Origin of the sequence: Streptomyces marinisediminis (genome assembly GCF_026262575.1) — a bacterium.
In the GTDB taxonomy this organism is placed as follows: domain Bacteria; phylum Actinomycetota; class Actinomycetes; order Streptomycetales; family Streptomycetaceae; genus Streptomyces; species Streptomyces marinisediminis.
Map to the genome: position 1 here is coordinate 111,322 of NZ_JAPKFL010000007.1, position 56,411 is coordinate 167,732.

Annotated in this window: 48 protein-coding genes, 3 pseudogenes and 1 riboswitch (2 of these 52 only partly in view); of the genes and pseudogenes, 19 read left to right on the plus strand and 32 right to left on the minus strand. The window is 74.5% G+C overall.

The genetic code is table 11. The annotated features are described in order from the left end of the window. The 6 genes from OSB71_RS08080 to thrC form a co-directional block, all read right to left on the minus strand. On the minus strand, window positions 1–718 hold the 5' portion of the coding sequence (locus OSB71_RS08080; RefSeq protein WP_265945811.1) for a hypothetical protein. Its footprint begins 809 nt before the window's first position; only the first 718 of its 1,527 coding nucleotides appear in the window; it begins with the start codon at window positions 716–718; its stop codon lies off the left edge, out of view. A 185-nt stretch (window positions 719–903) separates the two neighbouring features. After that, window positions 904–2,397, minus strand: coding sequence for an alanine/glycine:cation symporter family protein (locus tag OSB71_RS08085; protein ID WP_265945813.1), 1,494 nt, complete (start codon window positions 2,395–2,397; stop codon window positions 904–906). A 478-nt stretch (window positions 2,398–2,875) separates the two neighbouring features. Further along, a complete protein-coding gene (gene groL / locus OSB71_RS08090; protein ID WP_265945815.1) occupies window positions 2,876–4,504 on the minus strand; it encodes a chaperonin GroEL in 1,629 nt (542 codons plus the stop codon). Between the two features lie 285 nt (window positions 4,505–4,789). Further along, complete coding sequence (locus OSB71_RS08095; RefSeq protein ID WP_004929928.1) at window positions 4,790–4,993, minus strand: cold-shock protein; 204 nt, start codon at window positions 4,991–4,993, stop codon at window positions 4,790–4,792. Window positions 4,994–6,041: 1,048 nt separating this feature from the next. Next, complete coding sequence (locus OSB71_RS08100; protein ID WP_265945837.1) at window positions 6,042–6,320, minus strand: MoaD/ThiS family protein; 279 nt, start codon at window positions 6,318–6,320, stop codon at window positions 6,042–6,044. A gap of 49 nt (window positions 6,321–6,369) precedes the next feature. Then, window positions 6,370–7,713: a threonine synthase gene (gene thrC, locus OSB71_RS08105; protein ID WP_265945839.1), complete on the minus strand. Its 1,344-nt coding sequence runs from the start codon at window positions 7,711–7,713 to the stop codon at window positions 6,370–6,372. Further along, a riboswitch (SAM riboswitch) is annotated at window positions 7,707–7,861 on the minus strand. It overlaps the preceding gene by 7 nt. A 157-nt stretch (window positions 7,862–8,018) precedes the next feature. Here thrC and OSB71_RS08110 point away from each other — a divergent pair. Continuing rightward, window positions 8,019–8,978, plus strand: a complete 960-nt coding sequence (locus OSB71_RS08110) for a glucosyl-3-phosphoglycerate synthase (RefSeq protein WP_265945841.1) — start codon at window positions 8,019–8,021, stop codon at window positions 8,976–8,978. A gap of 151 nt (window positions 8,979–9,129) precedes the next feature. After that, a complete protein-coding gene (locus OSB71_RS08115; protein WP_265945861.1) occupies window positions 9,130–10,596 on the plus strand; it encodes an alpha,alpha-trehalose-phosphate synthase (UDP-forming) in 1,467 nt (488 codons plus the stop codon). Window positions 10,597–10,650: 54 nt separating this feature from the next. Here OSB71_RS08115 and otsB read toward each other — a convergent pair whose 3' ends face one another. The 4 genes from otsB to OSB71_RS08135 all read right to left on the minus strand — a co-directional run bounded on the left by otsB (window position 10,651) and on the right by OSB71_RS08135 (window position 14,073). After that, window positions 10,651–11,481 carry a trehalose-phosphatase gene (gene otsB, locus OSB71_RS08120; RefSeq protein WP_265945864.1) on the minus strand — a complete coding sequence of 277 codons (831 nt, stop codon included), beginning with the start codon at window positions 11,479–11,481 and terminating at the stop codon, window positions 10,651–10,653. Window positions 11,482–11,492: 11 nt separating this feature from the next. Next, window positions 11,493–11,726: a DUF3263 domain-containing protein gene (locus OSB71_RS08125; RefSeq protein WP_265945866.1), complete on the minus strand. Its 234-nt coding sequence runs from the start codon at window positions 11,724–11,726 to the stop codon at window positions 11,493–11,495. A 148-nt stretch (window positions 11,727–11,874) separates the two neighbouring features. Continuing rightward, window positions 11,875–13,152, minus strand: coding sequence for an ABC transporter substrate-binding protein (locus OSB71_RS08130; RefSeq protein WP_441005702.1), 1,278 nt, complete (start codon window positions 13,150–13,152; stop codon window positions 11,875–11,877). Window positions 13,153–13,596: 444 nt separating this feature from the next. Continuing rightward, window positions 13,597–14,073, minus strand: coding sequence for a flavin reductase family protein (locus OSB71_RS08135; protein ID WP_416237220.1), 477 nt, complete (start codon window positions 14,071–14,073; stop codon window positions 13,597–13,599). Between the two features lie 480 nt (window positions 14,074–14,553). On the opposite strand from OSB71_RS08135, the gene cdgB reads away from it, so the two are divergent. Both cdgB and OSB71_RS08145 read left to right on the plus strand, forming a co-directional pair. Continuing rightward, window positions 14,554–16,284 carry a diguanylate cyclase CdgB gene (gene cdgB / locus OSB71_RS08140; protein ID WP_265945868.1) on the plus strand — a complete coding sequence of 577 codons (1,731 nt, stop codon included), beginning with the start codon at window positions 14,554–14,556 and terminating at the stop codon, window positions 16,282–16,284. A gap of 102 nt (window positions 16,285–16,386) precedes the next feature. Continuing rightward, entirely contained in the window at window positions 16,387–17,412 is a 1,026-nt protein-coding gene (locus tag OSB71_RS08145) for a carbohydrate-binding protein (protein ID WP_265945869.1), read from the plus strand. A gap of 122 nt (window positions 17,413–17,534) precedes the next feature. On the opposite strand, the gene nagA is transcribed toward OSB71_RS08145, so the two are convergent. From nagA to OSB71_RS08160, 3 genes are all read right to left on the minus strand, one after another. Beyond that, window positions 17,535–18,710: an N-acetylglucosamine-6-phosphate deacetylase gene (gene nagA, locus OSB71_RS08150; protein ID WP_265945870.1), complete on the minus strand. Its 1,176-nt coding sequence runs from the start codon at window positions 18,708–18,710 to the stop codon at window positions 17,535–17,537. After that, complete coding sequence (locus tag OSB71_RS08155; RefSeq protein WP_265945872.1) at window positions 18,707–19,645, minus strand: ROK family protein; 939 nt, start codon at window positions 19,643–19,645, stop codon at window positions 18,707–18,709. Before OSB71_RS08155 ends, nagA begins: the two co-directional genes overlap by 4 nt. 129 nt (window positions 19,646–19,774) lie before the next feature. Next, on the minus strand, window positions 19,775–20,494 hold the full coding sequence (locus tag OSB71_RS08160) for an NAD(P)-dependent oxidoreductase (RefSeq protein WP_265945874.1): 720 nt from the start codon (window positions 20,492–20,494) through the stop codon (window positions 19,775–19,777). A 91-nt stretch (window positions 20,495–20,585) separates the two neighbouring features. On the opposite strand from OSB71_RS08160, the gene OSB71_RS08165 reads away from it, so the two are divergent. Then, complete coding sequence (locus OSB71_RS08165) at window positions 20,586–21,269, plus strand: TetR/AcrR family transcriptional regulator (protein ID WP_265945876.1); 684 nt, start codon at window positions 20,586–20,588, stop codon at window positions 21,267–21,269. 195 nt (window positions 21,270–21,464) lie between these two features. Here the strand turns inward: OSB71_RS08165 and arfB are convergent, their stop codons facing one another. Beyond that, a complete protein-coding gene (gene arfB, locus OSB71_RS08170; RefSeq protein ID WP_265945878.1) occupies window positions 21,465–21,893 on the minus strand; it encodes an alternative ribosome rescue aminoacyl-tRNA hydrolase ArfB in 429 nt (142 codons plus the stop codon). Window positions 21,894–22,058: 165 nt separating this feature from the next. Here arfB and OSB71_RS08175 point away from each other — a divergent pair, with 165 nt between their 5' ends. From OSB71_RS08175 to OSB71_RS24600, 3 genes and pseudogenes are all read left to right on the plus strand, one after another. Then, the gene (locus tag OSB71_RS08175) at window positions 22,059–22,634 is read left to right on the plus strand and encodes a TerD family protein (protein WP_265945880.1); all 576 of its coding nucleotides are present in this window, start codon (window positions 22,059–22,061) and stop codon (window positions 22,632–22,634) included. Between the two features lie 221 nt (window positions 22,635–22,855). Then, a complete protein-coding gene (locus OSB71_RS08180) occupies window positions 22,856–23,512 on the plus strand; it encodes an acetate uptake transporter family protein (protein ID WP_265945882.1) in 657 nt (218 codons plus the stop codon). Window positions 23,513–23,545: 33 nt separating this feature from the next. Next, window positions 23,546–23,785, plus strand: a pseudogene (locus OSB71_RS24600) (DUF6087 family protein); the annotation flags it as partial. Window positions 23,786–23,819: 34 nt separating this feature from the next. On the opposite strand, the gene OSB71_RS08185 reads toward OSB71_RS24600, so the two are convergent. Beyond that, window positions 23,820–24,755 carry an NAD(P)-dependent oxidoreductase gene (locus OSB71_RS08185; protein WP_265945885.1) on the minus strand — a complete coding sequence of 312 codons (936 nt, stop codon included), beginning with the start codon at window positions 24,753–24,755 and terminating at the stop codon, window positions 23,820–23,822. A 308-nt stretch (window positions 24,756–25,063) separates the two neighbouring features. Beyond that, window positions 25,064–25,690 carry a TetR/AcrR family transcriptional regulator gene (locus OSB71_RS08190; protein ID WP_265945887.1) on the minus strand — a complete coding sequence of 209 codons (627 nt, stop codon included), beginning with the start codon at window positions 25,688–25,690 and terminating at the stop codon, window positions 25,064–25,066. 350 nt (window positions 25,691–26,040) lie between these two features. Between OSB71_RS08190 and OSB71_RS24605 the strand changes: the two are divergent. The 6 genes and pseudogenes from OSB71_RS24605 (at window position 26,041) to OSB71_RS08220 (ending at window position 34,385) form a co-directional block, all read left to right on the plus strand. Then, window positions 26,041–29,920, plus strand: a pseudogene (locus OSB71_RS24605) (non-ribosomal peptide synthetase family protein). A 30-nt stretch (window positions 29,921–29,950) separates the two neighbouring features. After that, entirely contained in the window at window positions 29,951–30,181 is a 231-nt protein-coding gene (gene pptA, locus OSB71_RS08200; protein ID WP_265945889.1) for a tautomerase PptA, read from the plus strand. Window positions 30,182–30,477: 296 nt separating this feature from the next. Beyond that, window positions 30,478–31,224, plus strand: a complete 747-nt coding sequence (locus OSB71_RS08205; protein WP_265945891.1) for a maleate cis-trans isomerase family protein — start codon at window positions 30,478–30,480, stop codon at window positions 31,222–31,224. Between the two features lie 84 nt (window positions 31,225–31,308). Further along, window positions 31,309–32,535 (plus strand): MFS transporter, encoded by a 1,227-nt coding sequence (locus tag OSB71_RS08210; RefSeq protein ID WP_265945893.1) that lies wholly within the window; start codon window positions 31,309–31,311, stop codon window positions 32,533–32,535. 237 nt (window positions 32,536–32,772) lie between these two features. Continuing rightward, a complete protein-coding gene (locus OSB71_RS08215) occupies window positions 32,773–33,756 on the plus strand; it encodes a mechanosensitive ion channel family protein (protein WP_265945895.1) in 984 nt (327 codons plus the stop codon). A gap of 134 nt (window positions 33,757–33,890) precedes the next feature. Next, a complete protein-coding gene (locus OSB71_RS08220) occupies window positions 33,891–34,385 on the plus strand; it encodes a hypothetical protein (protein WP_265945897.1) in 495 nt (164 codons plus the stop codon). Between the two features lie 120 nt (window positions 34,386–34,505). On the opposite strand, the gene OSB71_RS08225 is transcribed toward OSB71_RS08220, so the two are convergent. Then, on the minus strand, window positions 34,506–35,177 hold the full coding sequence (locus tag OSB71_RS08225) for a pentapeptide repeat-containing protein (RefSeq protein WP_265945899.1): 672 nt from the start codon (window positions 35,175–35,177) through the stop codon (window positions 34,506–34,508). Between the two features lie 103 nt (window positions 35,178–35,280). Between OSB71_RS08225 and OSB71_RS08230 the strand changes: the two are divergent. Further along, window positions 35,281–36,273, plus strand: a pseudogene (locus OSB71_RS08230) (zinc-binding dehydrogenase); the annotation flags it as partial. 299 nt (window positions 36,274–36,572) lie between these two features. On the opposite strand, the gene OSB71_RS08235 reads toward OSB71_RS08230, so the two are convergent. The 6 genes from OSB71_RS08235 to rfbB all read right to left on the minus strand — a co-directional run bounded on the left by OSB71_RS08235 (window position 36,573) and on the right by rfbB (window position 43,146). Then, entirely contained in the window at window positions 36,573–37,295 is a 723-nt protein-coding gene (locus tag OSB71_RS08235) for an N-acetylmuramoyl-L-alanine amidase (protein ID WP_265945901.1), read from the minus strand. 130 nt (window positions 37,296–37,425) lie between these two features. Further along, entirely contained in the window at window positions 37,426–38,547 is a 1,122-nt protein-coding gene (locus tag OSB71_RS08240) for a hypothetical protein (protein WP_265945903.1), read from the minus strand. A 464-nt stretch (window positions 38,548–39,011) separates the two neighbouring features. After that, on the minus strand, window positions 39,012–40,250 hold the full coding sequence (locus tag OSB71_RS08245; RefSeq protein WP_265945905.1) for a UDP-N-acetylglucosamine--N-acetylmuramyl-(pentapeptide) pyrophosphoryl-undecaprenol N-acetylglucosamine transferase: 1,239 nt from the start codon (window positions 40,248–40,250) through the stop codon (window positions 39,012–39,014). Between the two features lie 95 nt (window positions 40,251–40,345). Further along, window positions 40,346–40,990: a formyl transferase gene (locus OSB71_RS08250; RefSeq protein ID WP_265945907.1), complete on the minus strand. Its 645-nt coding sequence runs from the start codon at window positions 40,988–40,990 to the stop codon at window positions 40,346–40,348. Continuing rightward, window positions 40,987–42,096: a DegT/DnrJ/EryC1/StrS family aminotransferase gene (locus OSB71_RS08255; protein ID WP_265945909.1), complete on the minus strand. Its 1,110-nt coding sequence runs from the start codon at window positions 42,094–42,096 to the stop codon at window positions 40,987–40,989. The genes OSB71_RS08250 and OSB71_RS08255 overlap by 4 nt, the downstream gene beginning before the upstream one ends. Before the next feature lie 24 nt (window positions 42,097–42,120). Further along, on the minus strand, window positions 42,121–43,146 hold the full coding sequence (gene rfbB / locus OSB71_RS08260) for a dTDP-glucose 4,6-dehydratase (protein WP_265945911.1): 1,026 nt from the start codon (window positions 43,144–43,146) through the stop codon (window positions 42,121–42,123). Window positions 43,147–43,527: 381 nt separating this feature from the next. Between rfbB and OSB71_RS08265 the strand changes: the two genes are divergently transcribed. Next, window positions 43,528–44,898 carry a helix-turn-helix domain-containing protein gene (locus tag OSB71_RS08265; RefSeq protein WP_265945913.1) on the plus strand — a complete coding sequence of 457 codons (1,371 nt, stop codon included), beginning with the start codon at window positions 43,528–43,530 and terminating at the stop codon, window positions 44,896–44,898. 387 nt (window positions 44,899–45,285) lie between these two features. Continuing rightward, on the plus strand, window positions 45,286–45,828 hold the full coding sequence (locus OSB71_RS08270) for a hypothetical protein (RefSeq protein WP_265945915.1): 543 nt from the start codon (window positions 45,286–45,288) through the stop codon (window positions 45,826–45,828). 73 nt (window positions 45,829–45,901) lie between these two features. Here the strand turns inward: OSB71_RS08270 and OSB71_RS08275 are convergent, their stop codons facing one another. The 9 genes from OSB71_RS08275 to OSB71_RS08315 form a co-directional block, all read right to left on the minus strand. Further along, window positions 45,902–46,543 carry a DUF2087 domain-containing protein gene (locus OSB71_RS08275; protein WP_265945917.1) on the minus strand — a complete coding sequence of 214 codons (642 nt, stop codon included), beginning with the start codon at window positions 46,541–46,543 and terminating at the stop codon, window positions 45,902–45,904. 221 nt (window positions 46,544–46,764) lie between these two features. After that, entirely contained in the window at window positions 46,765–48,738 is a 1,974-nt protein-coding gene (locus OSB71_RS08280; protein ID WP_265945919.1) for an AMP-dependent synthetase/ligase, read from the minus strand. A gap of 217 nt (window positions 48,739–48,955) precedes the next feature. Further along, a complete protein-coding gene (locus tag OSB71_RS08285) occupies window positions 48,956–50,335 on the minus strand; it encodes a dicarboxylate/amino acid:cation symporter (protein ID WP_416237218.1) in 1,380 nt (459 codons plus the stop codon). Between the two features lie 98 nt (window positions 50,336–50,433). Beyond that, entirely contained in the window at window positions 50,434–50,562 is a 129-nt protein-coding gene (locus OSB71_RS08290) for a hypothetical protein (protein WP_265945923.1), read from the minus strand. A gap of 129 nt (window positions 50,563–50,691) precedes the next feature. After that, the gene (locus OSB71_RS24475; RefSeq protein WP_323055259.1) at window positions 50,692–51,135 is read right to left on the minus strand and encodes a DUF4229 domain-containing protein; all 444 of its coding nucleotides are present in this window, start codon (window positions 51,133–51,135) and stop codon (window positions 50,692–50,694) included. A 170-nt stretch (window positions 51,136–51,305) separates the two neighbouring features. Beyond that, complete coding sequence (locus tag OSB71_RS08300) at window positions 51,306–51,830, minus strand: GNAT family N-acetyltransferase (protein WP_265945925.1); 525 nt, start codon at window positions 51,828–51,830, stop codon at window positions 51,306–51,308. 7 nt (window positions 51,831–51,837) lie between these two features. After that, window positions 51,838–53,004 (minus strand): aminofutalosine synthase MqnE, encoded by a 1,167-nt coding sequence (gene mqnE, locus OSB71_RS08305; RefSeq protein ID WP_265945928.1) that lies wholly within the window; start codon window positions 53,002–53,004, stop codon window positions 51,838–51,840. Between the two features lie 483 nt (window positions 53,005–53,487). Continuing rightward, window positions 53,488–53,955, minus strand: coding sequence for an Lrp/AsnC family transcriptional regulator (locus OSB71_RS08310; RefSeq protein ID WP_265945930.1), 468 nt, complete (start codon window positions 53,953–53,955; stop codon window positions 53,488–53,490). Window positions 53,956–54,211: 256 nt separating this feature from the next. Next, entirely contained in the window at window positions 54,212–54,877 is a 666-nt protein-coding gene (locus OSB71_RS08315) for a UbiX family flavin prenyltransferase (RefSeq protein ID WP_265945932.1), read from the minus strand. A gap of 162 nt (window positions 54,878–55,039) precedes the next feature. Between OSB71_RS08315 and OSB71_RS08320 the strand changes: the two genes are divergently transcribed. After that, complete coding sequence (locus OSB71_RS08320) at window positions 55,040–56,158, plus strand: hypothetical protein (RefSeq protein WP_265945934.1); 1,119 nt, start codon at window positions 55,040–55,042, stop codon at window positions 56,156–56,158. 29 nt (window positions 56,159–56,187) lie between these two features. After that, window positions 56,188–56,411 carry the 5' end (the start) of a rhomboid family protein gene (locus OSB71_RS08325; RefSeq protein ID WP_265945936.1) on the plus strand. It continues 412 nt past the right edge of the window, so 224 of the gene's 636 nt are visible here — the first part of the coding sequence; the start codon lies at window positions 56,188–56,190; its stop codon lies off the right edge, out of view.

A 56,411-nucleotide genomic window follows, 5' to 3' on the forward strand; every position in this document is an offset into this window, starting at 1 on the left:
CGGCGTGGGCCTCGGCCACCCACGGGGCCACGCCCGCCAGCGGCCCGAGCACGACCGCGGCCAGCAGCGGCGGGCGGCGCCAGCCGGGCACGGCCAGGGCGGCCGCGCCGAGCGCGAGGGCCAGCCAGGCGGCGTCCGGCGGGCGCAGCAGCGCGGCAGCGGCGAGGGCGAGGGCCAGCCCGGCCAGGGCGCCGCGTTCCCCGGGGTCGTCGGCGACGCGCAGGAAGCAGCCGACGGCCGCGAGCGTGGCGAACGCCACCCACAGGTTCGGCATCACCTGGGGCCCGTAGAACAGCGTGATCCACACCGTGGCGAACAGCGCCCCGGCCAGCGCCAGTACCGGCGGGGGCAGCAGCCGCCGCCACACCCACAGCGCGAGGAACAGCGCCAGGCCGGAGAGCGCGGCGAGGTAGAGCCGCAGCGCCGGCTGAGCGTCGGTGAGCGCGAGGACGGGCGCGACGAGGTAGCTCACGCCCCGGGCGCGCGGCGCACTGAGGTAGGCGGCCGGGCGGTCGGGGTCCACCTGGCTCACGTAGACCGTCTCGTCCCAGCCGAGCCCGAGGCCGGGGACGACGAGCACGAGCTGGAGCAGCACGTAGCCCAGCGCGGTGCCGCCGAGCCACAGCGCCGGCCGGTCCCCGCGCGCGTCGAGCTGCCGCAGCGCGAAGCGGAATCGTTCCCGCTGGCGGCCGGGAAGCACCGGGCTCGGAGACTGCATGCGGACCTCGTACCTCGGACCGGGCGTGGGCTGACGCCCTGCGTACCCGCCACCCTCCCCCCGACCCGCCTGTTCCACCACGCGGACTACGGCACCCGGCGGACCCCGCGACGCGCCGCGGGGCGCCCGCGCGGTCGCGGGCGCCCCGGGGCGGCCTGGCGCGTCGCCGTGGCGACGCGGGCGGGTCAGCGGTCGGTGGCCAGCGGCGGCGGCTCCTCCGCGGCGTTCGCGGCGTCGGTGTCTGCGGCGTCGGCGTTCGCGGCGTCGGCGGGACGCCCGGCCGGCTCCCAGCACTCCACGCCGCGCAGTCCGGGGATGCGGTCGGCGGTGAACACCGGGTCCAGACCGGTGCGCCGCTGCGCCTGGTAGTCGGCGAGCAGCCGGAACGCGATCACCGAGAGCGGCAGGATCGACAGCAGGTTGACCAGCGCCATCGCGCCCATGGTGATGTCGCCCAGGCTCCACACCAGCGGCACCGAGCCGATCGCCCCCAGCGCGACGCAGGCCAGCACGGCCGCCCGGTAGCCGGTCATGACCCGCCCCGAACGGGTGATGAACTCGATGTTGGACTCGCCGTAGTAGTAGTTACCGATCATCGAGCTGAAGGCCAACATGAAGACGATGACGGTCAGCGCGTGGCCGCCCCACGCGCCGAGCGTGCCGGCGAACGCGCTCTGCGTGACGTCCGCCCCGCCCCGCTCACCGAGCGTCGGGTTGGCGCTGAGCACGACGAACGCGGTCATCGTGCAGACGACGAGGGTGTCGAAGTACACACCGAAGGTCTGCACCAGCCCCTGCTTGACGGGGTGGGAGGTGTCGGCGGCGGCCGCCGCGTTCGGCGCGGAACCCATGCCCGCCTCGTTGGAGAACATGCCGCGCCGCACGCCCTGGAGGATCGCCGTGCCGACGGCCCCGCCGGCGATCTCGCGGAACCCGAAGGCGCCGCCGACGATGTCCGCCAGCATGCCGGGCACCATGTCGGCGTTGAGCACGACGATCACGGTGCCGAGCAGCAGGTAGAGGCAGGCCATGGCGGGCACGAGCGCGGTCGTGACGGCGGCCAGGCGCTTGACGCCGAAGAAGACCGCCAGCCCCAGCAGCACCGCGAGCAGGACACCGAGCGCCGGCGGGAACCAGCCCGCGTCGACGCCGTCGAGCGAGCCCTGCACCGCGACCGCGATGGTGTTGGACTGCACGGCCGTCAGCACGAAGCCGAAGGTGAGCGTGATCAGGACGGCGAACAGCACGCCCAGCCAGCGCTTCCCGAGCCCCCGCTCCATGTAGTAGGCCGGACCGCCCCGGAAGGTGCCCGGCTCCTTGCCGCGCGCCTTGTAGAGCTGCGCGAGCACGGACTCGACGAACGCCGACGCGCCGCCGATGAGCGCCATCATCCACATCCAGAACACCGCGCCGGGCCCACCGAGGGTGATGGCCGTGGCCACACCGGCGACGTTGCCGGTGCCGATGCGCGCGGCGGCGGAGATCGTGAACGCGCCGAAGGGCGAGACGCCGCGCGCCGACTTGTCCGTGAACACCCGGAGCATGTCCGGGAGCAGCCGCAACTGTGCGCCGCGCGAGCGCAGGGTGAAGTACAGGCCCGCGACCGCGACGAGCGGCACCAGCAGGTACGTCCAGAAGGCGTCGTTGACGTTGACGACGAGGTCTTCGAGCGTGCTCATGACGGTGGAGGGGTCCGTCCTCGTGGGGGTCTTCGCTTCCGAGTCCGGCGGCGGGTACGGGTCGCGTGTCCGGGCGCCGTTTCAGACTTTCGGGCATCTTTCCACCGCCCCCCGCGCCTGACCAGGCCCCCGGGCGTGCCGATTCTCACATGGTGGACACGGCGGGGGCCGCGTCGGGGCCCGGCCAGGGTGCCGTCGGGGTCCGGCGGGGGCACGGCGGGGCCGACCGGGGCGCGCGACCGAGCCCGGCCGCGTACGGCCGCCCTCCGGCGCGCTCCGACCGGCCCGGCCGCCCCTTGGTCCAGTCCAGGCCCCGTCCGGCCGCGTACGGCCGCGTACGGGCCCGGACGGGGCCCGGGAGCGGCCCGGTGCCGTCCCGCCGCGCACGGGCCCGGACACGGCGAAGGGCGGCTCCCCGTGGGGGAGCCGCCCTGGCGGCCGTGTGAACGGCGAACCGCTGGTCCGGGAGGAAGCCGGATCAGAAGTCCATGCCACCGCCCATGCCACCGGTCGGGTCGGCGGCGCCGGCCGCGGCCTTCTCCGGCTTGTCGGCGATGACGGCCTCGGTGGTCAGGAACAGCGCGGCGATCGACGCGGCGTTCTGCAGCGCGGAGCGCGTGACCTTCGCCGGGTCGATGATGCCCTCGGCGATCATGTCCACGTACTCGCCGGTGGCCGCGTTCAGGCCGTGGCCGACGGTCAGGTTGCGCACCTTCTCGACCACGACGCCGCCCTCGAGGCCGGCGTTGACCGCGATCTGCTTGAGCGGGGCCTCCAGCGCGAGCTTGACGGCGGCCGCACCGGTGGCCTCGTCGCCGTCGAGCTCCAGCTTCTCGAACACGGCGGACGCCTGGAGCAGAGCCACGCCACCACCGGCGACGATGCCCTCCTCGACGGCGGCCTTCGCGTTGCGCACCGCGTCCTCGATGCGGTGCTTGCGCTCCTTGAGCTCCACCTCGGTGGCGGCACCGGCCTTGATGACGGCCACGCCGCCGGCCAGCTTCGCCAGACGCTCCTGGAGCTTCTCGCGGTCGTAGTCCGAGTCGGAGTTCTCGATCTCGGCGCGGATCTGGTTGACGCGGCCCTGGACCTGCTCGCTGTCGCCGGCACCGTCCACGATGGTGGTCTCGTCCTTGGTGACGACGACCTTGCGGGCGCGGCCCAGCAGCTCCAGACCGGCGTTCTCCAGCTTGAGGCCGACCTCCTCGGAGATGACCTGGCCGCCGGTGAGGATGGCGATGTCGCCCAGCATGGCCTTGCGACGGTCGCCGAAGCCCGGGGCCTTGACGGCGACGGACTTGAAGGTGCCGCGGATCTTGTTGACGACGAGCGTGGACAGCGCCTCGCCCTCGACGTCCTCGGCGATGATCAGCAGCGGCTTGCCCGACTGCATGACCTTCTCCAGCAGCGGCAGCAGGTCCTTGACGTTGCCGATCTTGGAGTTCGCGATGAGGATGTAGGGGTCGTCGTAGACCGTCTCCATGCGCTCCATGTCGGTCGCGAAGTACGCCGAGATGTAGCCCTTGTCGAAGCGCATGCCCTCGGTGAGCTCCAGCTCGAGACCGAAGGTCTGCGACTCCTCGACGGTGATGACGCCTTCCTTGCCCACCTTGTCCATGGCCTCGGCGATCAGCTCGCCGATCTGGGTGTCGGCGGCGGAGATGGAGGCGGTGGAGGCGATCTGCTCCTTGGTCTCCACGTCCTTGGCCTGCTCCAGCAGGGCGGCGGAGACGGCCTCGGTGGCGCGCTCGATGCCGCGCTTCAGAGCCATCGGGTTGGCGCCGGCGGCCACGTTGCGCAGGCCCTCGCGGACCAGGGCCTGGGCCAGAACGGTCGCCGTCGTCGTGCCGTCACCGGCGACGTCGTCCGTCTTCTTCGCGACCTCCTTGACGAGCTCGGCGCCGATCTTCTCGTAGGCGTCCTCGAGCTCGATCTCCTTGGCGATGGAGACACCGTCGTTGGTGATCGTGGGGGCGCCCCACTTCTTCTCCAGCACGACGTTGCGGCCCTTGGGGCCGAGCGTGACCTTGACGGCGTCGGCGAGCTGGTTCATGCCGCGTTCGAGGCCGCGCCGCGCCTCCTCGTCGAACGCGATGATCTTGGCCATGTGAAGTGGTCCTCCCGGACTGGGGTGGATTGCTCCGGACCGCGCTGGCGCCCGCGACGGACGGCCTGCGGGGCCTGGCGGTCACTTCCCACCGAGCCTCGCGGACCTCACCGAACGGTCCTTCTTTGTCACTCTCACCTGGAGAGTGCTAAGCCCATGATTAGCACTCGACCCCCGCGAGTGCAAGCGCCCGCCGTCCCGGAGGCCGCGCGGCGGCGCGGGCGGACACGGCGAAGGGCCCGGCCGGTGTCGGCCGGGCCCCCTGCGGGATCAGACGGTCGCCGCTCAGGCGGAGAGGCGGACCATGTCCGCCTGCGGGCCCTTCTGGCCCTGTGAGATCTCGAACTCGACCCGCTGCCCTTCCTCAAGGGTGCGGTAACCGTCCATCTGGATCGCGCTGTAGTGGACGAACACGTCCGCACCACCGTCGACCGCGATGAAGCCGTAGCCCTTCTCCGCGTTGAACCACTTGACGGTGCCCTGAGCCATTCCTAACTCCCCTATTACTGGCCCTTGCGCGAGCCCGCACTCCGCGGACCCGGGTCAGAGTTCACCCCCTGGGTCGGGGGGGTGTGCGCCGGAACGCGTCGACCGCCGCTGAATGTATCTGCACGAACGCCCTGTGCAACAGGTCAATCAGACGAGAAATCCGCGCAGAACCGATCGGAAAGAGGCCCACAAGGCTCCGCAAACCGGGACACTCCCGGCCGGGCATATGGGGCGTAACCCGGACGAACGTTTCTACGATTTCGGGCACGACTTGTCGCGCCACACCGTGCGCGGGCATGCGTCAGAACCGGTGTGACGGGTGGGGCGTGGAATCTCCCCCACCCTACCGCCTCCGGGTAGGCGGAATGACCACCCCGGGCCGGGCCCGTCGACCTCCGCGTCCCCCACGCCCCTCGCGCCCCAGCCGACCCGCAGCGACGGCGGACGGCCGTCCACGGGCTGCCGCGAGCACGCGCCGCCGCCCCCCTCGCGGGCCCGCGCCCCGGCCTCCCCCGGGGCCTGCGGCTGCCCCGGAACAGGTCTTCGGAGCTCGAACGGCGGGCGGCCACGGGCCACGACGGGCCACGGCCGAGAGGCCGGGCACCGCGGGGCGGGGCCCGGACGGCAGCCGGGCCCGAGCGGCGCGCGCCCAGCCCCGCGCAGCCGCCGGCACCCGGGCTCCACCACCCACCGGACCCGTCGACCGCGGCACGCCACCCCGCCGCCACACGCCATCGAGCGCCGCACCCCGTCGAACACCCCCGCGCCACGACCATCGGCGCCGCCGCACCGGGCGCACCGTCGGTGACCGGCGTGCCCGGTGGCGCTCCACGGGGCACACTGCGGCGGCACACTGCGGCGGGGCCGGGGACGCGCGGCACGTCGAAGCCCGGACGCGCAGCCGAGGGCGTCATCGGCCGGCGGGGAAGGGGCGGCCGACGACGTCGCCGCACGGACACGGGCGGCACCCGGACACGGGCGGCACGCCGACGGCCCGGGCCCGCTCGGCGCGGGGCCCGGGCCGTCGGCGGCGGGGCGGCTTCCGGGGTCAGGCGCCGCCGGCGACCGCCGGGATGATGGAGACGCCCGCGCCGTCCGGGGTGGGCGTCTGGAGGCCCTCGGCGAAGCGGACGTCGTCGTCGTTGACGTAGACGTTCACGAAGCGCCGCAGCTTGCCCTGGTCGTCCAGCACGCGCGGGCCGATGCCGGTGTGGTTCTTCTCCAGGTCGGCCAGCACCTCGCCCAGGGTCGCGCCCTCGGCGGCGACCTCGGCCCGCCCGCCGGTGTAGGTGCGCAGGATCGTGGGGATGCGGACGTTAACGCTCATGGGTGGTTCCTTCGTCGAGTGCGTGCGGAGGCGGGGGCGCGGGGCGGGCTCAGCCCAGGCCCGCGTCGCGGAACGCGTCCAGCGTGGGGCGGATGACGGCGGTGGGGCCGGAGGAGGGCGCCACGGCGTCCAGGGTCTTGAGGCCGTCGCCGGTGTTGAGGACGACCGTGGTCAGCGCCGGGTCGAGCCGGCCGCTCTCGATGAGCTTGCGGGTGACGCCGACGGTCACGCCGCCCGCCGTCTCCGCGAAGATGCCCTCGGTGCGGGCCAGCAGCTTGATGGCGTCGACCACCTGCTCGTCGGTGACGTCCTCGACCGCGCCGCCGGTGCGCCGGGCGATGTCCAGGACGTAGGGGCCGTCCGCCGGGTTGCCGATGGCCAGCGACTTGGCGATGGTGTCGGGCCGCACCGGGCGCACCACGTCGTGGCCGCCCTTGAAGGCCTGCGAGACCGGCGAGCAGCCCGCGGCCTGGGCACCGAAGATCTTGTACGGCCGGTCCTCGACGAGTCCGAGCGCGATCAGCTCGCGCAGACCCTTGTCGATCTTGGTGAGCTGCGAGCCGGAGGCGATCGGGATGACGAGCTGGTCCGGCAGCCGCCAGCCGAGCTGCTCGCAGATCTCGTACGCGAGCGTCTTGGAGCCCTCGGCGTAGTACGGGCGCAGGTTGACGTTGACGAAGCCCCAGCCCTCGCCCGCCGGGTCCCCGATCAGCTCGCTGCAGAAACGGTTCACGTCGTCGTAGGTGCCCTCGATGCCCACCAGCTCGCCCCCGTAGACGGCGGCCATGACGACCTTGCCCTGCTCCAGGTCGTGCGGGATGAACACGCAGCTCCGCAGGCCCGCGCGGGCGGCGGCGGCGCCCACCGCGCCGGCCAGGTTGCCGGTGGAGGAGCAGGAGAGCGTGGTGAAGCCGAAGGCGCGGGCGGCCTCGACAGCGATCGCCACGACGCGGTCCTTGAAGGAGTGCGTCGGGTTGCCGGAGTCGTCCTTGACGTGCAGTTCGCCGGTGACGCCCAGCTCGCGGGCGAGGTTGTCGGCGCGCACCAGCTTGGTGAACCCGGGGTTGGTGTTCGGTTTGGCGGCGACGTCCTCGGGGACGGGCAGCAGCGGCGCGTAGCGCCAGATGCTGGCCGGACCAGCCTCGATGCGCCGGCGCAGCCCCTCGGCGTCCCCGGTGGGCAGCTCGTAGGCGACCTCCAGCGGGCCGAAACAGACGCCGCAGGCGAAGTCGGGGCCGAGCGGCGAGCGCTCCCCGCACTCCCGGCAGGACAGCGCGGCGGCGGGCCCGAGGGAGACGCTTCCGGCGGGGGCGTCGGCGGAGGTGGCGGAGGTGGTGTCGGTGGTGCTGGCAACCGTGTTCACGGCCATGGAGGCGAGGCCCTTTCTCCTCATCTTCCCCGTCGGCGACCTTCGCCACGGGACGGAATTGGCACCTTCCCCACGGCGGGTTCGCCTCCGAGATGACCGGGATGACGTAATGACGCGCGGGAGGGTTGCCGGGGCTTCAACGGGCCGTTCCCTCTGCCCCTCTGGATGAGCTCTATGGCGCTGTACCAGCGCGTTTGTCGTAAACGCCGGACCCCGACGTGCGGAGGTCACGTGCGCTGTTCAAGACTGTAACCGACGGCCGTGACGGTGGATGCGGTCGTCCGAACCGCGAGACGGTCCCGTCCGCGGGTGAATCCGGGAGGCGATTCGTGCTGGACGAGGTCGAGAGCTGGCTGCACCGGCGCTCCTGGAGCGCCGACGACCGTCCGCTGGCGCGGCTGCTGGACGCCAAGCGGGCGGCGGGCGCGCGCGGCAGCGTGAGCGTCGTCCTGCCCGCACTGAACGAGGAGGCGACCGTCGGCGACATCGTCGCCCGTATCCGGTCCGAGCTGATGACGGCGCGGGTGCCGCTGGTCGACGAGCTGGTCGTCGTCGACTCCGGCTCCACCGACCGCACCGGCGACGTGGCCGCCGCCGCGGGGGCGAAGGTGGTCCACCGCGACGCGCTGCTGCCGCGCATACCGGCCGTGCCGGGCAAGGGCGAGGTGCTGTGGCGCTCGCTGCTGGCCACCAGCGGGGAGATCGTCTGCTTCGTCGACGCCGACCTGCGGGACTTCCGCTCCCGGTTCGTCTCCGGCATCGTCGGCCCCCTGCTGACCGAGCCGTCGCTCCAGCTCGTCAAGGGCATGTACGACCGGCCGCTCGGGGACAGCCCGGCGGGCGGCGGCCGGGTGACGGAGCTGGTCGCGCGCCCGCTGCTGAACCTGCACTGGCCCCGGCTGGCCGGTTTCGTGCAGCCGCTGGGCGGGGAGTACGCGGCGCGCCGCTCGCTGCTGGAGCGCATGCCGTTCCCGGTCGGCTACGGCGTCGAGCTGGCGCTGCTGGTGGACGCGCTGCACGCGGTGGGCCTGGACGCGCTCGCCCAGGTGGACGTCGGCGTGCGCAAGCACCGCAACCAGGACGGGCAGGCGCTGGGCCGGATGGCCGCCGCGATCTACCGCACCGCGCAGCTCCGGCTCTCCGGGGCGCCGCTGACCCGGCCCGAGCTCACCCAGTTCGACCGGGTGCCGGACGGCGGCTTCGCACCGCGCACCCACCGCGTCGACACGATCGAGCGCCCGCCGATGGGCACGGTCCCGGAGTACGCGTCCGCCCGCGCGGTGGCGTAGGGACGGCCGCCCGGGCAGGCGTTCCGCTCCCGGGCGGCCGGCGGCAGCACCCCGGGGCGGCCCGCCCGGGAGCGGGCCCGCGGGGCGGTGCGGGCGAGGCGGGAAACCGCACGGTCGTTTGAACGCCCGGTGTTCCGGATACGCTCGCGGCATGGTCTCCCAGGTTCTCGTCGCCTCCAACCGGGGCCCGGTCTCCTACTCCGTCGCCGAGGACGGCACGCTGACCGCCAGGCGCGGAGGGGGCGGCCTGGTCTCGGGTCTGTCGGCCATCGGCCAGGACGCGGACGCCGTGTGGGTGTGCGCCGCACTGACCGAGGGCGACCGGGCGGCCGCCCGCCGCGCGGACGGCGCGCTGCCCGCCGAGGACACCGGCGGCCAGCGCGTGCGCATGCTCGACATCGACGCCGACACCTTCGCCGGCGCCTACAACGGCGTGGCGAACTCGGTGCTGTGGTTCGTGCACCACCTGCTCTACCAAACCCCGCTGGAACCCGTCTTCGACACCGAGTTCGAGCGGCAGTGGGCGGCCTACGAGGCGTACAACGCCGCCTTCGCCGACGCCCTCGCCGGGGACGCCGAACGGGGCGCGACCGTCATGGTGCAGGACTACCACCTCACGCTGGTGCCCGCGCTGCTGCGCGAGCGGCGTCCCGACCTGCGCATCGGCCACTTCTCCCACACCCCGTGGGCGCCCGCCGACTACTACCGGCTGCTGCCCGACGCCGTGGCCGCCGACGTGCTGCGCGGTGTCCTCGGCGCGGACCGGGCCGCGTTCCTCACCCGCCGCTGGGCGGAGGCGTTCGCCGCGTGCTGCGCGGACGTGCTCGGCGCGCGCGTGGACGGCGCGGACCGGCCGGACGGCGAGCTGCGCGTGACGCACGCCGGACGGACGACCCGGATCGGGGTGCACGGCCTGGGCGCGGACGCCGGGTTCCTGCGCGAGCGGGCGCACCGGGACGACGTCGCCGAGCGCATGGCGGCGCTGCGCGAGCAGATCGGCACGGACGACTCCGGCGCTTCGCGGCGGACGATCGTCCGGGTGGACCGCACGGAGCTGTCCAAGAACATCGTGCGCGGCCTGCACGCGTTCCGGCGGCTGCTGCGGGACCGGCCCGAGTGGCGCGACCGCGTGGTGCACGTGGCGTTCGCCTACCCCTCGCGGCAGGACCTCGCCGTGTACCGCCGGTACACCGAGGAGGTCGCGCGCGTCGCCGACGAGGTCAACGCCGAGTTCGGCACGGCCTCGTGGACGCCCGTCGTGCTGCACGTGAAGGACGACTTCGCCCGCTCGCTGGCCGCCTACCGGCTGGCCGACGTGGCCCTGGTCAACCCGATCCGGGACGGCATGAACCTGGTGGCCAAGGAGGTGCCGGTCGTCTCCGACGCGGGGTGCGCGCTGGTGCTGTCCCGGGAGGCGGGCGCGGCGGCGGAGCTGGCGCAGGACGCGCTGCCGGTCAACCCGTACGACATCGCGGGCACCGCCGCGGCGCTGCACACCGCGCTCGCCATGCCCCCAGAGGAACGCGCCGCCCGCACCGAGCGCCTGGCCGCCGCGGCCACCGCCCTGCCGCCCCAGGCCTGGTTCCTGGCCCAACTGGACGCCCTGCACACCCCGTGACCCGCCCGGGCGGGCGTCACTCCCGCGCGCCGGGGCAACGCCGAAGGCGCGGCGTCACAGCGCCGCGAGGAAGGCGGCCACGCCCGGGGGGCCGTCCACGACCACGTCGGCGCGGTCGGTCAGCGCGGTGACCTCGGCGCTGCCGCTGCACACCAGCAGGCCCGGCGGCCCGTCGGCGCGGCGGCGGTCCACGGCGTCGAAGGCCGCGAGGTCACCGAGGTCGTCACCGGCGTAGAGGACCGGGCCCGCGTCCAGCTCGGTGAGGAGGGCGGTCAGGGCGCGCCCCTTGTCCATGCCGTGCGGGCGCAGTTCGAGGACGAAGCGCCCGGGTTCGAGCTGGAGGGCGTGGCGCTCTGCGAGCGCCGTCAGCGGTGCCCGCAGGCTCGCGAACGCGCCCGCGGGGTCGGGCGCCTGGCGGGTGTGGACGGCGACGGCCAGGCCCTTGTCCTCCACGCGGACGCCGCCGGGGGCCGCCAGCTCCCGCAGCAGGGCGGGCAGCTCGTCCCGGGCGGCCAGGACGCCCGGGTCGGGGGGCGGGGCGGTCAGCCGCCCGGTGGCCGCGTCCCAGCGCTCCGCGCCGTAGGCGCCCAGCACCGTCAGTTTCTCCAGACCGGGGGCGCCCGCGAAGCCGCCGTAGCGGACGGCCAGCTCGGCGGGGCGGCCGGTGACGACGGCGAGCGCGCGCAGGCGCGGCGCCAGCCGGCTGAGGACGGGGAGCACGTCGGGGTGGGGGCGGGCCTGGTCGGGGTCGGGGACGATCGGCGCCAGGGTGCCGTCGAAGTCGAGCGCGACGACGGAGCGCTCGGGCGCCGCGCGCAGGGCCGCGAGCCCGGTGCGGCCCTGGGCCGTCGTCACGTCGGGGAGGGATGCGTCGATGCCGGCCATGGCGCCCGAGCCTACCGGCGCCGGCGCTGGGCGTCGCGGCGCCTGCGGAGGCGGTTGACGGTCACCGGATCGTGGGCGAGGGCGCGTGCGTCGTCGAGGAGGGCGTTGAGAATCTGGTAGTAGCGCGTGGGTGAGAGGTCGAGTTCCTCGCGTATCGCCCGCTCCTTGGCGCCGGGGCCCGGCCAGCCGCGCCGCTCGTGCGCCAGCACGGCCTCCTCGCGCTCGGACAGCCCGCTGGGCTCCACGCTCTCACCTCCCCGCTTCCCCGCTCCAACGTAACCGGCTCCGCCCACAGCGGCGCGCGCGGGAGGCGGTCGCCGGGCGCGCCGGGGGGCCGTGCCCCGGCGCGACGCCGCGCCTCCGGCCCGCCGTCGGCGGGCCGGAGGCGCGGCGTCACAGGGCGGCGGACTCCGCCGAGAGCGCCTTGCGCTGAAGGGAGCCGAGGAGGTTCTCCGCGCTGCCGCCGGGGTGGACGGCCTCGCCGATGGTCTCCTTGATGTCGCGGCTGGTCTGCGACCAGGACACCTTGTCCACGGGGTAGAAGACGGCGGCCGGGAGCTGCTCCAGGAAGGACTGGAGGTGCTTCTGGTCGTCGTCCTCGCTCATCCGGTCGGATGCGGAGGTCGTCACGGGCAGCAGGTCGAAGCGTTCGACGAGCGTGTAGTACTGCTCCAGACCGAACAGGAAGTCCAGGAAGGTGCCGATCTCGGCGCGGTGGCCACGCTGCTTGAACCCCATGATCCAGTCGGCGACCCCCATGGTGGACTGGGAGACGCCGTCGCGGCCGGGCAGCGGCGCGGTGCCGTACTCCACGTCGTTCCGGCGGGACTGCTCGATCAGCACCGGGTGCCCGTTGAGCATGCCGACCCGGCCGGCGGCGAAGGCGTCGAACATCGCCTGGCGGTTGGTCTTGGCCGGGCTCTGCGGCTGGATGAGCCCGCCCCGGACGAGCTTGTCGCGCAGCCAGGTGAAGGTGCGGACGTTCTCCTCGGAGTCGATGGTGTAGGTGCCGACGTTGTTGGTGTAGCCGCCGCCACCGCTGAGCATCCACAGCATGGTCTCGGCCTGCGCCTCCTCCGGGCCGAGCGGCAGGGCGTAGGGGATCTCGACCCCGGCCTCCTCCAGCACCCGGGCCGCCTCGCGCAGCTCCTCCCACGTCGTCGGCGGCTTCTCCGGGTCGAGGCCGGCGCTGCGGAAGAGGGACTTGTTGTAGAACAGCAGCCGCGTGCTGGCGGCGAAGGGCAGGCCGTACTGGGTGCGGCGCAGTTCGCCGGCCTGCGCGAGCCCGGGCAGGAAGTCGGCCTGCACGGGTATGGAGAGCAGGTCGCCTGCCGGGTAGATGTCGCCGTTCGCGGCGTAGTCGGCGTAGGAGCCGATCTGCGCGATGTCGGGGGCCTCCCCCGCCTCCACCATCTCGGCGACCTTGCGGTCGACCTCGCTCCAGCCGTAGATCGTGACGTCGACGCCGATCTCCGGGTGCTGGGCGCGGAAGGCGCTGACGACGCCGTCCCACCACTCCTGCGCGCTGTTGCCCGGAGTGCCGTACTCGGCGGCCACGAGCTTGAGGGTGACGTCGCCGCCGCCCGCGTCGCCGCCGCAGCCGGTGGCCGCCAGACCCACGCCGCTGACCATGCCCGTCGCCGCGAGGGCCAAGAAACGCCGCCGTCGCACTGCCGTCCCCTTTGGTGTTCGCCGCCTCCGGGCGCGGGAGTGGTGCGCTCGGAGCTGTCGTGCACGTCCGCACACCCCGGTCGCGACCCGGTTGGGCCACGGGTGGGGCGGTGGCGAGTTTTCACCCGCTGTTGCGCCGGACGCAAGGTATGAGTCTCCATCGCCTGCGGAATTCCGTGCACACCGGCCCCCCGGTTACCGCACGTGGTCAACGCGGGACGAGCGCCGCCCGGGTCCCCGGTGCGACACCCGGTAAGCGGCTGGTCACGGCCCGCCCGTTCGCCGGCCCGCGTCCGCAGCGGGAGCACGGACGGCGACCGGACGGCGGGCCGGGCGGCAGGGGCCCGGGAGGCGGCCGAACGAGGAGGACGGCCACCCGGACACAGCTACCCGGAGGCACAGGCACCCGCGGACGCGGGCACCCGGGGGCGGGGGGCCCCGGGGTCAGCCCAGGGGGCGGTAGCGGCCCTGGAAGTAGGTGAGGGGGCCGTCGGTGCCGGAGCCGCGGACGTGCGCGGTCAGGACGCGGGCGACGAGCAGCGTGTGGTCCCCGGCGGGCACCCGCTCCTCGGTGCGGCATTCGAGCTGCGCGAGCGCGCCGTCCACCAGGGGCGCCTCGGCCACGTCGCCGCGCTCGTGCGGGAGCTCGGAGAACAGCAGCCGGTCGCTGAGCCGTCCCTTCATCGCGAACCGCCCGGCGACCTGGCGCTGGTGCTCGGCGAGGAGGTTGGCCGCCCACAGCGGGCGGCGCGCGAGGACCTCCTCCATACGGGAGCCGGTGCGCACGCTGAGCAGGACGAGCGGCGGGTCGAGCGAGACGGAGACGAACGCGGTCGCGGTCATGCCGACGTAGGCGCCCTGCGGGCCGTCCTCGGGGTCGTAGGCCGTCACCAGCACGACACCGGCCGCGAGCCGGGCCATCGCGGCCCGGAACTGCTCCTCGTTCACCCCTTCAGGATGCGGGACGCCGGCCCCGGGGGCCCGGGTCGGTTCGGCCGGGTGCTGGACATGGGTCTGCGCTGCTGTCGGGTACACACCCACGACGCTAACCACCGGCGCCACGGCCCCGCATCGGGCCCGGGGACGAGTCGGGTCCTAGGACCCCCGGGACCCCCGGGACGCCCGGCGGGGCCCGCGCCGCAGGGTTGCGGCATGATCAGCCGGAAAACGGGAACGCTGGTTGCCGTCACGCCGTGCGGTGGGCATATGCACGCCTACACCAGCAGATTGGGAGCGCTCACACCACACTCCGCCACACCAGTTCATCCTACTGTGACATGAGTCACAGATGGGATTATTTGTTGACCCTGTGTACCGAGTGGGCAGCAGCCTGTGATTCAGTGGCGGGGACACTCGGACGAGTGGCACGAGAGCGTACGCACGAGCCACGGGGGGAGGGCGATGGAGACCACCGATCCGGAGCCGGCCGTCCGCCTCACCACGCTGCGCCGCCTGCACCAGTCGGTGGCCCAGCTCAACACCGCCCGCAGCCTCGCCGACACCCTCCAGACCGTGGCCGACGGCGTCGTCACCGGCCTCGGGTTCGAGATGGCCGCCGTCAACCTGGTGCGGCCCGACGGGGACCTGGTGGTCGCCGCCGTCGCCGGGAGCACCGGCGCCGAGTCGATGATGGCGGGCCGGGTCGGCTCCCGCGCCTCCTGGGAGCGCCGCCTGTCGCTGGGCGAGGCCTGGGGCGAGCTGCGCTTCGTCCCCTACACCGAGGGCTGGGTGCTGGACGACGACGACGTGCCGCAGTGGCACACCCCCGGCCCCGCCCCGCGCTACGCCGGCGAGTGGCACCCCATGGACCGCCTCTTCGCCCCCATGTACACCTCCGACGGCGACCTGCTGGGCGTCATATCCGTCGACAGGCCCCGCACCGGCCGCCGCCCCGGTGCCTGGGGGTGCGAGGCGTTGCAGATGTACGCGTTCCAGGCGGCCATAGCGATCTCCAACGCCCGGCTGCGCGCCAACATGCAGCGCGCCCTGGTCCGGCTGGAGCGCGAGCAGCAGGCGCTGCGGGCGAGCGAGGAGAGCTTCCGCGCCGCGTTCGAGTTCGCGCCCAGCGGCATGGCGATCGCCGAGATGGGCGGGGACCAGCACGGCCGTCTCATCAAGGCCAACGACGCCCTGTGCCGCCTGCTGGGCCGCCCGGCCTCGATGATGCGGCGCTACTCCTTCTCCGACCTCGTCCACCCCGAGGACATCGGCACGCTGCTGCGCACCGCCGCCGAGGGCGGGCGCGCCGAGCTGCGCATGAGCCGCCGCGACGGCTCCTACGTGTGGGTGTCGCTGCGCAACTCCGTGGTCGCGGACGTCGCCGACGGGCCGCGCTTCCTGCTCACCCACGTCGAGGACATCGAGGAGCGCAAGCGGCACGAGCTCCAGCTCGCGCACCGCGCCAGCCACGACTCGCTCACCGGCCTGCCCAACAGCGCCGAGCTGCGCGCCCGGCTCAGCGCCCGGCTGTGCGAGTGCCCCGGGCCCGCCCCGGTGCACGAGCCGGACGCGCACCCGGCCGCCGCCCACGCCTTCGCGGCGGCGGGCGGGCCGCACGCCGCCTCCGGCGCCGCCTACGGGCCGGAGGACTTCACCGCCGACGTGCCGGGCTTCGGCACCGGGGGCGTGCTGGGCGCGGGCCCCGACGGCCCCGGGTTCGCGGCACCGCACCCCGTCGGCGGCGGCTTCGACCACCACGCCCACGTCGCCCAGCCGGAGGGTGACACCCCCTCCGACAAGGGCCTGGCGGTGCTCTTCTGCGACCTGGACGGCTTCAAGTCGATCAACGACCGCTACGGCCACCACTGCGGGGACGCGGTGCTCATCGAGGTCGCCCGGCGGCTGACGGCCGGGGTGCGCGACAACGACACCGTGGCCCGGCTCGGCGGTGACGAGTTCGTCGTCCTGGCCGACGGCCTCGGGCGGGCGGACGCCGGCGACCTCGCGGTGCGGCTGCGCAACGCCATCATCCCGCCCATCCGGGTCGAGGGCCGCCAGGTGCGGGTGGGCGCGAGCTTCGGCATCAGTTGGGCGGCGTGCGGCCAGTCGGTGGAGGAGATCTTGCAGTCCGCCGACCAACGGATGTACGTGGAGAAACGCGCCAGGTCAAAGGGGCAGCGCCGGGCGGGCTGACGCGGGCGGGCGCCGCGGGCACCGCCGGACGCCCGACCGGTGTGTCCCCCGAACGGGGTAGGCTGCGCGGGGTCAGACGATGCCGTATGAGGAGAACAGGGGATGACCGCCGGTCACAACGGTACGCAGCCGCCGGAGGGCGACGACCCGTTCGGTTACCTGTACCGACAGGAAGGCGGCCAGCAGGCCCCCGCCCAGCAGCAGGGCGTCCCCCGCACCTCCTACCACGACGTCCGCGCGGTCGGCGAGCGCCGGTACGGGCAGCACCAGGGCCACGGCCCGCAGGCCCAGCCCGCCTCGGGGTACGGCTACCCGCAGGGCCCCCCGCCCGGCCGGCGCTCCGGGGGGTACGGCTACCCGCAGGCGCCACCCGCCGCGCCTCCCGACGCCGCCTACCCCAACGCCCACTACGCCGCGCCCGAGACCCAGCCCGGCGGCCGGGAGGCCGCCCGCCGCACGGCCGCCGCGAAGGGCGGCGGCTCCGGCACCCGGCGCAACGGCCTGCTCATCGGCGCGCTCGCGGTGGTCGGCGCGGTCGTCATCGGCGTCGGCGCGGCCCTCACCTTCAGCGGGGACGACGACCCCGGCAAGCCCGGCACCGACGCGGTCGCCGGCGACGGGCGGGGCGGTGACGACCCCGGACAGCAGGACGAGCGCGAGCCGCAGCCGGGGGACGAGCAGGCCTCCGACGAGAAGGAGACGGCCGAGCTGCCCAGCGAGGACGCCTCCAGCCTCCGGCTGGACAACGGGCCCCTCGTCGCCGGGGAGGTGTCCGGCTCCAAGGCCCGCGACGGCAAGTACGTCACGGGCCTCGACCAGCCGGGCGCGACGGTGACGTGGAGCACCGAGGTGCCCGAGGCGGGGACCTACCGCCTCTACTACGGCTACACCGTGCCCGGCAAGGACATGAAGCTGAGCCTCCAGGTCAACGACGCCGCGCAGCCGCAGAACGTCAACTTCAAGAACTTCGCGCACGGCCCCGAGGGCGCCTGGGAGAAGTCCTGGACCTACACCTACGCCGAGGTGCGGGTGGACGAGGGCCAGAACGTGTTCCGGCTCACCTGCGCCGAGGGCGACCAGTGCGACGTGGCCGTCGACCGGGTGTGGCTCGCGCCGGACGGCGGCTGACGCCCACGGACCGGGCGCCCGGTCCGTGGGCGCCCGCGCGCGGGGGCGGTCTCGCCCGCACCGCACCACCCGCGCGGGCCGCACGCGTGCTCCGCTGCGGGCCGCCGCACGGGTCGCACGGGTCAGCCGGGCTGGACCACCCACTCGCCCTTGCGCAGCACGCCGGTGACGGTGAAGTCGGCGTCCAGGAGCACCAGGTCGGCGTCCAGGCCGGGGGCGATGGCCCCGATGCGGTCGGACCGGCCGAGCAGGCGCGCCGGGTTGGTGGACACCGCGCGCACGGCGTCGACCAGCGGCAGGCCGTCCACCGTGACCGCGCGGCGCAGCGCCGTGTCCAGGGTGAGCGTCGACCCGGCGATGGAGCCGCCGACGGCCAGCCGCGCCACGCCGTCGACCACGTCGACCTCCAGCGGGCCGAGCCGGTAGCGTCCGTCGCCGAACCCGGCGGCGTCCATCGCGTCGGTGACGAACGCGGTGCGGTCCGGACCCACCTGCGTGGCGGCGAGCCGCAGCGCGGCGGGGTGCAGGTGCACGCCGTCGTTGATCAGCTCCACCGTGACGCGCTCGTCCTCCAGCAGCGCGGCGACCGGGCCCGGCGCGCGGTGGTTGAGCGCCGGCATGGCGTTGAACAGGTGGGTGGCCACGGTGGCGCCCGCGTCGATCGCCTCCCGGGTCTGCTCGTAGGTCGCGTCGGTGTGGCCGACGGCCGCGATGACGCCGTGGTCGACCAGGGTGCGCACGGCCTCCAGCCCGCCGGGGCGCTCGGTGGCCAGCGTGCACATCACGGCGGTGCCGTGGGCGGCGTCCACCAGCTTGCGCACCTCGGCCGGGTCCGGGTCGCGCAGCAGCTCCTCGCTGTGCGCGCCCTTGCGGCAGGGCGAGATGAACGGGCCCTCGAAGTGGACGCCCGCCAGGTCCCCCTGCTGCACCAGCTCCGCGAGGAGCCCGGCCTGCCGCGCGAGCGTGGCCAGATCGCCGGTGACGGTGGAGGCGACGAGCGTGGTGGTGCCGTGCGCGCGGTGCGTGCGGACGCCGGTGAGCACGTCCTCGGCGGTGCCGGAGGTGAAGGAGGCGCCGCCGCCGCCGTGGTTGTGCAGGTCGACGAAGCCGGGGAGGAGGTAGTGGCCGGTCGGCCCGGACGCCTCCGGGCCCGCGGCGGGCGCCGCGTCGACGGACGCGATACGCCCGCCCTCGACCGTCACCCGGCCGCCGTCGAGCACGCCGGAGGGCGTCACCACCTGGGCGGCGGTCAGCACCACCTGTCCCGTCGCCGTCCGTGCCGTGTGTGTCACCGTCATCGGGTCGCAACCTCCGCGGAGAGCAGGTCCCAGGCGAGGAGCCCCGCGCCCAGGCAGCCGGCGGCGTCCCCCAGGGCCGCGGGCACGATCAGGGGCAGCCGCTGGAACGTCACCTTGGCGCTGACGGCTTCGCGGAGGGGGGTGAAGAGGGTGTCGCCCGCCTCGGCCAGCCCGCCGCCGATGACGAGCATGCGCGGGTCCAGCAGGGTGAGGGCGGTGACCAAGCCGGTGGCGAGCGCGTCCACCGCGTCGGCCCACACGGCCCGGGCACGCGGGTCGCCCGCGGCGACGGCCCGGGCGGCGTCGGCGGCGGTGGCCTCCGGGTCGCCGCTGGCGGCGGCCCAGGCCCGGCCGACGGCGGAGGCGGAGGCGAGCGTCTCCAGGCAGCCGCGCTGCCCGCAGCCGCAGGCCGCGCCGCCGGGCCGGACCACGACGTGGCCGATCTCGCCCGCCCCGCCGTGCGCGCCGGCCTCGACCCGGCCGTCGATGCCGATGGCGCCCGCGATGCCCGTGCCCAGCGGCACGAACACGAAGCGGTCCACGCCCGCTCCGGCGCCGATGCGGCCTTCGGCCAGGCCGCCGGTGCGCACGTCGTGGCTGAGCGCCACGGGGACGTTCAGGCCCAGGTGCTCGGTGAGCAGCGCGCGCAGCGGCAGGTCCGTCCAGCCGAGGTTGGCCGCGAAGCGGACGACGCCCGCGGGCTCGTCGAGGATGCCGGGGACGGCGACGCCCGCGGCGGCGGGCTCGGTGCCGTGCCGCTCCACGCCGGTCCGGCGGAGGTCGGCGGCGAAGGCCAGCACGGCGGCGGTCACGGCGTCCGGGCCGCGCTCGCGCTCGGTGGGCCTGCGGGCCTGGTACAGCAGCTCGCCGTCCACCCCCACCAGGGCAGCCTTCATCCCGGTGCCGCCCACGTCCAGGGCGATGACGTATCTCACGGGGGTCAGTGTCCCCGACAAGCGGCAAGAGGTCTAGTCCACCTGTCGCGGACGGCGCGCCCGCGCGCCCCTCCGGGACCGCCGCGCACACCCCCGTCCCACCCGCGCCCCGCCGCTCTCCGGCGGGCCCTACACGTGCTCGCCGAAGGCGTGGGCGAGGGCGCTGGGGGTGAGGCGGCCGACGATCGCCGGGGCCTCCCGGACCAGCGCGTCGTCGGTGAGCGCGGCCACCATGAACAGCGCGAAGTCCACCCGGCGCGTCAGGTCGCTGGCCAGCACCGGGTCCCCCACGTGCCGGCTCCACACGGGCAGGCCCTGGCTCTCGCCCTCCTCCAGCGTGCTGCCGCGCACCACGGTCCACCGGGTGTCGCTGGCGAACACCCGGCGGCACGCCTCGACCTGGTCGTCGATCTCGACGTAGCGGACGAGCTTGCCCAGCCAGGCGGCGATCCGGACGCCGGCCCTGAACATCCACGAGTACGTGTCCCGGCCGTCACGCGTGATGTGCCAGCCGCAGGAGAAGACCAGGCGCGCACCGGGCCGCGCGTGGTCGAGCACCGCCTGCGCCGTGCCCGACGCGTACTGCCGCACCCCCCAGGGCACCAGCACCGTGAGCACCCCGTCGCACCCCTCGACCGCCCGCCGGATCACCTCCGGGTCGTTCGTGGGCCCGGGGACGACGGTGATCCGGCCCTCGAACGCGGCGAGCTTCGGCACGCTGCGCTCGCGGCACACGCCGACCACCTCGTAGCCGCGCTCCAGCGCGTGCCGGACCAGGTACTGCCCGAGCTTCCCCGAAGCCCCGACGATGCAGACCTTCTGCACGTTCTTCACGCCGTCCGTGCCCATGACACATCTCCCTCGCCGCAGTGCTGACCTTACGTTGTAAGGTAAGCTAGCCTTACGCCGTAAGATGGTCAAGGCAGCGAAGGAGCAGCGAATGCGCCAGGGGAGCAGGAGCCGACGCGGAACGCCGCCGCGGACCCCGCTCAGCCGCGAGCGGGTCGTCCGCACGGCCGTGGCGGTGGCGGACGAGAAGGGGTCGGCCGCGCTCACCATGCGGGCCATCGCCGAACCGCTGGGCGTCGAGGCGATGTCGCTCTACCACCACGTCGCGGGCAAGGAGGACATCCTGGACGGCATGGTGGACGCCGTCTTCGGCGAGATCGACCTGCCGCCGCGCGACACGGACTGGAAGAGCGCCCTGCGCCACCGCACGGCCTCCGCCCGCGCCGTGCTCCGGCGGCACCCGTGGGCCGTCTCCCTGATGGACTCCCGGCTCCGGCCCGGCCCGGCGACCCTGCGCCACCACGACGCCGTCATCGGCACGCTGCGCACCGGCGGCTTCTCCGTGGCGATGGCCGCGCACGCCTTCTCACTGATCGACAGCTACCTGTACGGCTTCGTGCTCCAGGAGCTGAGCCTGCCGTTCAACGGCTCGGCGGAGCTGGACCAGGTCGCGGGCGCCATCCTGCGCGAGATGCCCGCCGACGCCTACCCGCACCTCGCCGAACTCGTCACGCAGCACGCGTTCACGCCGGAGTACGACTACGCCGAGGAGTTCTCCTTCGGCCTCACCCTGATCCTCGACGCCCTGCGGCCGGACGAGGAGGCGGGGAGCTAGCGGAGCGTCAGCCGGGTTCGCCCCGTCGCGGCGCCCCGGCCCGGCGCCCCGCGGCGTTGCCGAAGCGACCTGGTAGGCACCCCGCGCCCACTACGCCGCCGGTCCGGCGCCCCGCGCGGCACCGCACCGGACGCCGCTCCTTGACGGGCGAGCCCTGACGGACGCGGCACGAGGGGCGCGGCGCGGGCGGCCGGGTCAGTCCCAGCCGCGCCCCTGGCGGCCGCGCTTGATGTCCCCGCGGTGCCGCTTGCCGCGCAGCCGCCGCTCCACCACGCCGCGCGGGACCTTCTTGCGCTTGCGCGGGGGCCGCGGCGGCGCCGTCGCCTCCGCCAGCAGCGACGCCATGCGCGCCGCCGCCGTCTCCCGGTTGCGCCACTGCGAGCGGTGCTCCGCGGCGCGGACGGTGAGCACGCCGTCCACCAGCCGGGGCGCCAGGCGCTCCAGGGCGCGCTCCTTCCACACCGGCGGCAGCGCGTCCGTCGCCGCGAGGTCGAAGCGCAGCTCCACCTGGGTGTCGCTGGTGTTCACGTGCTGCCCGCCGGGCCCCGAGGAGCGGGAGAACCGCCAGCGCAGCTCCGACTCCGGCAGGACGACGGAACCGCGGATGACGTGGGGACCGGACATGCCCCCCATGTTCCCCGCCGAACCCCCGATGCCGCACGTGGATTCCGGCCATGCCGCACGCGCTTTCGCGGGCTGGAACCCGCGCGTACCCCCGCGACGTTGTGGGAAGTGACTGTACCGTCGTCGGCACCTGACGAGCGGAACCACGAGAAAGGGACTTCTCCCATGGCTGTGAGCCTGTCCAAGGGCGGCAACGTATCGCTCTCCAAGGAGGCCCCGGGCCTCACCGCGGTGACGGTTGGCCTCGGCTGGGACGTCCGCACGACCACCGGCACCGACTTCGACCTGGACGCGAGCGCCATCGCGGTCAACGCCGCCGGCAAGGTCCACACCGACCAGCACTTCGTCTTCTTCAACAACACCGCGTCGCCGGAGCAGGCCATCGTCCACACCGGCGACAACCGCACCGGCGAGGGCGGCGGTGACGACGAGCAGATCAACGTCAACCTGGAGACGCTGCCCGCCGAGATCGAGAAGATCGTCTTCCCGGTCTCCATCTACGACGCCGAGTCGCGCAGCCAGAACTTCGGCCAGGTGCGCAACGCGTTCATCCGCATCGTCAACCAGGCGAACCAGCAGGAGATCGCCCGCTACGACCTGAGCGAAGACGCGGCCACCGAGACGGCCATGGTCTTCGGCGAGATCTACCGCAACGGCCAGGAGTGGAAGTTCCGCGCCGTCGGCCAGGGCTACGCCTCCGGCCTCACCGGCATCGCGCAGGACTTCGGCGTCAACGTGTAACGGCCACCCGCCACGGTACCGCCGGCCCGGTGGACCGCGCAGGTCACCAGCAGGTCGGAAGCAGGTCAGAGGGGGCCCACCGCTCCGGAGGTGGGCCCCTTCGCCTTGCCCGGCCCAGGCGGCGCGGCCCGGTTCCGGGCGGCGACGTGCTGGGGCGCATGGGGCGCCGGGGGGCGGGTACCCCGGCGGAATGCTGGTTCCGGGTGACAGGGCGGTGGCCCATGAGTGACGTGCGGATCTTCCTGCGACCGCTGGGGAGCCCGCTGCCGCTGGGGTTCCTCGGGCTGGCGGGGGCGACGTTCGTGCTGGCGGGCGCGCAGCTCGGGTGGGTGGGCCCCGGGGAGTCCGGCGTCGTCGGACTCGTGCTGGTGGCGTTCGCGGTGCCGATGCAGGGGCTGGCGTCCGTACTGGGGTTCCTCGGGCGCGACGTGGTGGCGGGCACCGGGATGGGGCTGCTGGCTGCGACGTGGCTGACGGTGGGGCTGGCCAAGCTCGGTTCGGTGCCGGGGACCACCAGCGACGCGGTGGGCCTGCTGCTGTTCGTCTCGGCGGCCGGGCTGCTGGTCGTCGTGGTGAGCGCGGGCTTCGGCAAGCTGCTGGCCAGCGCCGTCCTGGCCACGGCGGCCTGCCGGTTCGTCGCCACCGGGCTGTACGAGATGACCTCGGCGGACGGCTGGGAGACCGTGGCCGGGATTCTGGGGCTGCTGCTGGCGGCCGTCGCGGTGTGGGCGGCGCTCGCCTTCGTCTCCGAGGACTCCCTCGGCCGGGGCCTGGTGCCCACCCTGCGCGGGCGCCCGGGGCGCGCGGCGACGGACGGGACCATGGCGGACGAGGTGTCCGGCGTGCAGCACGAGGCCGGTGTCCGCCGCATGCTGTGAGGCCGCCCGACGGCCCCGGCCGCCCGACGCGATCCGCGCCCCCGGGTGCGCGGACCTCACCCGCGCCGGGCCCGGTGGACGCCGGGGGTGACGCTCGCGGACGGCCCCCGGGACGCGCACGTCGCCCCGGACGCGCCCCGGCGCGTCAGCCGGTGGCACGGGTACGCGCGGGCGGCCGTCGCCGTCGTCGCCGAGCCGGCGGAAGCGCGGCGTCACCCGCGCCGCGCGCCGGACCGGAGCGGCGCCCGCCCCGGCCCGGCGCTCCCGCCCCTCACGGACGGCCGCCGGCCGGCCCGGAGCGCCCCCGCTACCCCCGCCCCTCGCCGGCGCCCGCCGCGCCCTGCGTGTCCGCCGCGCCCGCCGCACCCTTCGCGTCGAAGCTCGCGAGGTAGCCGGCGGCCATGTCCTTGTCGCCGTGGCCCAGCTCCGCGGCGCGCTCGAAGCGGCGGTGGCCCGCCTCCGTGGCCTCCAGCCGGACGCCGACGCGGTCGGCCGCCGCCAGGGCCAGCCGGGCGTCCTTGGCCGCGTTGTCCACCGAGAAGCTCGTGGTGAAGTCGCCGGCCACGATCGCGGCGGACTTGACCTGGAAGTAGCCGCTGTCCATGGGCCCGCCCGAGACGACGTCCAGCACGTGCCGCGGGTCGACCCCGAGCTCCCGTGCGAGGGCGAGCGATTCGCCGACCCCGTGGGTCAGGGCGATCACCCACACGTTCAGCGCGAGCTTGAGCCGGCTGGCCGCGCCGGAGGCGCCGTCCTCGCCGACCCAGACCGTGCGCGAGCCGATCGTGTCGAAGAGCGGCTGCACGGTGTCCCGCACCGACGGCGCCGCGGCGGCGAGCACCACGAGCTTGCCCTGCTCGGCGGGCTGACGGGTGCCCTGCACGGGGGCGTCGACGAAGACGAGCCCGGCCTCGGCGGCGAAGGCGGCGAGTTCGTCGACGGCCTCGCCCACCGTGCTGACCTGCACCCACACCGTCCCCTCGGCCAGCTTCGGCGCGGCGGCCTCGACGGCCTCCAGGACGCTGGGGCCGTCCTTGAGTACGGTGACGACGACGTCGGCCCCCTCGACCGCCTCCGCCGGGGTGGCGGCGACCGTCACGCCGTCCGCGCCGAGGGCGTCGGCCTTGGCGCGGGTGCGGTTCCACGCGCGGACGGTGAAGCCGCCGCGGCTCAGGTTGCGCGCGACGGGGGCTCCGATGATCCCGGTGCCGAGCACGGCGACGACGGGCGGTGCGCTGGACATGGGTGACTCCCTGCGGTCGGGCGGGCCCCGGCGGGCCCGGCACGGTGCTGGTGCGGACTGTCTGCGGACTGGCTCCCGCCGCTCGGCCGGGCCCGGCGGACTCGCGGCCGCGCGCACGGCCGCCGAGCGGACGTCTGGTGGAACGGCCGAGGTGCGCCCCTGCGGCCGTGCGCGAAGCCCGGCGGGCGCTCCCGGGCTCGTCGAACCCGGCTACGCCCGGCGGGCGCGCACCGGACCGGGCCGGCCTCCGGCGCGCTCCCGTCTTCGCGGGCTCGGTGACCGGGAACGCCCGGGCCGGACGGCCGCCCTCACCGCTCCTGGCCCGTTTCCGGCGCCGTCTGCGGCCCCGCGGGGCGCGGCGGCAGCGTCTGCTCGACGACGTCGAGCAGCGTCTGGCGGTCGGCGACCCTGCCGAGCACGCGGAGCCCGTACAGGGCGTTCAGCAGGTACCGCGCGAACGCCCGGGGCTCGCGCTCCGGCTCGATCGAGCCGTCCCGGTGCCCCTGCTCGACGCACGCCGCCAGGGCCGCCTCGATGCGGGCGACGTTCTCCCGCACCAGCTCGGTGATCCGTTCGTCGCGCCCGCCCAGCTCCATCGCGGAGTTGACCACCAGGCAGCCGCGGCGCCCCGAGGCGCCGGCCGCCTCCTCGGCCACCACGCCCAGCAGGACGGCGCGGATGCGCTCGCGCGCCGGGCTCTCGCCCTCCTCCAGCGCGGCCACGAGCCGGGTGGTGTACTCGGCGCGGTAGCGCCCCAGCACCGCTTCGAACAACCCGTTCTTGCTGGTGAACGTGTTGTAGAGGCTGCCTCGGCCCAGGCCCGTGCTGTCCACCAGGTCCTGGGCCGAGGTGTCGGCGTACCCGTTGTCCCAGAACGTGCCCATGGCGGCGTCCAGGACCTCTTCGACTTCGAAACTTCTAGGGCGTGGCGACATGACATCAGGATACCAGTTCAGGAACGATCGTTAAAAAACCTTGAGGTGCCGCCGCACCGTGTGGTTGTCTCCCCCCAGTCGACGCGGCGCCCCGGGTTGGGGGACGCACCGGCCCGGCGTGCGGGGAGCACGGGCGAGGGCCGGACGCTCACCCAGGCCGGCGCCGTCAGGGCTCCAGACCAGCCCGGGCACCGACGCCCGCGGCATGGCACACGGGGAGGAGCCCGCCGATCTAGGGGGATCACGTGAAGACAGCTCAATCCGCCGTGCCCGTACGCGACGCCGGCCAGGTGCCCGGCACCTGCCTGCCCGGGCTGCTGGAGCAGCAGGCCGCGGCGCGGCCGGAGGCCGTGGCCGTCGTGGGCGACGCCGGCCGGCTCACCTTCCGCCAGCTCCAGCTCGCCGCGCGGCGGCTGGCGGCGCACCTGCGCGATGTGGGCGTGGGCGTCGACGACACCGTCGGGCTCTGCACCGAGCCGTCGCTGGACCTGGTCTCCGGGGCCTGGGGAGTCCTGTTCGCCGGAGCCGCCTACCTGCCGCTGTCCCCGGAGTACCCGGAGGAGCGGCTGCGCTACATGCTGGAGCACAGCGGCACCGACGTCGTCGTCACCCAGGCGCACTTACGGGAGCGGCTGCGCCGCATCGCCCGGCGGGGCACCCGCCTCGTCACGCTCACCGACGCCCAGCTCGTCCGGCCGCACACCGCGGGCTTCGGCCCCGCCGTCGCCTCCGGGGGCGGCCTCGGCCACACCGCCCGCGTCACCACCGCCTCCGCGACCGCCCGCGCCACCGCCTCCGGCGGTGGCGCGGGCGGTCCGGCCGTGCCCGGGCCGCGGCCCGACTCGCTCGCGTACGTCATCTACACCTCCGGCAGCACGGGGAAGCCGAAGGGCGTGATGATCGAGCACCGCAGCGTGGTGTCGCAGCTCCGCTGGATGCAGTCCTTCGGCCACCTGGACCGCGAGGTCACCGTCCTCCAGAAGACGCCGATGAGCTTCGACGCGGCCCAGTGGGAGATCCTGGCCCCGGCCGCCGGGGCCCGCGTCGTCGTCGGCGCCCCCGGCGTCTACCGCGACCCGGAGAGGCTCATCGCCGCCGTCGACGCCTACGGCGTGACGGCGTTACAGGCGGTGCCCACGCTCCTCCAGGCCCTGCTGGACACCGGCGCGCTCAAGACGTGCACCACGCTCCAGCGCGTCTTCTCCGGCGGCGAGGTGCTCTCCCGCAGGCTGGCCCGCGCACTGCTCGACGAACTGCCCTGGGCCTCGCTGGTCAACCTCTACGGGCCCACCGAGACGACCATCAACGCGACCGCCTGCCTGGTGGACCCGGACACGCTCGACGACGGCCCCGGCTCGGTCGCGATCGGCGTGCCGGTGGACAACACCCAGTGCTACATCCTCGACGAGCAGCGCGCGCCCGTCGACATCGGCACCACCGGCGAGCTCTACATCGGCGGCGTCCAGCTCGCCCGCGGCTACCTGCACCGGCCGGACCTGACCGACGAGCGCTTCGTCCCGTCGCCGTTCGTCCCCACCGAGCGCCTCTACCGCACCGGTGACCTCGCCCGCTGGAACCCCGACGGCACGATCACCTGCGTGGGCCGGGCCGACAACCAGGTCAAGCTCCGCGGGTACCGCGTCGAGCTGGACGAGATCGCCCTGGCCATCGAGGAACACGCCTGGATACGCCGCGCGGCGGCCGTCGTCACCGACGACCCGCGCACCGGCTCCCAGAACCTCGTCGCGTGCATCGAGCTGAACCCCCGGGAAGCCGCCGTGATGGACCAGGGCAACCACGGCGCCCACCACCAGTCCAAGTCCAGCAAGCTCCAGGTCAAGGCGCAGCTCGCGGGCGCCGGTCTGCGCGACCCCGGGGAGCTGGCCGGGCGGCCGGTGCTCCCGCTGCCCGGCCGGGAGGCGAGCGCCCGCCAGCGCGCCGAGACGTTCGCCCGCAAGACCTACCGCTTCTACGACGGCCGCCCGGTCTCCCGGGACGACCTGCTGCGGCTGCTCGCCCCGCGGCCGGCCACCGGTCCGTCCCGCGCGGTGCGCGAGCTGACCCTGCCCCAACTGGGCGAACTGCTCCGCTGGTTCGGGCCGTTCCACAGCGAGGAGCGGCTGCTGCCGAAGTACTCCTACGCCTCCCCCGGCGCCCTGTACGCCACCCAGACCTACCTGGAGACCGGCGGCCTGGACGGGGTGGCGGCGGGCCTGTACTACCACCACCCCGCCGACCACACCCTGGTCCGGATCGGCGACGCGCGCGGACGCCGGCGACCCGGCCGACGGCGCCTGGCTGCGCGTGCACTTCCTCGGCAAGAGGCGCGCCATCGAGCCGGTGTACGCCACCAACGTCCAGGAGGTCCTGGAGTTCGAGGCCGGGCACATGGTCGGCGTGTTCGAGGAGATGCTGCCCGCGTACGGACTCACCCTGCGGGCGCACGCCTTCCACCCCGGGGTCAAGGACCGTCTGGAGGTCGCCGCGGAGGACCACTACCTCGGCACCTTCGCCGTCCGGCCGGGCGACGGCACGCCCCCGCAGGACCCGACCGAGGTCTACGTGCAGGCGGCCCCCGACCGCGTCGCGGACCTGCCCGCCGGGCACTACCGCTACCGGGACGGCCGCCTGGACTTCCTGACGGACGCGGTGATCCAGCGCAAGCACGTGATCGCCATCAACCAGGCGGTGTACGACCGGGCCGCCTTCGGCATCACCGTCGTCAGCCGGGCGCCCGAGCCGTGGCTGCGCTACATCGGCATGGGCACCAAACTCCACCGGCTCCAGCGCAACCGCCAGGCGCTGGGCTTCATGTCCTCCGGCTACAGCTCCAAGTCCGGCCACCCGCTCCCGGCCGCCCGGCGCATGGACGAGATCCTCGCCGCCCAGGGGATCGAGGGCGGCCCGTCCTACTTCTTCGTGGGCGGCCCGGTGAGCCCGGAGCAGGTCGCGAGCGAGGGCATGACCGAGGACGCCGTCCACGTCAAGGGCCCCGCCGAGCTCGTCAAGGACGACCTGGCCGACGTGCTGCCCGACTACATGGTGCCCAACCGGGTCCTGGTGCTGGACGCCCTGCCGCTGACCGCCAACGGCAAGGTCGACGCGAAGGCTCTCGCCGCGCGCGAGGACGTCCGCACCGCGACCGGCAGCGCGCCCTACGTCGCCCCCGCCACGCCGCAGGAGCGGTGGCTCGCCACGGCCTGGGGCGAGGCCCTGCGCTACGAGGACGTCTCCGCGGAGGACGACTTCTTCGCCGCGGGCGGCAACTCCCTGACCGCCGTCGCCCTGGTCAACCGGATCAACCGCGAGCACGGCACGCGGCTGCCGCTCCAGGTCGTCTTCGAGGCGCCCAGGCTCTCCGCGCTGGCCGCCCGCATCGCCGAGAACTCCGCGGGAGCCGCCTCCCGGCTGGTGCGGCTCCACGGCGGCACGGGGAGCGGCCGCACGGGGGCGGACGCCGCTCCGGTGTTCTGCTGGCCCGGGCTCGGCGGCTACCCGATGAACCTGCGCACGCTGGCCCGGGAGTGCGGACTGCGGCAACCCTTCTACGGGGTGCAGGCCCACGGCATCAACCCCGGCGAGGAGCCCCACCCGACCGTGCAGGCGATGGCCGCCGCCGACGTCACCGAGATCCGGCGCGTGCAGCCGGAGGGGCCCTACCGGCTGTGGGGCTACTCCTTCGGGGCGCGCGTCGCGTTCGAGACCGCCTGGCAGCTCCAGCGGCTCGGCGCGGAGGTGGAACACCTCTTCCTCATCTGCCCCGGCAACCCGAAGGTGCGCGCCGCGGACGCCGCCCGGCACGGCCGCCAGTCCTCCTACGGCAACCCCGCCTACGTGACGATCCTGTTCTCGGTCTTCACCGGCTCCGTCACCGGCCCCGAGGTGGAGCGCTGCCTGCGGGCCACCCACGACGAGGACAGCTTCGTCGCCTTCGTCGCCGACCTCCTCCCCGCGCTCGACGCGCGGCTCGTGCGGCGCATCACCCGGATCGTCGCCGCGACCTACGAGTTCGACTACACCTTCCGCGAACTGACCGAGCGCAGGCTGAACGCGCCGGTGACGCTCTTCAAGGCGGCCGGCGACGACTACTCCTTCATCGAGGGCGCCGCCGGCTACTCCGCCGCCCCGCCGACGGTGCTCACGCTGGACGGCGACCACTACAGCGTGCTGAAGGAACACGGCGTCGGCGAACTCGTCGCGGCCGTCCGCGACCGTCTCGACGCCCGCTGACCCACGCCCTACGGAAACCGGAGCACCGCCGTGCCGCACGTGGACATCAAGCACTTCCCCAAGGAACTCTCCGACGAGGACAGGGACCGGCTGGCCGAGGCGCTGACCGCGGTCGTGGCCGAGCACTTCGGCACCCACCGCGGGGCCGTGTCCATAGCCCTGGAGGCCGTCGCGCCGGAGGAGTGGACCGAGCGGGTCGTCACCACGGCCATCGAGGCCCACCCCCACCGGCTGATCAAGGCCCCGGACTACCGGGCCTGACCCCGGCCGGGCCCGTGCTCCGGCGGCCGGACCGCCGACGGCTCCGGCTCCGGCCGCCCGGACCTCCGGCGACCGCGGCGGCCACCGCGCCGCGCGGCCGTCGCGGCCCGGTGTCCGGCGCCGGGCCCGGCAGCCCGGGCCCGGGCCGGTGGCCGGACCCCGGACCAGTTCCGCCCAAGGCCGGTGCCCGCCCCGGCCGGCGGCCGGCACCCGGGGCGTCCGCCGGTCCGGGGCCAGGCCGTCCGTTCGCCGCGCGTTCCAGTGACCACACACCCACCAGAAGGCAGGAACCACCCATGACCGACTCACTCGGCCCGCGTCTCAAGGTCGGCGTCGTCGTGCCCTCGACCAACACCTCGGCCCAGCCGGAGATGGAGGCGCTGCGGCCCCACCAGGTCACCAACCACACCGGCCGCATGGTGATCGGTGACGACTCCATGGTCGACGAACCCGGTTTCGACCACGTCATGCGAAGCATCCGCGGCTCCACCCACCCGGCGATCAGAAGCGTCGTGAGCTGCAACCCCGACTGCGTGATCATCGGCGTCTCCCCCGAGAGCTACTGGGAGGGGCCGGACTCCCACGCGCGCGTCCTGGACTCCATGCGCGAGGCCGCGGGTGGGCTGCCCGTCGTCATGAGCCCCGACGCCATTAACGCCGCGCTGAACGTGCACACCGCGCGGCGGATCGCGGTCGTCACGCCCTACCTGCCGGTCGGAGACGACTCGGTGAGCCGGTTCTTCAAGGACAACGGCTACGAGGTCGTGCGCGTCCGGGGGCTCGGCATGCCCAGCCCGGCCAAGATCTCCCACGTCCCTGCGGAGCGGCTGCGCGCCGTGGTCCAGGAGATCGACGGCCCCGAGGTCGAGGCGATCGTCCAGGTCGGCACGAACGTGGCCATGGCGAGCGTCGCGGCCGCCGCCGAGGACTGGATCGGCAAGCCCGTGCTCTCCAACAACACCGTCCTGTACTGGCACGCACTGCGCCAGAACGGCATCCACGACCGCGTCCACGGCCACGGCTCCCTGCTGTCCGAGCACTGAGAGCCCGGCGGCCGCCCGCGGCACACCCACCCGCGCTACAGCGTCCCGTCCGAGGAGACGGTCCGCGCCTCCTGGAGAGAACTCGTGACCACCACCCACAGCGGCGACAACACCACCGCGCCGCCCCTCAGTCCGCCGTCCACCGAGGACCGGCTCCCCCACCTGAAGCTGCTGGCGTTCACCGCCGCCGGCTTCCTGGCGATCATGACCGAGACCATGCCCGCGGGGCTGCTCCCGCAGATCGCGAACGGCCTGAGCGTGTCCGAGGGAATGGCGGGGCAGCTCGTCACCCTGTACGCGCTCGGGTCCGTGCTCGCGGCGATCCCGGTGATCGCCGCGACCCGCAGCGTGCGCCGCAGGCCGCTCCTGCTGACCGCGGTGGGCGGGCTGTTCGTCTTCAACACCGTCACGGCACTGTCCGGCAGCTACGCCGTCACGCTGGGGGCCCGGTTCCTCGCGGGCATGGCGGCGGGCGTGATCTGGGGCCTGCTCGCCGGCTACGCCCGGCGCCTGGTGCCCGAGCACCTCCAGGGCCGCGCCCTGGCCGTCGTCGGGGTGGGCCAGCCGATCGCCCTGACCCTCGGCGTCCCGCTGGGCACCTGGCTCGGCTCCCACGTCACCTGGCAGGGCGTCTTCTGGATCATGTCGGCCGTGGCGCTGACCCTGATGATCTGGGTGCGCGCGCTGGTGCCCGACTTCGCCGGGCAGACGGCCGCCCAGCGCCGCCCCATCCGGGAGATCTTCCTGATGCCGGGCATCCGCGCCGTCCTCGCCGTGATCTTCCTGTGGATTCTCGCCCACAACGTCCTGTACACCTACATCGCGCCGTTCCTGGACGACGCGGGCCTGGGCGAGCGGGTCGACGTGATGCTGCTGGTGTTCGGCGCCACCGCCATCGTGGGCGTCTGGTTCACCGGTCTGTTCGTCGACCGCAGACTGCGCCTGCTGACCGTCGCGAGCCTGGCGGGTCTGGCCGTCGCGGCCCTGGTGCTGGGCATCGGGCACAGCTCCCCGGTCGCGGTGGTCGTCGGCGTCGTCGCCTGGGGCCTGACGTTCGGCGGCGCGCCGACCCTGTTGCAGACCGCGATCGCCGACACGGCGGGCGACGGGGCCGACGTCGCCCAGTCGATGCTCGTCACGGTGTTCAACCTCGCCGTCGCGGGCGGCGGTGTCGTGGGCGGCCTCCTGCTGGAGTCGGCCGGGCCCGCCTCCTTCCCGTGGGTCCTGCTCGCGCTGTCCCTGGGCGCGCTGGCGGTCGTCGGCGCGGCCAGGGCGCACGGCTTCCGGCCGGGCCACCGGGTGGCCGGCTGACCGGCTGACCGGGCTGACCGGCTGACCGGCTGACCGGCTGACCGCACCCGCCCGGGAGCAGGCGTCCCGGGCGGCCGACGGGCGCCCGCCGCGCGGTGGCGGGCGGGCGGCCGGCGGTGTTCCGGGCCGGTCCCGCACTGGGCGGACCGGCCCGGAACACGCTTTTTGACCCCTTCCGCACGCCCCAGTACGTTCGACCGGAGTCTGCTGTCGAGCGTGAAGGGCGGAGTTCTTCCCGTGCACCCATCGAAGTTGAACGTGCAGGCGGCGTCCGCGCCGGACTGGCTGTGGGACGAATGGGGAGACCTGCTCGCCGCGTCCCTGCGCATCCTCCTCATCGTCGTCGCCGCGTTCGTCCTCCGGGCCGTGGCGGGGCGGGCCATCAGCCGGGTGGTGCAGCGCGTCCTCCAACCGGGCACCGGCGGCACCGCGCGGCGCGGACGCGCCCCGGCCGTGCTGCAACGCGACCCGAGCCGGGCCCGGGAGCGGCGTGAGCAGCGGGCGAAGACCATCGGCTCGGTGCTGAGCAGCTTCGTCACCATCGTCGTCGCCGTCATGGCGTTCGCCATGGTGCTGGGCGAGGTGGGCATCGCGCTCGGCCCGCTGCTGGCCAGCGCCGGCGTGGTGGGCCTGGCCATCGGCTTCGGTGCGCAGAGCCTCGTCGCCGACTACCTGTCCGGCCTGCTGATCATGGTCGAGGACCAGTACGGCGTCGGGGACGTCGTGGACTTGGGCGAGGCCGTCGGCGAGGTCGAGCAGATCGGGCTGCGGCTGACGCAGGTGCGCGACATCAACGGCAGCCTGTGGCACATCCGCAACGGCGAGATCCTGCGCGTGAAGAACGACAGCCAGGACTGGGCGCGCGCGGTGCTGGACGTCTCGGTCGCCTACGACTCCGACCTCGACACCGTCTACCGCGTCCTGGAGGAGACGGGCCGGTCGCTGCGCGAGGACCCGGAGTTCGCGGACGTGCTGCTGGAGGACCCGTCGGTGTGGGGCGTGCAGTCGCTGGACGCGGACGGCGTCGTCGTCCGCCTGGCGGTCAAGACGCAGCCGCTCCAGCAGTGGGGCGTCACCCGCGAGCTGCGGCGCCGGGTGAAGGACGCGCTGGACGCTTCCGGGGTCGAACTGCCCTTCCCGCAGCGCACGGTGTGGCTGCGCGAGCCGAAGGACGGCACCGTGCCCTCCCAGCGCGGCGACAGCTCGCTCCCCTCGCTCTGACGCCGCCGCCAACGGCCGGACGGGGCGCGGCGGCGACGGCCTCCCGGGCGGGGCGTGCGCGGGGCGTGCGGCACGGTGGGGGCGCCGGGGACCGCGGGTGCGACGTCCCCGGCGGGGCGTGGGAGCATCGGGGAATGATCGACCTCGGGTACGCGCTCTCGCGGCGGTTCCCCGACCCCCCGCAGACGCGGTACCGGGACGCCGACGTGCGCACGCTGCGGCACGACCTGTTCTGCGGCGACGTCTACCTGGCCGACGTGGACTCCGACCGGGAACTGGCCACCGCCTGGGGGTGGGTGCCGGTGCTGGACTTCGCGTGGGCCCTGTGCGACGTCGTCGAACACCTCGACCGGGACGCGCTGGGCAGCCGCTCCGCCCGGCCGCGCCACGCCGAGCTGGACTTCACCGAGTCCACCGACCGCCTGCGCTTCACCCGCCGCTTCGGCACCGTGGAGATCACCGCCGACTGGGCTCCGCGCGAGGCGCCGCTCGCCGTGCTCCACACCGAGCTGCGCCGCGAGGCCCGCGACTTCCTCAACGACCTGATCGCCGACCTGGTCGACCTCCACGACGACCTGGGCGACAACCCGGCCGTGTGGCACCTCCAGGCCCGCTTCCCCCGCGTCTGAGGAGCCGGCGAGGATCGGGGAGGCGCGGACGCGGAGGCCCGGCCCCGGCCGCACGGGGCCGGGACGCACGCAGCCGGGACGCACGCCGACGACGCGGGGCGGGGGCGCCGGGGGGCGCGGCTACGCGCGGACGTCGATGCGCAGGTGGGCGGCGAGGGCCGGGGCCAGGTCGAGGAGCTGGGTCGGGGTGAGGGTGGCGCCGGCGAGCGCGTCGACGCCGTGGGCGAGTGTCAGCCCGGCGGCCTCCCGGAAGTCGGTGTCGCGCAGCGTGGCGCCGCTGAGGGCGACGTCGCGCAGGGTGCAGTCGCGGAAGGCGACGCGCTCCAGCCGGGCGTCGCCCAGGTCCGGTTCGACCAGGACGCAGCCCTCGAAGACCACGTCGGTCAGGGTGGTGCCGCGCAGGTTGAGGTAGTCCAGCTTGCCGCCCCGGAACCGGACGCGGCGGAGCACGGCGCCGTGGAGCCGGACGCCGCCGAGGCGCGCGTCGGCGATCTCGACGTCGCGGAGGCCGGCGTCGGCGAGGTCGGTGCCGACGCCGTGGACGCCGGTCAGCGCGCAGTCGGTGAAGCGCGCGCCGCGCAGCCCGGCCTCGTCCAGCGTGACGTCGGCGAGCGCGCAGTCCAGGAACCGGGCGCCGGGCGCGTGGGCGCGGGTGAGGTCGAGGCCGGTGAAGCGCTCGGTGTCGTAGTCGCCCTCGGGGACGAGCGGCCCGGGGTGGGGGCGCAGGTCGGCGTGGGCGAGCTCGGGCGGGCGGGGCGGCGTGGGTCCGGTCCGGGGCGTGCGGCGCGTCATGGCCCCAGCATGCCGGTCGCGCGGACCGGCGCTTGACTTCAACCTAGGTTCACGTTGGAGGCTCGGGAGCGAGACGGAGACACTCCACCCGAGGGGGCACGCCATGCACGCCGTACGACTGCACGCGTTCGGACCGGCCGAGAACCTGACCTACGAGGAGGTCGCCGACCCGGAGCCGGGCCCCGGCCAGGTGCTGATCGAGGTGGCCGCGGCCGGGGTGCACCTGGTGGACACCGCGCTGCGGCAGGGGTTGCAGCTCGGGCCCACCCCGGCCCCCACGGAGCTGCCGACGGTGCCGGGCCGCGAGGTGGCCGGGCGCGTCACGGCACTGGGCGCGGACGTGGCCCCAAAGTGGCTCGGGCGGCGCGTCGTCGCACACCTGGGCATGGTCCCCGGCGGCTACGCGGAGCTGGCGGTCACCGGCACGGAGCGGCTGCACACGCTGCCGGACGACGTGGCCCCGGAGCAGGCCGTCGCCGTCGTCGGCACCGGGCGCACCGCGATGGGCATCCTGCAGTTCGCCGAGGGGCTGGGCCCCCGGGACACCGTGCTGGTCCTCGCGGCGGCCGGCGGCATCGGCTCGCTGCTGGTGCAGTACGCCCACCGGGCGGGCGCCCACGTGATCGGGGCCGCGGGCGGCCCGGCCAAGACGGCGGCCGTGCGCGAGCTGGGCGCCCACGAGGCGGTCGACTACCGCGCCGCGGACTGGACGAGCCGGGTCTCGCGCAAGCCGACCCACGTCTTCGAGGGCGTGGGCGGTGACGTGGCCCGGGCGGCGGTGGACCTCCTGGCACCGGGCGGCTCCCACCTCTCGTATGGGTACGCCTCCACCGGGTTCGACCCGTCCGGCCTGGCCGTGCTCGACGAGACCGAGCAGGCCGCCCGGGGCGTCACCTCGCAGGTGGTGCTCGGGGAGCCGATGTTCGCGAAGATCGGCGGCATGCGGAACCTGCGCGTGCTGGAGGAGCGGGCGATGGCCCGGCTGGCGGACGGAACGTTCCGGCCACCGGTCCACCGCTTCCCCCTCGCCCACGCGTCCCGCGCCCACCGCGCACTCGAAGAACGCGCGACGACGGGCAAGGTCGTCCTCACCCCGTGCGCACCGCCGTGGCACCCGAGCGCCCCGGGAGGCCGGGGCCGGGGTGTCGGGGCCGGGGCCGCCGAGGCAAGGCCGCCGAGTCGGGGCCACCGAGCCACGGCCACCGAGCCGGGACCAACGGGCCAGGGGCTCGGGTGTGCCGGGCGCGCCGCCCGACCGGCTGGGGCAGCCGTGGCGGAGCCCGGGGCGGTCAGGGGCCGGGCTCCGGAGCGGGGCCCCGGCGGCGGGCCGCCGGAGTGAGCCTCGCACCGAACCGCGGCCCGGGGCGGGGGCCCGGGACGGCTGGGCGGGCGGGGTCACTCCCGTAGGCGGGCCGTCTCGGCCCGCACCCAGGGCAGCGCGTCGTAGAGGGCCTGCCCCGGGCAGTCGGTGTGGTAGCCGTCCCGGTGCCCCGCGATGACGTCGAAGGTGGCCGTCGTCCCCTCCGGGTAGCGGCTCGCGTCGTTGGTCGAGACCAGCCGCACCGTGCCCTCCGGGTCCGCGCCCGGCCGCAGCTTCCACGCGGCCACCGCCGCGATCGCGGCCAGCATCGCCCGCGGCACCTCCGCGCCCTCGCCGAGGTCACCGAGGGCCGCGATGCCCACCGTCCGGTCGTTGAAGCCCTTGGTGTGCGCACCCAGCACCGCCCGGTCGACGCCGCCGCCCCGGCCCTCGTAGACGTTGCCGCACCGGTCGACGACGAAGTTGTACCCCAGGTCGTCCCACCCCTCGCCCTCGATGTGCGCCTCCTGCATGGCGCGCAGCAGCTCCGGCACGTCCTGCTCGCAGTCGTACCCGTTCGGGTGGTTCGTGTGGTGCACGACGACGCCCTCGACAGACCCGGTGTACACGGGCTGCTCACGCACCGCGCCCTCGTCGGCGTCCCAGCTCGCGCGTCCGACGATCGGCGGGCGGGGCGCGGCCGGTCCGGCGCGCGTCACCTCCCGCTCCGGAACCCCGATCCGTTCCGGAGCGCTCCAGGTCACCAGCGTCGCCAGCGGCAGCACCGCCACCGCCAGCGCGACCTTGCGCGGCCACATGCGTCCACCATGCGCCGCCACCCCCGCCTACGCCGCCCGGGGGACGCCCATTCGAGTGACCACACCCATCCTGAGCTGCACGAAGATCCCGCCAACCCGCCAACCCACCGGCCGGCCCCCGCACGACCCCCTACGGCGCGACCGACGGCTCCGGCCGCGCCCGTGCCTCCGCCGCGCCGCGCGCGAACCCCGCGCGCACCTCCGCCGGGACGGCGTCGCGGCGCGGCTCGACCCCCTCCAGCAGCGCCTCCACCGGCGTCACCGGCTCGCGGGCCAGCCGCCGCTTGGCGTCCAGGCCCAGCGCGTCGGCGTTCAGCAGCGCCAGCGCGCCGATCGCCCGCGGCTCCGCGTCCCGGTCCGGCGCCGTCATCGGACGGTACGTGCGGGTGACGTAGGCGGCCGGGTCGTCGGCCGCCGCCATCGCCACGGCGTACTGCTCGACGTACGCCGCCGTGCCCTCCACCAGATCCGCGCGCCGCTGCCCCGCGGCCTCCCGCGGGTACTCCGCGGCCCAGCGGCCGTGCCAGTACGCCGCCGCGGCGAGGTGCCCGTCCCGGGCGCCCGGGTCCCGGTAGGCGTCGAGCAGGCGGTTGTAGACCATGGCCCGGTACAGCCTCGCCCCCGCCTCCGCCGGCCCTTCCCCGCCCGGTCCACCGCCGCCCGGTCCACCGCCGCCCGGTCCGTCACCGCGCGGTCCACCGCCGCCCGGCCCGCCGCCATCCCCCTCCGCGGGAACGGCCAGCGACGGCCAGTCCTCCTGCACGCGGAGGTGGAACAGTTCACGCGTGGCCAGCGCGAACAGGGCCAGCGCCGGATCGGCGGACCGCAGCCCCGTGGGGTCCGGCTCCGGCCGCCCGGCCGCCTCCGGGCGCACCACGACCGACGGCTCCCCGTCCCACGTCACGGCGTCGGCCCCGCCCGGTCCGGGCACGCGCACGCCCTGCGCCGCGAACTCGTCGGGCGACACCGGGCGCAGCCCGCCCGCGTCCACGGCGAACGCCGCGTCACCGTCGCCGACGATCACCCGGTGCGCCGCGAAGTCCGCCCCGGGCCAGAACGCCCGCGTGCGCGGCCACACCCGGGCCACGGCGGCCTGCACGCCCTCCGCGAGCGCCGCCGACCGGGTGGCCGCCCCGGACGGTGACGGGGCCACCGCGCCCACGGCGGCGGCGTCCCGGCCACCGTCCACCGTGCACCCGGGCGCCACCGCCACCACCAGCAGCCCCGCCGCCAGCCTCCGCCTGCGCCCCATCCCGCGACCTCGCTCCCGCGACTCCGTGACCCGACCCCTCCCACGCTGCGCCCCCACTCCCCCCACCGCGCCCCCACACCGCCCGACCGGGTGACCCACCCCCACACCGGCTCACCGCTTCCTACCGCGTCGCCGGCTACGGCCCGGGCACCCGGCCGGTGTGCACACCGTGCGTGCCAGCCCTCAACTGCACCCGTCGCTGCACACGTTGAGCCCATGACCGGCCTGCCGCCCGCGGCCCAGGACGCCGACTCCCGAGCACGGCGGGGCCCGCCGCACCCGGCATGGCCGCCCTCCCCCGCCCAGGCGGCCTGCCGAGACGGTGCGGAGCGGTGTCGGGCCACGGCCGGACAGCCCGGAGGCCACGTCGGGTGACTTTCCACTTGCCAGGCCGATACCACCAGTGTCCCCGGACCCGCACCGCCGCCCAGCCGGTCCTGACGGGACCGGCTGGGACCTGCGGGTCACCCGATGACCTGACGCGTGAACAGGGCGGCCTGAGGGGCCGCTGGGAGCCCGGCTTGCAGCAGGGCGGTCGTCAGCTGTGCGGCGGCGTCGGGGCGGCCGAGGCCGCGGGCCTGGTGGGCCATGTGGGTACGCCGTTCCGGGGAAGTGATGACTGGTTCCAGGGCGTCCCGGAGTCGTTCGGTGGTGGCGTTCTCTTTGGTGAGGGCGATGGCGGCGCCGGAGCGTTCCAGATGCTGGGCGTTGTGGGCCTGTTCGTTCCCGGCGGAGGAGGCGAGCGGGATGAGGATGGAGGGCTTGCCCAGGGCGGTGAGCTCGGCGATGGTGCCGGCGCCGCTGCGGGAGATGACGATGTCAGCGAGAGCGAGTACGTCGGGTAGTTCGGGGCCGATGAAGTCACTGACCCAGTAGCGGGCGCGCAGTTGCGGGGGCAGGGTGTCTGCGTGCTGGCGGCACTGGTCGAGGGAGGCCGCGCCGCACTGGTGGAGCACGTTGGCTGACTGGAGGAGCCAAGGCAGGACGCCTTGGAGCAGGGTGTTGATCTGTGCGGAGCCCTGGGCTCCGCCGGTGACATACACGGTGGGCAGGGTGCGGGAGAGGCCTGTGAGGCCGAGGGCGCTGATGGCTTTGTCGGGGTGGCCGGTCAGGATCTCGGGGCGAACGGGGTTTCCGGTGACGATCGCGGTGGCGCGGGCGGCCTCGGGGATGAGCGGGAGGGTGGATTCGGAGGAGACGGCGACCTGGGTGGCGGCGCGGGCGAGGGCGCGGTTGGCCAGCCCGAGGCGGACGGTCTGCTCGTGGAGGATCAGGGGGCGACGGCAGAACGTGGCAGCCAGGCCGATGGGGACGGCGACGTAGCCGCCGGTGGACAGGACCACGTCGGGTGCGAAGCCGGAGACGATGGAGCGGGCCTGGGCGATGCCGAGAGGGACGCGGCCCATGTCCTTGATGTTGGCCGGGGAGGCCAGCTTGAGCGGGTTGCTGGAGCGGCGGATCTTGCCGGTGGTGACGGTCTTGAAAGGGATGCCTTCGGCGGGGGCCACCCGGGCTTCCAGGCCATTCGTGGTGCCGACCCACAGCACGTCGAGGGTTTTGCCGTGCTGGGCGAGGCGGGCCCGGGTGGCGCGGACGGCGGTGAGTGCGGGGTAGGTGTGGCCGCCGGTTCCGCCTCCGGTGACGAGGAGGCGGAAAGGCCGGTCAAGGCGGCGGATGCGGATGGCGAGGGGGTCGCGGGTCACGGCGGAGGAGTGTTCCGTTCGTCGGGGCGCCGACCCCACGCCGGCGCTGGCGGTGTGCGGGTGTCGCGGACGATAGCAGCGGGCCACTGCCGGTTTCAGGTGTTGCCCGTGGACAGGCTTCTGCTCCAGTCGCCGCGGTCGCCGAGCGCGCGGTTGTCGCGGCGGTAGCGCGTCACTGCCCGGGATTCGTCCTGCGGCACGGGGGTGATGCGGTCGAGTCGGGGCAGGGTGTCGGAGATGAGGAGCTTTCCGTAGCGGATCGACCGCTGCCAGACGTCGCGCACTTCGTCGCTCTCGGGCCAGATGGAGAACACGGCTTCGGCGAGCACGGGGCCGGAGTCGATGCCGGGGTCGATGGTGTGGATGGTGATGCCGTGCAGGCTCTCGCCGTTGCGCAGGGCCCAGTTCACCGGCCGGGCCCCTCGGTACTCGGGCAGGCGGCCCGGGTGGCAGTTGATGATCTGCTCGGTGGCATCGATCAGGCTGCTGCCGATGATCTTGTCGTAGAGGACGCTGAAGACGAGGCCGCAGCGGCCCGGTTCGAGCGCGCGCCAGTCACCCGAATGCACGATCCGGACAGTCGGCCAGCGCTCGGCGACGTGTTCGGAGAGCCGCATGTCCCACGGGGGTTCGGGGGTGGTGGGGATGACCGTGTCCAGGACGGTTCCGGGTAGCTGGGCGATCGTGTGGCAGGCGTGGAGGGCCAGCTCCCCTTTGCCGAGGACGGCGGCCCGCCTCATGACAGCGCCTCGCCGAGCGCGGTGACGGTCACCCGCACGTCGTGGTCGTCCATGTGCTGGTGGAAGGGCAGGGTCAGGATGTGTTGCCCCAGGTGTTCGGTGACCGGCAGCGGCCGGTGCCAGCGGGCGAAGGCGGGCTGGAGGTGGTTGGGCGGGTAGTGCGTGCCCACTCCGATACCGCGGGCACGCAGGGCGTCGAAGACACGGTCGCGGTCGGGCACGCGCACGGCGCACAGCGACGGAACGGCGTGTTCGACGTCGGCGTCCACCAGGATGGCCGCGTCCACGCTCTTGAGGGCGGTCGCGTAGCTCCGCCACAGGCCCGTGCGCAGGGTCCGGGCGGTGGTGAAGTGGGGGAGCTGGGCGAGGCCGATGGCCGCGTTGATCTGCGACAGGTGGGCCCGCAGTCCGATGCCCTGGACTCGGTAGGCGGCGATACGCGTGCGGTCCTCGGCGGTGGCGGCGATGCCGAGCAGGCGGATCGCGCGGGCCCGCTCCGCCTCCTGTGGATCGCGGGGGATGATCGCGCCGCCCTGCCCGCAGGTCAGGTTCTTGATCGGCCCGAAGCTGAAGCAGGTCAGCGCTCCGGTGGCGCCGACGCGCCGGATACCCTGGTAGGAGCCGAAGGCGTGGGCGGCGTCCTCCACGACGGTGATGCCGTGCCCGGCCAGTTCGTCGCAAAGACCGTGCAGCTCGACCGCCCGGCCGCCGTAGAGGACGGGCAGTACCGCGCGTGTCGCCGGGGTGAGGGCTTCGGCGATGCTGTGGCTGTCCACGCAGCCGGTGTCCGGGTTGACTTCGGCGAAGCGAGGTGCGGCGCCGCTGGCCACGATGGCGTGGACGGTGGCGCAGAAGGTGAAGGAGGGGACGATCACCTCGTCTCCGGGGCCGATACCGGCGGCCAGGAGAGCAATGTGGAGGGCGGCGGTGCCCGAGGAGACCGCGACGGCGTCCGGGACACCCAAGAAGTGCGCGATCTCCTTCTCGAATCGTTCGGTGACCTCGCCGTGGCCATACTGGCCGGCCTCCAGGACCTCGGCGACAGCTTCCAACTCCTGGCCGTAGAGGTAGGGGCGGGCGTTTCGTCCGTAGGAGAGCGTGCTCATGTGTTCCTCGTTCCGGGGATGGGGTCAGCGGGGAGCGGCTGCGGTGCCGGCGTCCGGGACGGTGAGCGCGGCCATGGGCGCACGCGGGTTCCGCAAGAGCGGCGCCCAGCGGCTGGGGTTGGCCCGGTACCACTGCGCGGTCTGCGCCAGCCCTTCGTCCAGAGCCTGCCGGGGCCGGTAGCCGAGACGCTCGGTGATCTTCGAGCAGTCCATCGCGTAGCGGATGTCGTTGGCCTGCCGGTCCGGCACATACTCAACGGCGTCCCAGCTGGCGCCGCACAGGCGCAGGATGACCTCGGTGAGTTGGGTGTTCGTCAGGTCTGTGCCACCGGCGATGTTGTAAACCTCGCCCGGGCCGCCGTCGCGCAGGACACGCTCGATGCCCTGGCAGTTGTCCTCCACGTGCAGCCAGTTGCGGATGTGCTCCCCCCGGCCATGGAGAGTGACTTTCCCGCCCTTCAGCAAGCGGGTGATGAACAGGGGGATGATCTTCTCGGGGTGCTGGGAGGGGCCGTAGTTGTTCGAGGACCGCGTGACGCAGACGGGCACGTTGTAGGTGTGGAAGTAGGACAGCGCCACGAGATCGCTGGCGGCCTTCGACGCGGCGTAGGGGACGGTGGGCCGCAGCGGCCAGCTCTCCGCGGCGGCACCCGTCTCCAGCGGCCCGTACACCTCGTCGGTGGAGACGTGGACCACCTTCCCGGTGCCCAGCCGCCTGGCCGCATCCAGCAGGGTCTGCGTCCCCAGAACGTTCGTCGTCACGAAGTCGCCCGCCTGGAAGAACGAGCGGTCCACATGGGACTCTGCTGCGAAGTGCACGATCGCCGTGTGCCGGCCAACCAGATCGTCCACCAGACCAGCATCGAGGATATTGCCCTCGACGAAGGTCAGCTTGGGCGACAGGAACGCCTCGCCCAGATTCTCGATGTGCCCGGCATAGGTCAGGGCGTCCAACACAGTCACCGCAGCGACGTCCGCGCAGCGCAGCAGACGCTTCACGAAGTGCGATCCGATGAACCCGGCACCACCGGTGACGAGCACTTTCTCCATGGAACCTGCCTCTGATCGAAGGGGATCAACCGTGCGGGCGCCGCCTACGGAGCGGTCGCCCACGTCGCGGCGGGAGTGGCGCCCATGCCGTACCCGATGGCGAAAATCAACAAAGGGCCAGCCGCTGCCAGCACCCGGCGCCCGGCACGGCCGGAGACCGTCAGCGCGCTCATCTCACTCACCTCACTGGGGTGGGGTGCTTGCGGCCCGCTCCGCTACGGGCCGCCCGTGTCCACGAGGACACCGCAGCTCGCTCTCCACGGGGAGAGGCAGCCTCCGACCGCGCACACGGTTTTTGCACGCGGCGTAAACGGCTTACAACCTCCGGTGCTGACAGGACGTTGTGACGGGACAATGAGCCCCCGGGGCAGGAGGTGAGTCGTGTACAACGCCCATCCGATCTGGCGCACAGCAGCGATGCGTGAGGCCCTTGCCCGCCACGACGCCGGGGCGATCGTCCGGCTGGCCCGGCGGGCGGCTGACATCACACTTGCCGATCTCGGCAAACAGGTCGGTTACACCGCCGCCTCCCTGTCCCGGATGGAACGCGGCAGGCAGCCGATGCGTGACGTGCTGCTGCTCCAGCGGCTCGCGGCCTGCCTGGACATCCCGCCGCATCTGCTCGGTCTCGCGCCACCACACCAGCGCGCAGCGCCGGAGGGACCCGGCGCCGGTAAGGTGGCGGCGCAAGCCCTGTTCGGCGCAGAGGGGGACGACCCGGTGCGACGCCGCGAACTCCTGGCCGGCCTGGCCGGAGCCACCACCAGCGCGGTCCTCAGCTCCCCGGCCGCTGCCCACGCTGCGGCGCAGCCGAGCCTGTCCGGCCTGGAAGACCTGCTGTTGCACCGGCGGCACGACCGGGCCCTCAACGCGGACCCCAACCCATCCAGCATCACCGCAGCGGTGCATGCCTCCCGGCAGGACTTCAGCGCCTGCCGCTACGACGCGCTCGCCCGCGCCCTCCCCGGCCGGATCGCGCTCGCCCAGGTACTCGGAGCCGACGGTCATCCGGAACAGGCGGCGACCGCGGTCGCCGAGCTCTACACCACAGCGACCCGGCTGTGCATCAAACTCGGCGAAGACGGTCTGGCCGCCGTCACCGCCGACCGAGCACTCACCGCAGCGCTGGGCGGCGCCGACGCCCTCACCGTCGCCGAAGCGCACCGCATGGTCTCCTCCGCCTGGCGCCGCCAAGGACACTACGGCCGCGCCACCGACGTCGCCGTCACCGCCGCCCAGCAGCTGCGCACCGACCGGAACACCGACGCGACCGAACGGCTTTCCGTCCAGGGCAACCTCTACGCCACCGCCGCCTACACCGCCGCCAAGCAGGGCGACCGGCACACCGCACACACCCTCATCGCTGAAGCCCAGGCAACCGCCGGACAGCTCGGCCACGACGCACTGCTCCGCGGCAACGTCTTCGGCCCCAGCCAGGTACTCCTCCACCGAGTCTCGATCAGCTACCTGCTCGGCGACGCGGGCCAAGCCATCGAACACGCCCGCCACATCGACGCCGCCGCGCTGCCCACCACCGAACGCCAGGCCCGCTACTGGATTGACGTCGCCCGCGCCTTCGACCAGTGGAGCAAACCCGACCGCTGCTACCGAGCCCTCCTGGCCGCTGAGCAGGCAGCGCCACAGGAAGCCCGCCGCGACTCCGTCCGGACCATGGCAGCCGGCCTCATGCGCCACGACCGCACCCTCCCCGGCGTACGAGCATTCGCCCGCCGGGTCGGCGCCCTCGCCTGACACACTGCCTACCGGGTATCCAGTTGTATTGCCTCGCGACGTTGTTGAGGCGGGTGATCGGTGGGGAGCCACCAGCTCCCGTCGACGTGGCACGCGTTGCGGGCGAGTGCCGGAGGGGCGGGCGGGCCGTAACGGTTGAGGCCGCGGGGGAAGCGTCTCGTTCTGGGGGTGGGTTCGGTGGGGGGAGATGGTGGGGTTTCTTAGGTATCCGTAGATTCGGGCTCACGGATGGTCAGGGCGGCGGGGGAGGCATAACTTCCTGCCCACTGTCCGCGCGATATTGGCGTGCTCCCGTCAGGCTCGGGGGTGTGCGGCGCGCGGTGTCGCGCCGGTGTCCACGGCTGCTGGTGGACGGGGCATCGGCGTCCCCCCACAAGGAGGTTTGTCATGCTCTCGACAGTTCGGAGACTGCTCGGCTCGGCCATGGTGGTCGCCCTGGCGGTCATGTTCCCGGTCACCGCCAACGCGGCGGAGACGACGAACGCGCCCCGGGCCCTCGCCGTCGGCGCGGCGGCCACGGCCGACGGCGGCAACCTCGTCGGCGACCAGGCCGGGAAGCAGGCGACGGCGTCGCCCCAGGCGGCCGGTGAGGACGTCAAGGCGCAGGCCTGGTACTACCACATCACCTCGTCGTGCCGCGGCTACGAGAACGCGATCGTGCGGGGCGCCGACTTCTGGGGCGGCGGCGTGCGCACGGCGAGCAGCGGGACCCCGGTCTCCTGCACGAGCGGGTACGTCCAGGGCTGCGGCGGCACCTACGTCGTCGGCTGCAACTGGGGCCAGGGGCAGCGCATCGCGCTGTCGACCCGGGTCAACGACTTCGCCCTGCTGTCGGCCCACGAGTTCGGGCACAACTGGTACGGCCACTCCGCGCAGGGCTGCGCGAGCTGGGGCAGCATCTACAACGTCATGAAGACCAACATGTGCTGACGGCTCGTCGAGTCCGCGAGCACGGGAGGGCGTGACCGCCGGGGCGGTCGCGCCCTCCCCTCGCGTGCGGCGCCTACGCGGCCGCTCCCAGCCGGTAGACGCCCGCGTCACGGGTGAGGAAGCCGTGGTCGACGAGGTGGCGGCGCACGGTGACGTGGTCGGTCCCCGAGTGCTCCGTCCACGCGCGCAGGCGGTCGTTGACGGCGGGTTCGTCGTACGCCTCGTCCGGGGCGAACGTGCGCGCGGCGAGGTGGCGCAGCAGGGTGCGGCGGCGGTCGAACTGGGCGGGGAGCCGCAGCAGGCGGCCGTCGCGGACGAACGTGCGCAGCAGCGCCTCCGCGGCCGGGTCGCCGGTGCCGTGCGACTCCGGCGGCTCGGCGCGGCGGGTGCTCGCGGCGCGGGCGGCCTCCGTGAAGCGCTCGGGACGGGCCCGCAGGCGGCCGTCGGCGCAGGTGAGCAGTCCGCCGCGCTCCAGCCGCCGGACGGCCGTGGCCACCTCGCCCGCCCCCGCGCCCGCGGCACGGCCCGCCTCGGCGAGCGACGTGGCACCGAGCGCGACGGCGGAGAAGACACGCAGGCGGACGGGTTCGGCGAGGAGGCCGACGAGCGCGGCGGGGTCGACGGGGCCGTACGGCTCGCCGGGCGCGGCGGGCTCGTCGGCCAGGGGGTCGGCAGCGGTGGCGCCGGGGGCGGCGGAAGCGTCAGGGGTGGCCATCGGGCCATGGTGGCCCGGTGCCCACGGCCGGTCCACCGATTTTGCGCCGCCGGGCCCGGCCCCGCCGTCCCGCCCGCGCCCGCACCGCCGCCGGTCCCGCGCCGCCGCCGGTCCCGCGCCGGCGGGTGACGCCGCGGGGCCAGGCACACCCGTGCCGCTCCGCCCCCGGGCGCTCGCCGTCCGGCCGCCCCGGGCGGGGTGCGCGCGGGCCGGCCCGGGGATCACTCCGCGTACATCGCGTCGATCTCCTGCTGGAAGTCGCGCACGATACGGTCCCGGCGCAGCTTCAGGGACGGCGTCACGTGGCCGCCGCGCTCGGTGAAGAGGACGGGCAGCACGGTGAAGCGGCGGATGGCCTCGGCGTGCGAGACGAGCTTGTTGGCTTCGTTCACCGCCTGCTGGATGTTGTGCCGCAGGTCGGCGTCGCGCACCAGCTCCCGCAGCGGCACCTCCCCCTTGCGGTGCATGCGGCGCCAGTGCCCCAGGCCGTCGGGGTCCAGGGTGATCAGGGCCGCGAGGTGGGTGCGGTTGTCGCCCACCACGAGGCACTGGCCGATCAGCGGGTGGGCCCGCAGCCAGTCCTCCAGCGGGGCGGGGGCGATGTTCTTGCCGCCGGAGGTGATGATCAGGTCCTTCTTGCGCCCGGTGATGGTGAGGTAGCCCTCGTCGTCCAGCGCGCCGAGGTCGCCGGTGGGCAGCCAGCCCTGGTCGTCCGTCTCCGGCACGACGACCTGGCGTTCGGCGTCCCAGTAGCCGCCGAAGACGGTCGCGCCCTTCAGCAGCACCTCGCCGTCGGCCGCGACGCGCACCGTCGTGCCGGGCATCGGCCAGCCCACCGTGCCCAGCTTGCGGCGCAGCGGCGGCGTGCAGGTGGCGGCGGCCGTGGACTCGGTGAGCCCGTAGCCCTCGTAGACCTCGATCCCGGCGCCCGCGAAGAAGGCGCCCAGCCGCCGCCCGAGCGGCGAGCCGCCGGAGATCACGTGTCGGACGTGGCCGCCGAGCGCCGCCCTGATCCGCCGGTAGACCAGCGCGTCGTACAGGCCGCGCGCCGCGCGCAGGGCGACGCCGGGGGGCTTGCCGCCCCCGGCGTCGGCGGCGGTCGCCTCGCCGTAGCGGACGGCGACCCGCTCGGCCCGCTCGAACGACGAGGCCCGGCGCATCTCCTCGGCCGTCGCCCGCGCCCGGTTGTAGATCTTCTCCAGGACGTAGGGGATCGCCAGCAGGAACGTCGGGCGGAAGGAGGCGAAGGCGGCGATCAGCTCGTCGGTGTCGGTGCTCGGCGCGTGGCCGAGGCGGACCCGCGCGCGCAGGCAGCCGATGGCCACCATCCGCCCGAAGACGTGGGCGAGGGGCAGGAACAGCACGGTGGAGGCGGGCTCGTCGCTGACGGTCTTGAACACCGGGTGCAGCAGCTCGACCGCGTTGCCCACTTCGGCCAGGAAGTTGCCGTGGGTGAGCATGCAGCCCTTGGGGCGGCCGGTGGTGCCGGAGGTGTAGATGAGCGTGGCGACGTTGTCCGGCGTCAGGTTCGCGCGGCGCTCGGTGACCAGCGCGTCCGGGACGGCCTGCCCGGTGACCATGAGCTGCTCGATCGCGCCGTTGTCGAGCTGCCACAGGTGCCGCAGCCACGGCAGCGCGCCGCGGACGCCGCTGACCAGCCGCGCGCCCGCCACGTCCTGCACCGCGATCGCGGTGCAGCCGGCGTCCTGGAGTATCCAGCGCGTCTGCGCGGCCGACGAGGTGGGGTAGACGGGCACGGTGATCAGTCCGCAGGCCCACGCGGCGAAGTCCAGCAGCGTCCACGCGTAGCTGGTGGGCGCCATGATGGCCAGCCGGTCGCCGGGACGCATCCCGGCGGCGAGCAGGCCGCGCGCGACGGCCTGCACCTGCTCGGCGAAGGCGGCGCAGGTGACGTCGTCCCAGCCGCCGTCGCGGCGGCGGCGGGCGAGCGCCACCTCCTGGGGCGCCTCGGCGGCGTTCGTGAACGGGATGTCGGCCAGTGAGCCGTGCGTGGCCGGGGGCACCAGCGGCGGCATCTCGGCCTGGCGCACCGTGCCGTCGCGGGACCGGCGCAGGAGCGGGGGAACGAGCTGGGCCGACGGCGCCCCACCGGCGGCGGGCGGCGGGGCGGCGCCGGGGGCCGCGGCGCGGGTGGTCGCGGTGCGGGTGGCTGCGGTGCTGTGCTGTGCGGACATGCGTGACGTCCTCTCCGTGCCCCGGCCCTTGTCGACAACAGTTCAATGAAACTTACCCAACCGTAGGTTGCCGCCCCCGCCCCGCCATTACCACCCCCGGCGCGATATCCCCACAGGGTTTTCACGCCGCGCCTCGCGGGTGACGCACGAACACGGCGGGCGGCACCTCGCGGGGAGGCGCCGCCCGCCGTGGGGAGGGACGGGGTGGGGCCGGGGGTCAGGCCGGGGCCGGAGCCGGGGAGGAGGCCGGGGCCGGCTGCGCGGGGCGGGACGGCTCGGGCTCTTCGTCGAGGTCGAAGGAGCGGGCGGCGTCGAAGGCGTCGGTGTCGAGGATGCGCTCGCGGGCGGAGACCAGCACCGGGACGACCGCCTGGCCGGTGACGTTCGTCGCCGTCCGCATCATGTCCAGGATCGGGTCGATGGCCAGCAGCAGGCCGACGCCCTCCAGCGGCAGGCCCAGCGTGGAGAGGGTCAGCGTGGTCATGACCGTGGCGCCGGTCAGGCCCGCGGTCGCCGCGGAGCCGATGACCGAGACGAAGGCGATGAGCAGGTAGTCCTGCACGCCCAGGGTGACGCCGAAAATTTCCGCGACGAAGATCGCCGCGAGCGCCGGGTAGATCGCGGCGCAGCCGTCCATCTTCGTCGTCGCCCCGAACGGCACCGCGAAGGAGGCGTACTCACGCGGGACGCCGAGCCGCTCGACGACCTTCTGGGTCACCGGCATGGTGCCCACCGAGGAGCGCGAGACGAAGGCGAGCTGGATCGCGGGCCAGGCGCCGCGGAAGAACTGGAACGGGCTGACGCGTCCGACGAGCCCCAGCAGCAGCGGGTAGACGCCGAACATCACCAGCAGGCAGCCCACGTAGACGTCGACGGTGAACGTGGCGTACTGGCCCAGCAGGTCCCAGCCGTACTCGTTGATCGCCTTGCCGATGAGGCCGAGCGTGCCGATCGGGGCCAGGCGGATGACCCACCACAGCGCCTTCTGGAGCAGCGCGAGCACCGACTCGCCGACGGCCAGCAGCGGGGCGGCCCGCTCCCCCATCTTCAGCGCGGCCACGCCCGCGACGGCGGCCATGAAGACGATCTGGAGCACCTTGAGCTCCGTGAACGGCGTGATGACGTCGGAGGGGACGATGCCGGTGAGGAAGTCCAGCCAGGAGCCGGAGTTCTCGGGCCGGCCGCCGTCCTCCGGGGTCAGGCCGGTGCCCGCGCCGGGGTTGGTGAGCAGCCCGATGGTCAGGCCGATGGCCACCGCGACCAGCGAGGTGGCCAGGAACCACAGCAGGGTGCGGCTGGCCAGCCGGGCGGCGTTGGAGACGTCGCGGAGCTTGGTGATGGAGATGGCGATGGCGAAGAAGACCAGCGGCGCCACGGCGAGCTTCAAAAGCTGCACGAAGAGGTCGCCGATGCGCTCCAGGCCCGAGCCGAGCCAGGCGATGTCGGCGCTGCGGGCGAGCCAGCCCAGCAGCACGCCGAGGACGAGGCCGGTGAGGATCTGGGCCCAGAACGGCACCCGGGGGAACCGTCGGGCGCGCGGCGCGCGGCCGGTGGCCGGGGACGCGGGGGACTGAGGAGACGTGGGGGACACGGACACACTCCGGAGAAGAGGCGGGCAGGGAGCGGGACACGCACGGGTCGAGCGCCGGAGATTGTCGTCCGGCCGCCGGAAAGCCGCTAGGGGGCGCGGGCTCGTCAGCCTGTGGAGGAGCAGGCCGAGCCCGGGGAACAGGCCATGGCGTGACAGCGGCAGAGATCGACGTGCAACCGCGCCACCAGCAGCGCGCCGCGCGGGGCGGCACCGGGCCGGGCGGGGTTCGTCATGGGCGTCACGCTAACACTCCCTCTTTGGGGCTCTCAAAGCCTGCCTTTGGGCGCTGGGCGCGTGGAAGCACAACACCCCGCCGGGAACGGTGCATTCCCGACGGGGTGGGCGCGGCCCTGTGACGCGTCTTACGCGACGTCGTCCTCCTGGTCGCGGTGGGCGGCGAGCCGGTTCCTGACCGAACCGGAGACGCGCTCCACGCGCGGCGCGATCTGCTGGGCCATCGCCTCGCGCTGCCGACGCAGCAGCACCATGCTGAGCGGGGCGGAGACGAGGATGGACAGCGCGAGCAGCCACAGCGGGTTCGACCTGCCCAGGCCCGCGGGGATGACCCCGAACCAGGCCAGCACGGACAGGACGACGAAGCAGGCGGCGAACAGGCCCAGCCGCAGCAGCGTGTACCGCAGCGCCGCGTGCCGCGTGCCGGGACCGGCGGCGGTCGGAGCGGCGGGCGTGCCGGCGGCGGGCGGAGCGGCGGGCGTGCGGGCGGCGGCGTTCTCGCCGGTGCCCTCGGTGGTGCCCTCGGTGGCGCGGGGTCCCCCGGCGGGGCCGGGGCTGGTGGTGCTGGTCACGGCGGTGTCTCCCTTGTCCTGGCGCGACGCGTCTCGGTCCTGGCGCGGGTCGTCTCGAAGCGGCGCGGGCCGGGGCGGGCCCGGCCGCTCCCGGCCCGTGTCGCGCGGGGCGGGCGGGGGCTCGGAGTGGCGGGGGGCGCGGGGCTCGGGCGCGTGTTCTCGGTCCGTGGTCATGTCAGGGGCAGCCACATCGTGATGTCGTCGCGGTAGTCGTCGGCCCCGGCCCGGATCGCGTCCGGCACGCGGCCGACCTCCTTGTAGCCGCACGCGGCGTAGAAGTGCTCCAGGCCCATCCCGCCCCGGCACGTCAGCCGGATGCCGCGGATGCCGTCCATGCCCCGGGCGGCGTCCTCGGCGGCGGCCAGCAGGGCCCGTCCGGCTCCCCCGCGCTGCCGCTCGGGGTGCACCATCACGGTGTAGAGCCACACCCAGTGTCGCATCAGGCGGTGGGTGTTGCGGGTGAGGAACGCCGTGGCCTTCACCTCGCCGTGCGCGTCGAAACCGGCGAGCAGCCGCGTGCGGCCCTCGGTGAGCGCGGTCAGGTGCCTGAGCAGCTCGGGGCGGACGTCCTCGCGCGTCACCGGCGGGACGAAGCCGACGGCGCCGCCCGCGTTGACGACGTCGGCCCACAGGCCGCAGATCCCGTCGAGCAGTTCCCGCTCCGGAGGCGGGTCCAGCACGTGCGTCAGCGCCACCGGTACCTCACACCCGCATCGGCTGCGGCGACTCGCGCCGGTCCGGGTCGGGGCCGGGGTACTCGCGCACCGTCTCGTAGCGGGTGTTGCGCTCGACGGGGCGGAAACCGGCGTCGCGGATGAGCTCCAGCAGGTCCTCGCGGGTCAGCTTGTCCGGGGTGCCGAAGTTGTCCGCGTCGTGCGTGATCTTGTACTCGACGACGGAGCCGTCCATGTCGTCGGCGCCGTGCTGGAGCGCGAGCTGCGCCGTCTGCACGCCGTGCATGACCCAGAAGACCTTCACGTGCGGCACGTTGTCGAACAGCAGCCGGGAGACGGCGAACGTCTTCAGTGCCTCCGCGCCGGTGGCCATGGTGGTGCGCGCCTGGAGGCGGTTGCGCACCTTGCCGTCCTTGAGGTCGACGAAGTCGTGCTGGTACCGCAGCGGGATGAAGACCTGGAAGCCGCCCGTCTCGTCCTGGAGCTCGCGCAGCCGCAGCACGTGGTCGACGCGGTGGCGCGGCTCCTCGATGTGCCCGTACAGCATGGTGCACGGGGTCTTCAGGCCCTTGGCGTGCGCCAGGCGGTGGATGCGCGACCAGTCCTCCCAGTGGGTCGCGTGGTCCACGATGTGCTGGCGGACCTCCCAGTCGAAGATCTCCGCGCCACCGCCGGTCAGCGACTCCAGGCCCGCGTCGATCAGCTCGTCCAGGATCTCGCTCGCGTCCAGGCCGGAGATCGTCTCGAAGTGGTGGATCTCGGTGGCGGTGAACGCCTTGAGCGAGACGGACTCCGGCAGCGCCTCCTTCAGCGCGCGCAGCGAGCGCGGGTAGTAGCGCCAGGGGAGCGTGGGGTGCAGGCCGTTGACGATGTGCAGCTCGGTGAGGTGCTCGCCCTCCATCTCCCCGGCGAGCTTCACGGCCTCCTCGATGCGCATCGTGTACGCGTCCTTCTCGCCCGGCTTGCGCTGGAAGGAGCAGTAGGCGCACGAGGCGGTGCACACGTTGGTCATGTTGAGGTGCCGGTTGACGTTGAAGTAGACCGCGTCACCGTTCTTGCGGGTGCGCACCTCGTGGGCGAGGCCGCCGAGCCAGGCCAGGTCGTCGCAGGCGTAGAGGGCGAGGCCGTCCTCGCGGGTCAGCCGCTCGCCGGAGCGGACCTTCTCCGCCAGCTCCCGCTTGAGCCCAGCGTCCATACCTCGCGCCTCCCTGAGTCCTGGCAGCTCGCTCGCCGCTCGCGCCGCAGACGAGCGTACGCCACCCCTTTCCGGACAAGTCGGGGCGGGGCTGGCCCGGCGGCGCGGGAGACGGAGCGGGGCCGCCCGGGGCGGACGGGACTCGCCCGGAGTGCGCGGGACCGGCCCCGCGCCCGGACGAAGCGGAGCCCTCCGGGCCGGAGGAAGCGGAGCCCGGGGGTGGACGGAACCGTCCCCGGCCGGGCGGAGCCCGCCCCGGGGCGGGACGGAACCAAGCCCACGGCCTACGGAACCGGGCCCCGGGGCCCACGGCCGGACGGCGTCGGCCGGGCCCCGGTCGCGGGGTCGACGCGGGCCGGGTCCGGCACCCGCGTCGGCCGACGGCAGCCGGCCACCGACGGCGCCGGCCACCGACGACGCCGGCCAGACGGCGCCGGTCGCCGACGGCCGTCAGCCGCCACGGCCGTCAGTCGCCGTCGGCCGTCAGTCGCCGTCGGCCTCGGGGTCCGGCAGTTCGCCGACGCGGTTCTCCCACTTGGTGGAGAGCACGATCGTGGTCCGGGTGCGCGAGACGCCCTCGGTGCCGGACAGGCGGCGGATCGTGCGCTCCAGCCCGTCCACGTCGGTGGCGCGGACCTTGAGCATGTAGGAGTCGTCGCCCGCGATGAACCAGCAGTCCTCGATCTCCACCAGCTTGCGCAGCCGCCCGGCCACGTCCTCGTGGTCGGTGGCGTCGGTGAGCGAGATGCCGATCAGCGCGGTGACGCCCAGGCCCAGGCTCGGGGCGTCGACGGTCGCGCGGTAGCCGGTGATGACCCCGGCCGCCTCCAGGCGGTTGATCCGGTCGGTGACGCTGGGCCCGGAGAGGCCGACGAGCCGACCCAGCTCCGCGTAGGAGGCCCTGCCGTTCTCCCGCAGCGCCTGGATGAGCTGTCTGTCCACCGCGTCCATGCGTCCGCTGCCTTCCACTGCGTTGCCCGTGCGTCCTTACGCAATGAGAATCTAAGCCATCGGCGCCTCAGCGCCTGCGAGGTGTTCCCTCGTGGGCCCCCGCGCACCCCGCGCGGGGACTCCCCGCCAACCCGGCGCGCGGGCCCGGGACGGCGCCGTGCGCGGGCCCGGGACGCCCCCGTGCACGGGGCGTGCGCCCGGCGTCGCGCGCTGGACGATCACCCCGCGCGCCCCCGCTCGGGCCACCGCCCCGGCGTCACCCCTGCCCCGCGCCCAGCTCCCCCGACCAGCGGCGGTAGAGCGTGTGCGGGACCCCGACGGCGTCGAGCGCGCGACCCGCGACGAAGTCCACGGCGTCCTGGATGTGCCGCGCCCCGGCGTAGAAGGCGGGCGAGGCGGGAAGCACCACCGCGCCCGCCTCGTCCAGCGTGACCAGGTGCCGCAGCGTCTGCCCGTTCAGCGGCGTCTCCCGCACGGCCACCACCAGCGGCCGCCGCTCCTTGAGCGTGACGCTGGCCGTGCGCTGGAGCAGGTCCTTGGACAGCCCGAGCGCCACCCCGGCCACGCACGCCGTGGAGGCGGGGACGATGAGCATGCCGCGCGCCGGGTAGGAGCCGGAGGACGGGCCGGCGGCCAGGTCACCGGCCGACCAGTGGCGCACGTCCGCCACGCCGACCTCGCCGAACGCCTCGGGCGAGCCGTCGGCGCCCCGGGCCAGCCAGCGGCGCAGGTCGTCGGCCCAGTGGGCGTCGCGGAAGGGGTGCCCGGTCTCGTCCAGCAGCGTCAACCGCGCGGCCCGGCTGACCACCAGGTCCACGGGTTCGCCGGCCGCGAGCAGGGCCCGCAGCACGGCGGCGGCGTAGGGCGTCCCGGAGGCTCCGGAGACGCCGACGATCCACGGGCGGCGCTCGACGTCGGTCACCCGGTCGAGCCTACGGCCCCGGCGGGCGGGCGCTAGCGTGGCCCTCGGCGCGCGTCCCGGCGCGCCGAGCCGCGCCGCCGCAGCCGGGGCGCCCGCCGAGCCAGGGAGCACGCCATCGCCACGCGCACCGACACACCGCGCCGCCCGCGCCGGGCCCCCGTGGTGACCGGCGTCGTCGCCGTCGCCGTCTGCGTCGCCCTCCTCGTCGGCGGCGCGGTGGCCTGCCGGGCGACGGAGCAGGTCACCACGGCGATGCGCGTCGCCGCCGCCGTCGAGCGCCTCGGCGCGCGCGACGCGGTGTCCGTGACCGCGCGTCTGGACGCCTCGCCGCGGCGGATCGAGCGCTACCTCGCCCACCGCGCCGGGCCCCGGGCGCAGCCGTGGCGGCTGCGGGAGCAGGCCCGGCTGCTGGCCGACCTGGAGTTCGCCGCCGCCGTGCGGGCCGACGGGCCCCTGCGCGAGCTGCCGGACTCCGCGCGCCTGGAGACCGCCGCCGCGCTCAACTTCGGCGGCCGGGACGTGCTCGGGGTGAAGTCGGTCGGCGACGAGCTGTACGTGCGCGTGGGCCTGGAGGCGCTGGCCACGGAGGTCGGCCACCGCGGGCCGGTGCTGCGGCACGCCCCGGAGCTGGAGGAGCTCACCGACGACCTGCCCTCCTCGCTGCACGTGGCGCAGTCGGCGCTGCGCGGCCGGTGGGTGCGGGTCGACCCGGCGGCGTTCGGGGAGTTCGCGGAGGTGCTGGGCGGCGAGTCCGGCGAACCGGCCGAGCGGCTCACCCGCTCCACCTCCGTGCTGACCACCGCCGACGTGCAGCGGCACCTGGCCGACGCGGTGCGCGCCACGCTGACCGGGCACGGCTCCGTGCGCGACGGCGGCACCCGGGACGGCGCCGAACGCGTCACCGTCACGCTGCCCGCCCGGGACGCCGCGCTGAGCCTGGCCGCGGCCCTGCGGCCCATCACCCACCGGCTCGGGGACCCGGACCTGACCCGGCTGGAGCACGCCCCCGACCACCGGGTGGACCTCGACCTCGCCCTCCGCCACGGCGCGCTGTCCACCCTCACCGTGGACCTCGCCCGCCTCGACCCGGACGCCCCGGCGGACGCCGGCCCGCTGCCGCTGCGCCTGGAGTTCGCGCCGGGCGAGGTCACCCGGGTGGCCGCGCCCGGCGGCGCCCGCGAGCTGCACCCGCAGGACCTGCTGGCCGCCCTCACCTACGCCACCCTGCGTGAGCCGGAGCTCTCCTCCCTGCTGCACACGTTGCGTACGCTGGAGCTGTAGCAGTCGGCGGTGGTGCACAGGGGGTAGGGATGGCGTACGGACCGAGGGGCACGGGCGCGCCCGCGTCCCGCCGCTCCCGGGCGGTCACGGCGGCCACGTTCATGCTGTCCTGGGCCGCGCTCCTGTGGCTGCTGGCCGCGTTCGACACCGCGAACGGGATGATCGTCGGCGAGTACGGCATCGAGCCGCGCCAACTCGACGAGCTGCTCGACATCTTCCCGGCCGCGTTCCTCCACTTCGGCTGGGACCACGT

Excerpts from the sequence above, each read along its gene's own strand:
- OSB71_RS08175 (WP_265945880.1), top strand. The coding sequence starts at position 22,059 with ATGGCTGTGAGCCTGTCCAAGGGCGGCAACGTATCGCTCTCCAAGGAG.
- OSB71_RS08180 (WP_265945882.1), top strand. The coding sequence starts at position 22,856 with ATGAGTGACGTGCGGATCTTCCTGCGACCGCTGGGGAGCCCGCTGCCG.
- OSB71_RS08280 (WP_265945919.1), bottom strand. The coding sequence starts at position 48,738 with ATGTCCGCACAGCACAGCACCGCAGCCACCCGCACCGCGACCACCCGC.
- OSB71_RS08240 (WP_265945903.1), bottom strand. The coding sequence starts at position 38,547 with ATGGGGCGCAGGCGGAGGCTGGCGGCGGGGCTGCTGGTGGTGGCGGTG.
- OSB71_RS08160 (WP_265945874.1), bottom strand. The coding sequence starts at position 20,494 with ATGGGCACGGACGGCGTGAAGAACGTGCAGAAGGTCTGCATCGTCGGG.
- groL (WP_265945815.1), bottom strand. The coding sequence starts at position 4,504 with ATGGCCAAGATCATCGCGTTCGACGAGGAGGCGCGGCGCGGCCTCGAA.
- rfbB (WP_265945911.1), bottom strand. The coding sequence starts at position 43,146 with ATGGAGAAAGTGCTCGTCACCGGTGGTGCCGGGTTCATCGGATCGCAC.
- OSB71_RS08135 (WP_416237220.1), bottom strand. The coding sequence starts at position 14,073 with ATGGCCCGGCTCGCGGCCGGTGTCGTGCTGGTGACGGCCTACGACCCC.
- OSB71_RS08100 (WP_265945837.1), bottom strand. The coding sequence starts at position 6,320 with ATGAGCGTTAACGTCCGCATCCCCACGATCCTGCGCACCTACACCGGC.
- OSB71_RS08185 (WP_265945885.1), bottom strand. The coding sequence starts at position 24,755 with ATGTCCAGCGCACCGCCCGTCGTCGCCGTGCTCGGCACCGGGATCATC.
- OSB71_RS08115 (WP_265945861.1), top strand. The coding sequence starts at position 9,130 with ATGGTCTCCCAGGTTCTCGTCGCCTCCAACCGGGGCCCGGTCTCCTAC.
- thrC (WP_265945839.1), bottom strand. The coding sequence starts at position 7,713 with ATGAGGAGAAAGGGCCTCGCCTCCATGGCCGTGAACACGGTTGCCAGC.
- OSB71_RS08250 (WP_265945907.1), bottom strand. The coding sequence starts at position 40,990 with ATGAGGCGGGCCGCCGTCCTCGGCAAAGGGGAGCTGGCCCTCCACGCC.
- cdgB (WP_265945868.1), top strand. The coding sequence starts at position 14,554 with ATGGAGACCACCGATCCGGAGCCGGCCGTCCGCCTCACCACGCTGCGC.
- nagA (WP_265945870.1), bottom strand. The coding sequence starts at position 18,710 with ATGACGGTGACACACACGGCACGGACGGCGACGGGACAGGTGGTGCTG.
- arfB (WP_265945878.1), bottom strand. The coding sequence starts at position 21,893 with ATGTCCGGTCCCCACGTCATCCGCGGTTCCGTCGTCCTGCCGGAGTCG.
- mqnE (WP_265945928.1), bottom strand. The coding sequence starts at position 53,004 with ATGGACGCTGGGCTCAAGCGGGAGCTGGCGGAGAAGGTCCGCTCCGGC.
- OSB71_RS08275 (WP_265945917.1), bottom strand. The coding sequence starts at position 46,543 with ATGGCCACCCCTGACGCTTCCGCCGCCCCCGGCGCCACCGCTGCCGAC.
- OSB71_RS08310 (WP_265945930.1), bottom strand. The coding sequence starts at position 53,955 with ATGGACGCGGTGGACAGACAGCTCATCCAGGCGCTGCGGGAGAACGGC.
- OSB71_RS08205 (WP_265945891.1), top strand. The coding sequence starts at position 30,478 with ATGACCGACTCACTCGGCCCGCGTCTCAAGGTCGGCGTCGTCGTGCCC.
- otsB (WP_265945864.1), bottom strand. The coding sequence starts at position 11,481 with ATGGCCGGCATCGACGCATCCCTCCCCGACGTGACGACGGCCCAGGGC.
- OSB71_RS08225 (WP_265945899.1), bottom strand. The coding sequence starts at position 35,177 with ATGACGCGCCGCACGCCCCGGACCGGACCCACGCCGCCCCGCCCGCCC.
- OSB71_RS08165 (WP_265945876.1), top strand. The coding sequence starts at position 20,586 with ATGCGCCAGGGGAGCAGGAGCCGACGCGGAACGCCGCCGCGGACCCCG.
- OSB71_RS08220 (WP_265945897.1), top strand. The coding sequence starts at position 33,891 with ATGATCGACCTCGGGTACGCGCTCTCGCGGCGGTTCCCCGACCCCCCG.
- OSB71_RS08290 (WP_265945923.1), bottom strand. The coding sequence starts at position 50,562 with ATGACGAACCCCGCCCGGCCCGGTGCCGCCCCGCGCGGCGCGCTGCTG.
- OSB71_RS08255 (WP_265945909.1), bottom strand. The coding sequence starts at position 42,096 with ATGAGCACGCTCTCCTACGGACGAAACGCCCGCCCCTACCTCTACGGC.
- OSB71_RS08095 (WP_004929928.1), bottom strand. The coding sequence starts at position 4,993 with ATGGCTCAGGGCACCGTCAAGTGGTTCAACGCGGAGAAGGGCTACGGC.
- OSB71_RS08145 (WP_265945869.1), top strand. The coding sequence starts at position 16,387 with ATGACCGCCGGTCACAACGGTACGCAGCCGCCGGAGGGCGACGACCCG.
- OSB71_RS08235 (WP_265945901.1), bottom strand. The coding sequence starts at position 37,295 with ATGTGGCCGCGCAAGGTCGCGCTGGCGGTGGCGGTGCTGCCGCTGGCG.
- OSB71_RS08085 (WP_265945813.1), bottom strand. The coding sequence starts at position 2,397 with ATGAGCACGCTCGAAGACCTCGTCGTCAACGTCAACGACGCCTTCTGG.
- OSB71_RS08190 (WP_265945887.1), bottom strand. The coding sequence starts at position 25,690 with ATGTCGCCACGCCCTAGAAGTTTCGAAGTCGAAGAGGTCCTGGACGCC.
- OSB71_RS08270 (WP_265945915.1), top strand. The coding sequence starts at position 45,286 with ATGCTCTCGACAGTTCGGAGACTGCTCGGCTCGGCCATGGTGGTCGCC.